The organism is Streptomyces sp. NPDC048565 (genome assembly GCF_040650935.1).
Lineage (GTDB): Bacteria > Actinomycetota > Actinomycetes > Streptomycetales > Streptomycetaceae > Streptomyces.
Genome location: NZ_JBEZIH010000029.1, coordinates 57,672 through 113,866, shown reverse-complemented (window position 1 = coordinate 113,866; position 56,195 = coordinate 57,672). Strand labels below are relative to the sequence as shown.

Genomic DNA, 56,195 nt, shown 5'->3' with positions numbered 1-56,195 from the left:
TTCTCTGCTGTCCGTTGGGGCGGTGCGCTGGTTGCCCCCTCATCTGTCGCACCGGCTGGCCGACCGCTCAGGCGTGGGGGGGGCCCCCCCCCCCCCACCCCCGTCCCGCGCACCCCTCGGGCGTGCGCGGGACGATGTCGAAACCTTCGGGGCCACGCGCCGCCATGGAGAGGCACCTGTCATGTCCAGGGCAACGTGCTGGCCACCCCGGTCACGTACGTACATCGAGGAGTTCTGATGGCCACGCTCGACTGGGCCGCCCTGGGCGGCTATTTCCTGGTGATGCTGCTCATCGGCCTCTGGTCGCACCGCCGCATCGGCAATGTGAGTGACTACTTCACCGGCGGCGGCCGGATGCCCTGGTGGCTCTCCGGCATCTCCCACCACATGTCCGGGTACAGCGCCGCCGTGTTCGTCGCGTACGCCGCCATCGCCTACAGCTACGGCATCACCGTCTACGTCTGGGCCTTCCTGCCGCTCGCGTTCGGCACCGCGGTGGGCGCCTGGCTGTTCGCCCCGCGCTGGCAGCGGCTGCGGAAGCGCTACGCGGTCGCCTCGCCCCTGGAATACCTCGCCAAGCGCTACAACGTGCCGACCCAGCAGGCGCTCGCCTGGAGCGGTGCACTGCTGAAGGTGTTCGACGTGGCCGCCAAGTGGGCCTCCGTCGCCGTGCTGCTCAACGTGTTCACCGGCATGTCGATGACCGTCGGCATCCTCATCACCGGCGTCGTCACCCTCCTCTACTGCACGGTGGGAGGCCTGTGGGCCGACGCGCTCACCGACTTCGGCCAGTTCATCATCCAGGGCGCCGCCGCGCTCGCCATGCTCTGGGTCGTCCTCGACCAGCTCGGCGACGGCCTGGCGGGACTCGGCACCATCTGGCACAGGCTGCCCGTCGGGCACGGGCAGCCGCTCGTCGGCCCGTACACCGCGACCTTCCTCGGCGCCTACGTCGTGGTGAAGCTCTTCGAGTACAACGGCGGCATGTGGAACCTGGCCCAGCGGTACATGGCCACGGACTCCCCGAAGGCCGCCCGCCGCTCGGCCGGGCTCTCCGCCGTCCTGTACGTGATCTGGCCCGCCGTCCTGCTCTTCCCGCCGGTCGCCGCGGCCGTGCTGCTGCCGGACATCGCGGACCCGGAGAAGGTCTACGCGCTGATGGCGGAGTCTTACCTGCCCGCGGGGCTCGTCGGACTGACGCTGGCCGGGATGTTCTCGCACACCATGGCGATGGCATCGTCGGACGCCAACGCGGTCTCCGCCGTCGTCACCCGGGACATCATCCCCGCCGTCGTACGGCGCGCCCGCGTCCTGTCCCCGGCGGCCGGACTGCTCCTGGCCCGGGTGTGCACCGTCGTCTTCATCAGCGTCAGCATGATCGTCGCGATCGAGGCCGACCACTTCGGAGGTGTGCTGGGCATCATCGTCGGACTCGTCGCGGCCGTGATGGGCCCCATATCCATTCCGATGCTGCTGGGACTGCTGCCCGTCTTCCGCCGGTTCGGACCACGGGCCGCCCTGTCCTCCTGGGCGCTGGGACTGCTCGGGTACGTCCTGGTGAAGTTCGCGCTCGACAGCTCCGACCAGACGCTCGTGATCGTCACACCGCTCGTGACCTCGCTGGTGGTGTACGTCGTCGTCGGCCTGCTCAGCCCGGAACCGGACGACACCGCCGACGCGATCGTCGCGGCGCTCTCGCCCGCCCCGGGCGAGGACGACGGACCGGTCGCCGACGCGGCCCGGCAGCCGGCGGAGGCGCCGGGGCCGACCGACTGACGGGCTCGTGCCCGCACCGGACATCCACCAGGGGCCCACGCCCATCCAATTTGTCATGCATATGAACAAAATGGGGAGAGTGATATGGACAAGCGCACCAGCCGCAGATCGGTTCTCGGGGCTGGCCTCGGGCTCACGGCGGTGGCGGCGACCCCGCTCGGATCAATGATGGGGCTGACGGGCGAGGCCCAGGCGGCGCAGGCCGGTCCGGGCCGCTCGCATGCGGTCCGGCCCACCGACCCCGGCGCGTACATCTCCTTCAGGCCGAGCTCAGGCGCCTTCCCTCTGGTCAGGGCCGGCAAGGCGGCCCCGATCGTGGTCAGCGACAAGGACCACGACGGCGTCGTGCGGGTCGCGGGCGACCTCCGGGACGACATCGAGCGCGTCACCGGAGTCCGCCCCGCGCTCTCCCGGGACGCGGCACCCCGAGGACGCGAGATCGTCCTCATGGGCACCATCGGCCGCAGCCCGCTGATCGACGGCCTGATAGCCGCGGGCAGGCTGAAGGTCTCGGGGATCAAGGGCAGGTGGGAGACCAGCCTGCAGACGGTGGTGGAGAGGCCGCTGCCCGGAGTGGACCGCGCGTTCGTCATCGCCGGCAGCGACCAGCGCGGCACGATCTTCGGCGCGTACGACGTCTCCCGGGGCATCGGGGTCTCGCCCTGGTACTGGTGGGACGACGTCACCCCCGTCCACCGCGACGCGCTGTACGTCCTGCCCGGCAGGCACAGCCAGGGCACCCCCGCCGTGAAGTACCGCGGGTTCTTCGTCAACGACGAGAATCCGGCGCTCGGGACCTGGGCCCCCGCCTTCTTCGGCCCGGGCAAGGCGCCCGGCTTCGAGGGCGGGTTCAACGCCGCCTTCTACGCCAGGATCTTCGAGGTGATGCTGCGTCTGAAGGCCAACTACCTCTGGCCCGCGGTCTGGGGCCGGGCCTTCGCCGAGGACGACCCGCGGAACCACGCCACCGCGAAGGCCTACGGCGTCGTCATGGGCACCTCGCACGAGGGCCCCATGATGCGGGGCATCGAGGAGTGGAACCGGCACGCCGTCGCCGCCGTGCGTGACAGCGAGGGGAACATCACCGAGCCGGGCCACGACCCGTACGGCGGCACCGGCGAATGGTCCTTCCGCAACAACGCCGAGGCCGTCAAGGCCTACTGGCGGGAGGGCATCCGCCGCATGGCCGACGAGGACTTCGAGGGTGTGGTCACCGTCGGCATGCGCGGCAACGGTGACGTCGGTCTGCCCGACGGCGACGGCATCGAGCTGATGACGGAGATCATCGCCGCCCAGCGCGAGATCATCGCCGAGGAGCTGGGCGCCCAGGACGCGGTTCCGCAGGTGTGGACCCTCTACAAGGAGGTCCAGCACTACTGGGACCGCGGTCTGCGAGTCCCGGACGACATCACCGTCGTGCTGACCGACGACAACTGGGCCAACGTCCGCAAGCTGCCGGACCTGGAGAACGACCCCCGCAGTGGCGGTTACGGCCTCTACTACCACTTCGACTACGTCGGCGTGGGGCGGAACTACAAATGGGTCGACACCACCTCGCTGCCCAACATGTGGGACCAGCTGCACCAGAGCGTGGTCTACGGCAACCACGGCCTCTGGGTGACCAACGTGGGCGATCTCAAGGGCAATGAACTGCCCACGCAGTTCTTCCTGGAGTACGCCTGGGACCCCGACCGCTGGTCCCTGGACGCGCTCCCGGAGTGGGAGGAGCGTTACGCCGCCCAGAACTTCGGCGAGCGCCAGGCCGAGGAGATCGCCGAGATCCTCCGCACCTACGCCCGGCTGCAGTCCCGGCGTAAGCCCGAGCTGCTCAACCGGAAGATCACCCTCGACCCGGCGAAGGACCTTGCGACGGACGAGTCCGCCGTCCTCTACGACGACAGGGCCACGCCCTTCAGCATCGTCGACTACCGCGAGCTGGAGCGGGTCACCGAGGACTGGCAGCGCCTGGAAGCCGCAGCGGAGCGCGTCAGGAAGACCCTTCCCGCGTCCGCCGCGGACGCCTGGTTCGAGCTCGTCGGATACGCGGTACGCGCAAGCGCCAATCTGTACGCCCTGCGGGAGGCGGAATTCACCAACCTGCACTACGCCCCCCAGGGCCGGGCGCTGACCAACCAGCTCGCCGCCACCGCCGAGGCGGCTCTCGCCGAGGACTTCGCCCTGGCGCGGCACTTCGACACCGAGGTGGCCGACGGCAAGTGGGAGGGTTTCCAGTCGCAGCCGCACATCGGTTACGGCGACGTGGACCGCTACGGGCCCAACGCCCCGTGGCAGCAGCCGGAACTGGACGACGTGGCGATCGCGGACGAGATCTTCCCCGCCGTACGCCGCATCGAACTCCCGCACAGGGCCGAGATGGGTGTGGCCGTCGACGGCTCGTCCGACTGGTGGCCGGCCTCGGGCAAGGGCGGCGACGAAGCGGTCCTGCCCGTCTTCACCCCTTACCAGAGCCAGCCCGCGCAGTATGTCGAGGTGTTCAACCGGGGGACCGTGCCCTTCGATTTCCGTATCCGTACGGGCGCCTCCTGGCTGGTCGCGGACCGGACGCGGGGCCGGGTGGACGCCCAGACCCGGGTCACCTTCCGGGTCGACTGGTCCCGGGCCCCGAAGGGCGTCACCCGGGTGCCGGTCACGGTGTCCGGGCCTGACGGCGCCGAGGTCGTCGTCACCGCGGTGGTGGACCGGCCTTCCCGGACGCGGGCGCAGCTGACGGGCTTCGTCGAGGCCAACGGGTACGTCTCCATCGAGGCGGACCACTTCCACCGGGCGGTCGGCCGCGACGGAATCTCCTGGCACCGCATCCCCGGCATCGGCCGCACCGGAGCGGGCATGGAGCCCTTCCCGGTCACTGCCCCACGACAGACCCCGGGCGGCCGGGGGCCCCGGCTGGAGTACCGGGTCAGCCTGTTCACCACGGGACCGGTGACCGTCTGGGCGTACCTCTCACCCCGCAACAACGCCCTGGTGACCGACGGACTCACCTACGCCGTCTCCTTCGACGACGACTCCCCGCAGTCCGTCAACATCACCGAGGTCACCGGGTCCGACGACGGCGTCATGAACACCCAGTGGGCCCGCAACACGTCGGACAACGTCAACCGGACCGGCACCGCGCACCACATCGGCCGGGCCGGCGCCCATGTGCTGAAATTCTGGATGGTCGACCCGACCGTGGTACTCCAGAACCTGGTGGTGGACACCGGCGGTCTCAAGCCCAGCTATCTGGGCCCGCCGGAGAGCCTCCGGCTGAGCTGACCGGAGCGGGACGAGGAGGCGGCAGGGATGAGCATCGAGATCCGGGACACCGAGGGGAACGGCGCCACGCTGGGGGTGGCCCCCGGGCAGGCCCAGGAGCCACCACGGGTCGCCATCCGGATCGAGGGCCCATCGGCGCACGCCGCCTCCTGGTCCTGTTCCCCCGCCGCCGCGCGTGAGCTGGCAGCGGCGCTCGTCGCCGCTGCCGTCGAGGCGGAGAACGCGCGGTCGGCGGAGCCCGTCACCGTGAAGGCACGGGAGCTGCGGCGCGGCGACGTACGGGACGGCGACCGGCTCATGACGGTGGAGTCCGTCAGGACGGACGGGGCGAACGTCCAGGTGACGTGGACATCGGGCGCCGGACGCAGCTGGAGCCAGATGTACGGCGCCGAGGCCGACATCCGTCTCCGGCGGCGGCTGCTGCCGGGGGGCTGAGGCAGGGGCTTCGGGTGGGCTTCATAATTCGATGAATGCCGTACTACGGTAGATCTCGTAGTACGGTGATTCTCGTACGACACCCCCGCCTCGCGTCCCGCGGAATCGGAGCCTCCTGTGAGCGCACTGTTCGAGCCCTACACCCTGCGGTCCCTGACCGTGCCCAACCGCGTCTGGATGGCCCCGATGTGCCAGTACAGCGCGGAAGCCTCCGGGCCTGACGTGGGTGCGCCCGGCGCATGGCACTTCGCCCACTACGCCTCCCGCGCGGTCGGCGGCACGGGGCTCGCCCTCGTCGAGGCCACCGCCGTCAGCCCGGAGGGCCGGATCAGCCCGGCGGACCTCGGCATCTGGAACGACCGCCAGGTGGAGGCGTTCCGGCGCATCACCGGCTTCCTCAGCAGTCAGGGCACCGTCCCCGGCATCCAGCTCGCCCACGCCGGACGCAAGGCGTCGACCGGCCGCCCCTGGCAGGGCGGAGCGCCCATAGCGGCCGACGACCCCGAGGGCTGGACGCCGGTCGGCCCGAGCCCGCTCGCCTTCGACGAGCGCCACACGGTGCCCACCGAGCTGAGCGTCGAGGGCATCCAGCAGGTCGTGCGGCAGTTCGCCGACGCCGCCCGCCGGGCGCTCGACGCCGGCTTCCAGGTCGCCGAGATCCACGGGGCGCACGGCTATCTGATCGGTGAGTTCCTGTCCCCGCACAGCAACCACCGCACCGATTCCTACGGCGGCTCCTTCGAGAACCGCGCGCGCTTCGCACTGGAGGTCGTGGACGCCGTGCGCGCCGTGTGGCCCGAGGAGCTCCCGGTGTTCTTCAGGATCTCCGCCACCGACTGGCTGAGCGAGAACGAGGACGATCCGCGCGAGGGCTGGACCGCCGACGACACCGTGCGCCTCGCCCGCGAGCTGCTCGCGCACGGCATCGATCTGCTGGACGTCTCGACCGGAGGTCTCGCACCCGGGGTGCGCATCCCCGTGGAGCCCGGCTACCAGGTGCCGTTCGCCGAGCGGGTGCGCAAGGAGACCGGCCTCCCGGTGGCCGCCGTCGGCCTGATCACCGACCCCGTACAGGCCGAGAAGATCGTCGTCGACGGCAGCGCCGACGCCGTGCTGCTCGGCCGGGAGCTGCTCCGCGATCCCTACTTCGCCCGTAACGCCTCGCGCGTGCTCGGCGGCGACGCGCAAGCGCCCGAACAGTACGGCTACGCCGTGTGACGCCTCGTCCGTGGGTACGCTGAGCGGCGATGTTCACTCATGAGGGCCCCACGCTGCGCGAGCTGGCCGTACAGGCGTTCTCCTCGACCATGCGCGGATACGACCTGCTCGCCCCGAAGTTCGACCTGACGCCCTACCGGACCCCGGACCGGGTGCTCGAAGCCGTCGCCGACGCGGTGCGGCCCCTCGGGCCCTTCGACCGGGGTCTGGATGTCTGCTGCGGCACCGGGGCGGGAGTCGGGGTGCTGCGGAGGCTCTGCCGGGAGAGGGTCACCGGGGTCGACTTCAGTGCCGGCATGCTCGGCGTCGCCCGTGCCGCGTACGCCGGGCATACGGGCGGCCCGGCGGCGGACTGGGTCCGTGCCGACGCCCTGGCGCTGCCGTTCAGGGGCGCCTTCGACCTGGCCCTGAGCTTCGGGGCGTTCGGCCATTTCCTGCCGGATGAGCGCCCCGGACTGTTCGGCCAGGTGTACGAGGCTCTGCGCCCAGGCGGCCAGTTCGTCTTCCCGGTGGCCGCGCCGCCCGCGGTGGGCTCCCGGGCCTACTGGTCACTGCTCGGCTTCGACGTGGCCATGCGGGCGCGCAACGCGCTGTGGCGTCCGCCGTTCGTCATGTACTACCGCACGTTCCCGCTCGCCGGTGTGGTGGACGACCTCGTACGGACCGGATTCGCCGTACGTCTGCTGCCCCTGGAGGAGTTCGGCCGGAGGCCCGACGGCAGCCCACGCGCCCGGCTCGTCGTGGCGGCCCGTGGGTAGGAACCACCACCGCGCCCGCACAAAATACGACGACTCTCGTACAATGGAGACCCCGGTACGAAGTGGAGCCACCGTGACGTCGAACGCCGCTCGCGTGCTCGCCCACCCCTCGCGCGAGGAGATCCGTGTGGAGGGCGTACTCCATGCGCTGTCCGACCCGGTCAGGCTCCGGATCGTGCGCCAGCTGGCGGGCGCGAAGGACGAGCAGGCCTGCTCCCACTTCGATCTCCCGGTCTCCAAGTCCACCACCACGCACCACTTCAGGGTGCTCCGCGAGAACGGTGTCATCACCCAGTTCTACCGGGGCACGGCCAAGCTGAGCTGCGTACGGGCGGAGGATCTGGACGCCCTCTTCCCCGGCCTGCTGGACAGCGTCCTCGCCGGGGTCGACCGGCAGGCCGAGCGCCTCGGCCAGGGCTGAAGCCCGTCAGGTCAGCAGGCCGCGCATCCGGCTGATCTCCACGGTCTGCTGGGCGACGACGTCGGTGGCCATCTCCTCGATCAGCACGTTGTTGCCGTCGGCGAGGGCCTCGGTGGCCATGGTGACCGCGCCCTGGTGATGGGTGATCATCAGCTTCAGGAACAGCTGGTCGAATGCCTTGCCCTTCATGCCGCGCAGCCGCTCGATCTGCTGGTCGGTCGCCATCCCGGGCATGGTGGAGTGGTCGTGGGTCTCCTCGCGGTCGTCTCCGCCGTTCTTTTTCAGCCAGCCTTCCATTGCGCCGATCTCAGGCTTCTGAGATGCCGCAATGCGTTTCCCGAGCCGTTCGACCGAAGGGGAGTCAGCCCTTTCGGGGACCAGGGCGGTGAGCACCAGAGCCTGTTCGTGATGCTCGATCATCATGCGGGCGTAGCCGAAGTCGGCGGAGTTGGGAGTGTCGTCGCCGGCTTCCTTCACGGCCTCGTCGGCCGACAGTGTCCTGGCGGGTTCACCGGGTTTTCCCGGCGCCACGACCGAAGGGCCCTGGTCCGACGCGGCCTTCGCCCCGTCGCCCCCGTCGCAGGCACTCAGGGCGAGCACGGCGGCCACGAGCGTCGTGGCCAGGGCGGCCGCGCGCAGGCGTGTGGTCCGACGGGGCATCAACACAGCGACCTCCACTGGCAGATGAATGTGTTGCAGACCGTCCTAACACCTACCACCGGGCAGTGATCAAAAACTTTTATTACGTCTCTGTTGCCATCTGTTGATGTGTACATGGGAGGGACGATACTGCCGGGGTCCATGAACCGTTCTTCGAAGAGCGGATACAAGGGAGGACACAGTGACCTCGTTGCACACCACCAGCGTGCGGCGGAGACGTCTGGGTGTGGCTGCGGCCGCGGCCGGGCTCATCGCCACGCTGTTCACGGCCGGAACCGCGGCCGCGACACCGGACCCGGGCGACACCGCCACCACCCGGAGCGGTGTCTCCGCGAGCGAGCAGGCCGAGGCCAGGGCGGCCATCGAGAGCGGTGAGATACCCGGCGTGGACGAGATCGTCCACAGCGACAACATCAAGCACCTGACCAACGTCCCCAAGGACGCGCTGCAGGGGCTCAACACGGACCTGGCCTTCCAGGGCAAGTACGCCTACGCCGGCAACTACGACGGCTTCCGCATCTTCGACATCGCGAACCCGAAGAAGCCGAAGACCGTCGCGCAGGTGCTCTGCCCCGGCTCGCAGAACGACATCTCGGTCTCCGGGAACCTGCTCTTCCTGTCGACCGACTCCTCGCGCAGCGACAACTCGTGCACGAGCACGACGCAGCCCGCCACGGAGAAGTCCTCCTGGGAGGGCATGAAGGTCTTCGACATCAGCGACAAGCGCCACCCGAAGTACGTCGCCGCCGTCGAGACCGCGTGCGGGTCGCACACCCACACGATCGTTCCGGAGCGCAAGAACGTCTACGTGTACGTCTCCTCGTACTCACCGAGCGAGACCTTCCCCGACTGCCAGCCCCCGCACGACGGGATCTCCGTCATCAAGGTGCCGCGCAGCGCGCCCGAGAAGTCCCGGATCGTGAACTTCCCGGTGCTCTTCCCGGACGGCGGCAACCCGGGTGCGCCGGCCAACCCGGGCGTCTCCGAGACCACCGGCTGCCACGACATCACCGTGCTGCCCTCGAAGGACCTGGCGGCCGGGGCGTGCATGGGCGACGGCCTGCTGTTCTCCATCAAGGACCCGGAGAACCCGAAGATCATCGACCGCGTCCAGGACAACGTGAACTTCGCGTTCTGGCACTCCGCGACCTTCAACCAGACGGCCGACAAGGTCGTCTTCACCGATGAGCTCGGTGGCGGCGGCGCGGCCACCTGCAACGACGAGATCGGCCCCGACCGTGGTGCCGACGGCATCTACGACATCACGGGCAAGGGCGACCACCGCAAGCTGGTCTTCCGCTCCTACTTCAAGATCGACCGCCCGCAGGCCGACACCGAGGTCTGTGTCGCGCACAACGGCTCGCTGATCCCGGTCAAGGGCCGTGACCTGATGGTCCAGGCCTGGTACCAGGGCGGGGTCTCCGTGTGGGACTTCACCAACTCCTCGAAGCCCAAGGAGATCGCGTACTTCGAGCGCGGCCCCGTCACCCTCGACGAGGTCACCACGGCCGGCCCGTGGTCGGCGTACTACTACAACGGCTACATCTACTCCAACGACATCGAGAAGGGCTTCGACGTCCTGAAGCTCGACGACCGGAGGACCGACCCGGCGAAGAAGGTGCGGCTGCCCGAGCTCAACGTGCAGACGCAGCCGGAGTACTTCGGCCGCTGACGGCCGGTCTCTCCCGCAGGTGAGAGCGAGTGCCCCGCCGGACGGTCCCCGCCCGGCGGGGCACGTTTATCTCATTGACCCGTGGACGGCACGGGGACATGCTGTAACCCCTGATTCCGGCGACGCGGGGGATCGCCGGAATCAGACGGGCGGGACCGACGGCCCCGCCTCACCTCAAGCTGATGGCCCCGCCGATCGCCTCAGGCGGCCGAACGCGCGCTCGTACCCGCCGCCGTGGCCCACTCCACCAGCAGACGCTGGTACTCCGTCTCCTCGTCCGGCGACAGCAGTCCGCCCGAGCGCTGCCACAGGGTGCGGATCTCTTCATTGACCACGGAGGCGGGGCGCACGGTGGCGGACGGGTTCGGATACGGGGACATGTCCACCAAGCTAAACCCCCGACGGGCCGTAGGACCCCTCCAAGGGCAGGGATATCCCTCACACCGCCTCCCGGAATCCTTCACGAGCGACGCGTGTGCGGTGTCTCCCCGGTAGTTCTACAGCGGCCCGCTCCCGTCCTCGGCCGGGCGTCGCGAGCGCCGGGTGTATCGGGTGTATCCGGCCGCGGAGAACGCGGCCACGGCGCCGCCCAGCAGTGCTCCGCCCAGCACATCGCTCAGCCAGTGCACCCCCAGGTGGACGCGTGTGAGGGACACGCCGGAGACCGAGATCACGGCGAGCACCAGTGAGCCCCACCACAGGAGTGACCGTGCGCCGTGCAGACGCAGCAGCCACAGGAGCAGGCCGCAGGTCACCACCGCCGTCATGACGTGGCCCGAGGGGAAGGCCGCGTACTGCGCCGAGGCCACCGGATCGGGCCACCTCGGGCGTTCCCGGCCCACGGCTGCCTTCAGGCCCTGCTGCACGAGCGTGGCCAGCAGGGAGGTCGCGGCGACCCACCCGGCGAGCAGCCGGGAGCCGCGCCACCACAGGACGGCCACCACGACGGCGGTCAGCGCACGCATGGCCCAGGGATCCCAGACCCGGTCCGACAGGACCCGGCTGACCCGGACGAGCCCAGGCCCGGACACCGCCCGGCGGTGCAGCTCCTGGGCCACCGTGGTGTCCAGGGACATCAAGGGCGACCAGCGCACCGCGACCAGCACGAGCAGAACGGCGGACAGCGAGACGCAGACGAGGCCGGCGGTCAGGAGCGCCCGGGTGCGCAGGGGGCGGGGAGGGGAGTGCATGGGGACGATCCTCGTGCATGATCCCGCGCGGGGGGAGTCACCCCAGAGCGCTGAGCCCCGGCACGAAGGCCACGAGCAGCGGGACGACGGGTACCAGTGCCGCGGTGGCTGTCAGCCGCAGCCGACGTCCAGCGGTGAGCCGCTCCATGGGTGCGAGCAGGCGGTCCACCCTGAGCGGCACCTGGGCGCCGGAGGCCGGAGCCGGTCCGAACACCCCACGGTCCTCGTTGAGTTCCACCAGGGCCAGCGCGATCGTCAGGTGCCCGAAGCGCCGTGACGCCACGTCGTCCGCGGCCAGTTCGACCAGGCGGTGCATCTCGTCGCGGAACGCGGCGAAGACCGGCACCTGCGGGAACCCGGTCGCCAGCGCGCCCGAGCAGTGCAGGAGCCAGTCGTGACGGGCCTGTGCGTGCCCCTGCTCGTGGGCCAGCACCGCATCGAGCCGGCGCCCCTTCAGCCGGGCGAGCGCCGCCGTGGTGATGACCAGTTGGGGAGCCGTACCCGGCAGCCACCATGCGTCTGGGCGCTCACCCTCCAGCACCACGAGGCGCCCACCGCCGGGTTCCTCACCAGGCAGCAGCGGGGAACGGACCAGCAGTTCGGCGCGCCGGCGCCTGCGGCGGGCCCGAGCGCGGTGGATCTCCCGTACGAGCATGGCGGCCGTCCACACCCCGCCGAGCGCCAGCAGGACCGCGATGACCGCCGACCACGGCCCGTACGCGCCCAGGGCGTACGCCTCGACCACGCCGCGCGGGGCGGGAGCGAAGACATGACCGCGGACCATCTGCCAGGCGGCGGCCGCACTGAAGGTCATGGAGAGCCCGAAGGACAACAGGACACCCGCCACCACGCACTGCCAGACCCACAGCGCCACGACCGGCTCACGCTCGGGCCACCGGGCCCTCGCCATCAAGCCCGGGGCCACGACGGCGGCCAGCACACCGAGCAGCAGCAGAGCGAGGGAGACGACCATGGACACCAGACTATGAGGGCCGTGGGACCCACGGGTATGGCCGCGCACGCCAAGTGACGTACGACACGGGGAGCGGGGCCGAGCGTCTCACAGGGTGAGAAGCATGGCGAACATGCCTATGCCCATGGTCAGTCTGCACGCCAGGGCCAGCTCCGGGCGCGCGCCCCAGGCCCGAGCGGCCGTTCCGCCGTGGCCGCCCCCGCCCCTGCTCGGACTCCCGCTCCCGCCGGCCGGTACGCCGACGGGTGGAGGAGCCGGTATCAGCCGTCCCGCCGAGTGCAGGACGTACAGCGCGTAGTAGACCAGGAGCGCTCCCGTCAGCACGGGGAGGCCACCTGCGGACCCGGCCGCCGCGCCGTGGCCCGCGTGCCCGCCGCCCGTGGCGTGGGCGGCGCCCGGCGCCATGGCCACGGCCATGTAGACCATGGCCAGCGAGCCGACCAGATGGTGCAGATGATGGCCGCGCGCCCTCGCGTACACGACCGCGTGCAGCGCGGCGGCGCCGAACACCACCGCGTAGACCGCCCACATCCACTCCGGGAGCGTGAGCAGTGCCGCGGGCACCGCCATGGCGGCCATCCCGAAACCCATCAGCGCCTCGGCGCGCGCCGATGTCCGCTCCCGCCCGGTGCCCGTGCGGGAGCGCAGCAGGCAGTACGCCCCCGTGGCCCCGCACAGCACCATGAGCAGCCAGCCGGACAGTGCCGGTCCGTGCACGGTGCACCCCCCTGTGGCGACCTGTGGCGCATCACGCCGGTGTCGTCCCATCGATGCCCAGGTCCGGCCGCTGCTACCGGGGCGCATCGGGGTACTGGGGGAGCGCGCCCGGGCCTGCGGGGGGCGGTCCTGGCCGGGTTAGTCTCGGGAGGACCCCCTCGGCAGCACACCACCGGAGAAGAGCGACATGGACAGCGCACCGGCCACGGCACCGGCAGAACTCACCTTCCGCGACGCGACAGGCGACGACGTCCCGGCCCTGGTGCGACTCGTCGAGTCCGCCTACCGCGGCGACGCGAGCCGGGTCGGCTGGACCACCGAGGCGGACATCCTCCAGGGGCAGCGCACCGACGCCGACGGGGTGCGCGAGGTGCTCGCCGTCCCCATGGGCCGTGTCCTCCTCGCCGAGCGGGACGGCGGTCCTGTCGCCTGCTGCCAGCTCGAACACCGCGGAGAGGCCGCGTACTTCGGCATGTTCGCGGTCAGGCCCGAGCTGCAGGGCGCGGGCCTCGGCAAGGTGATCATCGCCGAGGCGGAGCGCACGGCCCGTGATGACTGGGGTGTGAAGGAGATGCACATGACGGTGATCTCGGTCCGCGAGGACCTGATCGCCTGGTACGAGCGCCGGGGCTACCGCCGTACGGGAGAGCTCACGCCCTTCCCGTACGGTGACGAGCGCTTCGGCATCCCGCAGCGCGACGATCTCGTGTTCGAGCTCCTGGTCAAGGAGCTGTAGGGCGCACGAAGCACCTGGCGCACCCCGCCCGCACCGCCGGACGCCTCAGGCGGTGAAGCGGCCGGCGCGCCGGATCTCAGGATGGTCGGTCGTCGCGCCGTCCAGCCCGAGCGCGCGGACCAGACGCAGATGGTCGGGGGTGTTGACCACCCAGCCGATCACCTTCAGACCCTCCGCGTGGGCCTGCTCGACCACCTCCAGGGTGAGGCGGCGGATGTTCAGGGCGAGCGTCGCCGCACCCACGGCGTTCGCCCGGTCCACCACATCGCTCTCCCAGCGGCTGGCGATGAGCACCGTGCGCACGCCGGGGACCAGCTGGGCGATCTCGGCGACCGCCTCGTCATGGAACGAGGACACCTCGACGCGGGCGGCCAGATCGCGCCGCAGCATCACATCGGCCAGCGCCCTCGCCGCCGCCACGTCCTTGATCTCGGCCTGGACGGGCGAGCCGATGGCGTCCAGCACCTCCTCGAAGACGGGTACCCGCTCGCCCAGCCCCGCGTCGAGCTCGCGGAGCTCCGCCAGGGTCTTGTCGGCGATCAGCCCCCGCCCGTCGGTCGTGCGGTCCACGGCGGCGTCATGCATCACCGCCAGCGCGCCGTCCTTGCTCAGATGGAGATCCAGCTCGACGGCGTCCATGCCCGCCTGTTCCGCGTGCGCGAAGGAGCGCAGCGTGTTCTCCGGCTCGACGCCCATGACCCCGCGATGACCGATGGTGAGAAAAGTCAAGGCACTCCCGCTTCCGTCCGTCGTGTCCGCCCCGTGTGCGGCTCCTACCCCCAGACAAGCAGTTCTCGCACACAGGACGGCCCCTGCCCGACCAGTCCGGCGGAAGAAGTTGTCGCGCGGACACACGGCAGGAAAAATAACGGTGAACCTGGGGATCGGCAGGATAATTTTCAGCCCTCCACTTGTCCGAAGGAACCGCACATGGATACGGTGGGTTGACGCGAGGTTCTCCCGTGAAGGAAGTGTTATGACGGAAATTCTTGAGCATGCCGCAGCCACCGACGCGATAGCTTCTGCCCAGCGGGTGGTGGAGCACCCGGCTTGGCCGACGCTCAAGAGTGCCGTGGAGGAGTTCCGCCCCTGGCAGTCCAAGGACGGCTCCATCGACTTCGAGGCGGACGGCGCCCCCTCCGCGGAAGCCGCCTCAGCCGTCGTCGAGCGCGTGATCACCGCGGTCGAGCAGCTCTCCCCGCTGCTCCCGCACGACGAGGCCTACCACCGCGCGCTCGTCACCGACCTGCGCCGCTGGGCCGCCGACGGCTTCGGCGTCCCGGACTTCCTCGACTCCCTCCTCGCCTTCCAGCCGGCCAGGGGCCGCGCCGACGGCCTCCAGCACCTGGTCGTCTTCGCGATGTACACGCAGAACGGCAATCCGGACCGTAATCTCGAAGCCGTCGTGCTGCGGATGGTCTGGCCCGAGTGGCTCGCCGACCTGGAGGCCACGCGCTACGACAACCCGATGTTCTGCGGGATCACCTTCGAGGACTTCACCTCGGGCTACGACACCAACTCCGCCGTGCTCTTCCCCGAGACCATCGCCGTACGCGAGGCGCCCGAGCGCTTCAGCTGGGGCGGCATCTTCTGCGACCGCGAGGCCGCCCGCTTCCGCCGCGTGACCGAGGCGGCCGTCGATCTGCTGAGCGTCGAGCTGCCCGACGACATCCGCGAGATGCTCGGTGACCAGAAGCGCTGCGAGCAGGCCTTCGTGCTCTGGGACATGGTCCACGACCGCACCCACAGCCACGGCGACCTGCCGTTCGACCCCTTCATGATCAAGCAACGCCAGCCGTTCTGGATGTACGGACTCGAGGAGCTGCGCTGCGACCTCACCGCATTCAGGGAGGCCGTGGAGCTGGAGGCCGAGGGCAACGTCCACGGCCGCGACGTGCAGTACGCCGTGCTCTTCGACCGGATGTTCCGCTTCCCCGTCACCGGTGAGCGTGTGCGCAACTACGACGGCCTCGGCGGTCAGCTGCTCTTCGCCTACCTCCACAAGCACGACGTGGTCCGCTGGACCGACAACACGCTCAAGATCGACTGGGCCCGCGCCCCGCAGGTCACGAACCAGCTCTGCGATGAGATCGAGAAGCTCTACCGCGACGGCATCGACCGCCCCAAGCTGGTGCACTGGTTCAAGGCGTACGACCTGGTCGCGACCTATCTCGCACCCCACCCGGGGTCCCGCTGGGCCAAGGGGCCCGACGCCCTGGACCTGAATCAACCGCCGCGAAAGCTGGTCGACGACGTGCTTCCGGACGAGTTTCCCCTGAGCATGTTCTATGAGGCGCTCTCGAAGAAGCTGAAGCATGTGATCGCCTCGACCAAGGGGATCACTGCGGTGGACGCCGGGCGGGCAGCCGCGTGAGCGCGGGTTCTGAGGAGGCGGTGGCGATGAACGGTACAGGCGGGGCCGACAGTGGCGTGCTCGAGGGCGCGGTGGTCGCGGTGGCCGGAGCGGCGGGGCCGGCGGGCCGCGCCACCCTGCTCAGGCTCGCGGAGGCGGGAGCGACCGTGGTCGCGTCCGACTCCCACCCCGAGCGGCTGGTCGAAGCGGTCGACGCCGCGCGTTACGCGCACGGCGGGGCGACCGTCACCGGTGACACGGTGGACCTTCTCGATCCCGGAGCCGCGCGGGAATGGGCGATCAAGACGGAGAAGGAATTCGGCCGTGTCGACGGTCTGGTCCACCTCGTCGGCGGCTGGCGCGGCGGCGCCGGTTTCGCGGACACCAGCCTGGCCGACTGGGACTTCCTGGAGAAGCTGCTGATCCGCACGGTCCAGTCCACCTCGCTCGCCTTCCACGAGGTGCTCCAGCGCAGCGACCGGGGGCGGTACCTGCTGATCAGCGCGGCCGGAGCCAGCAGCCCCACCGCGGGCAACGCGGCCTACTCCGCGTCCAAAGCGGCGGCCGAGGCCTGGACGCTCGCCCTGGCCGACGCCTTCCGCAAGGCGGGGGGCGACGCGGGCCCGACTTCGGCTGCTGCGATCCTGGTCGTCAAGGCACTGGTGCACGACGCGATGCGCGCCGAGCGCCCGAATGCGAAGTTCGCGGGTTTCACGGACGTCACGGAGCTGGCCGAGGCCATCGTCGGAGTCTGGGACATGCCCGCCGGAGAAGTGAACGGAAAGCGTCTGTGGCTGACCCCGCAACCGTAAGGACCGATGCGCGACGTCACCACGATCCGCAGATCCGCGGTTTCGCCAGTGACAACTACGCGGGTGTGCACCCGGAGGTTCTCGAGGCCATCGCCCTCGCCAACGGCGGCCATCAGGTCGCCTACGGTGAGGACGACTACACCGGGCACCTCCAGCGGATCATGCACAGTCACTTCGGCCCCACCGCCGAAGCCTTCCCGGTCTTCAACGGCACGGGGGCCAACGTCGTAGCCCTCCAGTCGCTGACGGACCGCTGGGGTGCCGTGATCTGTGCCGAGTCCGCGCACATCAACGTGGACGAGGGCGGGGCGCCGGAGCGGGTGGGCGGGCTGAAGCTGCTCACCGTCCCGACCGCGGACGGCAAGCTCACACCCGAGCTCATCGACCGCGAGGCATACGGCTGGGACGACGAGCACCGGGCGATGCCGCAGGTCGTCTCGATCACCCAGAACACCGAGCTCGGCACCGTCTACACGCCCGACGAGGTCCGCGCCATCTGCGAGCACGCCCATGCGCGGGGCATGAAGGTGCATCTCGACGGTGCCCGCATAGCCAACGCCGCGGCCTCGCTGGACGTGCCGATGCGCACGTTCACCAACACGGTCGGTGTCGACGTCCTGTCCTTCGGCGGCACCAAGAACGGCGCGCTCTTCGGCGAGGCCGTCGTCGTCCTGAACCCGGACTCCGTACGGGCCATGAAGCATCTGCGCAAGCTGTCGATGCAGCTCGCCTCGAAGATGCGCTTCATCTCGGTCCAGCTGGAGGCGCTGCTCGCGCGGGACCTCTGGCTGCGCAACGCACGCCATGCCAACGCCATGGCGCAGCGGCTCGCCGAGGGGGTCAGGACGGTGGACGGGGTGGAGATCCTCCACCCGGTGCAGGCCAACGCCGTCTTCGCGCGGCTGCCGCACGAGGTCACCGAGCGGCTGCAGAAGCGGTTCCGGTTCTACTTCTGGGACGAGAAGGCCGGAGACGTCCGCTGGATGTGCGCCTTCGACACCCGCGAGGACGACGTGGACGCTTTCGTGCTGGCGCTCAAGGAGGAGATGGCCCGGCAGTAGCCGCGTAACGCATAACTATGCGACCGACCGGAAATGCATTGCATCCGGTCGGTCGCATGGCTACGCTCGCCGGGCATGAAGCTGATCAGGATCCGCGCGGAAACGTGGCCGGCATCGACGCACGCTTCTCCGCGGCCGAGGAGCGCCTCGCCTTCGCGCCGAGGCCACACCCCGCCCGCGTCAGGTCGCGTGGGGTGTTACGGACGCGAAGAGGTTCTGTATATCCGATATCGGCGTCCGTAACTTCCCCGCGGTACTCCCGGGGGCGGGTCAGCCGATTTCGCGTGCCTCCGCGGGGGTGGGGGCCGTGCCGCCCAGGTGGGCCGGGACCCACCAGGTGTCGGCCGCGTCCTTGGGGCGCACCGGGTAGGCGCGCTGTGCGGCCTCCAGGAGCTCCTGGACGCGCTCGCGCAGCCGACGGGTGATGGCTCCCGCGTACTGGTCGCTGGGGGCCTCCAGGGCCTCGCCCACGCGGATCGTGACCGGGATGTGGCTGCGCCGGAAATTGCGCGGACGCCCCTTGGTCCACAGCCGCTGGGTGCCCCACAGCGCCATCGGGATCAGCGGTACGCCCGCCTCCTGGGCGAGCCGTGCGGCGCCGGACTTGAAGCTCTTCAGCGTGAACGACTGCGAGATGGTGGCTTCCGGGAACACGCCGACGATCTCGCCCGCGCGCAGGGACGCGAGCGCGTGCGCGTAGGCGTCCTCGCCCTGGTTGCGGTCGACGGGAATGTGCTTCATGCCGCGCATCAGCGGTCCGGACACCTTGTGCCGGAAGACCGACTCCTTCGCCATGAAGCGCACGAGCCGCTTCTGAGGCAGGGTGCTCAGTCCGGTGAAGATGAAGTCCAGATAGCTGATGTGATTGCTGACCAGAACCGCGCCACCGGCCTTCGGGATGTGCTCCGAACCCTGGGTGTCGATCTTCAGGTCGAGCGCCTTGAACAGGGTGCGAGCGGCGCCGATGACCGGTCGATAGACGAGTTCTGCCATCTGGATGAAGACCCTTCTTCAGTGCCTGGGGAGGGTTCTCCCGGCGGAAGTTACGCAGCCGTAGGTTTTCGGCATTGGGGCGATCGTGCCCCATGTGCGACGCCGTGGCCAGCCCCAAAGGGCCCGGCGCGGGAGATTCTCGTCACGTGAATCCTCCGGGAATGTAATGCGGCCGCGGGGTGCTGACCCTTTGCGTAGAGCTCTGGCAGGGAGGCCCGGGATGGACGGACGGACGACCGCGGGGACGCTGGACGCGGCCCAACTCGGCGCGGAACTGGGGGATCGGGCCACTCTGGTGCAGTTCTCGACCGCGTTCTGTCAGCCGTGCCGCGCCACCAGACGCACCCTCTCCGAGGTGGCCGGGATGGTGGAGGGTGTCGCTCATGTCGAGATCGACGCCGAGGCGCATCTCACGCTCGTACGCAGCCTCAAGATCAGCCGGACCCCCACGGTCCTGGTGCTCGACGCGACGGGCCGGGTCGTGCGCCGGGCCGCTGGTGCGCCGCGTACGGCGGACGTCGTCGCCGCACTGGGGGAGGCGATGTGACGGTCCGTGACGTATCTCCCACATGACGGGACGCACTTGACTGTGTACACCACGCATCGTCACTCTGACGCTATGCCGCCTGAACCTCTGCTCTTCGGCCGGGTCCACATCGACCTCGCGCGTCACGCGAGCGCGTGCTGTCCGGGTGTGTGAACCCACGGACCTTTACGCCTCCTCGCAGAAGGATCTTTCCATGACGGCATCGTTCGATCTCGACAGCACCCGGACAGCTGCCCCCGAACTCCTGCGCTCGGTCTTCCGTCAGCACGCCGCCGGCGTCGCAGTGATCACCGCCGCGGGCGCGGCGGGCCCGGTCGGTTTCACCGCGACCTCGCTCAGCTCCGTCGCCGCCGAGCCGCCCCTGGTCTCCTTCGGGGTCGGCACCTCCTCCTCCAGCTGGCCCGTGGTCGCGGAGACGGAGTACGTGGGCGTGCACATACTCGGCGAGGGCCAGCACGATCTCGCCGCGACGTTCGCCCGCACCGGTGCCGACCGTTTCGGCCCGGCCACCGACTGGCGCAGCGGCCCCGAGGGGGTCCCGCTGCTCGGGGGAGTGGTGGCCTGGCTGGTGGGCCGGGTGGCGGCCCGGATTCCGGCGGGGGACCACCGCATCGTGATCGCCGAGGTCGTGGCCGGGGACCCGTCGGGCGGGGGTCGGCCGCTCGTCTATCACCAAGGCCGTTTCACGGCTCTGCGAGACTGAGGGCGGGCGGGGCGCTGCCGAGGTCGGCCTCGTTGGCTACGTCACAGTTCCAAGCGCTTGCTTATGGGTAAAGAACTGGATGTACTGGCGAGTAATATTTGACCGGGAGCCGGGTCGCCCCGACCGGAAACCGCCCGATAAGGCGCCTATGCTGCGTGCACAAGGCAGCCCAGAAATGACGATGCAGTAGGAGAGCCGGCGTGAGCTTGAGGATCGTTGTCTGTGTGAAGTACGTGCCCGACGCCACCGGCGACCGGCATTTCGCCGATGACCTGACCCTGGACCGTGACGACGTCGACGGTCTGCTGTCTGAGCTCGACGAGTACGCGGTCGAGCAGGCGCTGCAGATCGCCGACGAAGGGGACGACGCGGAGATCACCGTGCTCACGGTGGGCCCCGAGGACGCCAAGGACGCGCTGCGCAAGGCGCTGTCGATGGGCGCCGACAAGGCCGTCCACGTCGAGGACGACGACCTGCACGGCACTGATGTCATCGGCACCTCCCTGGTCCTGGCCAAGGCCGTGGAGAAGACCGGTTACGACCTGGTCATCTGCGGCATGGCGTCGACCGACGGCACCATGGGTGTGCTTCCGGCGCTGCTCGCGGAGCGCCTCGGCGTCCCGCAGGTCACGCTGCTCTCCGAGGTCTCGGTCGACGGCGGCACTGTCAAGGGCCGCCGCGACGGCGACTCCGCGAGCGAGCAGCTCGAGGCGTCCCTGCCGGCCGTGGTCTCCGTGACCGACCAGTCGGGCGAGGCCCGCTACCCGTCGTTCAAGGGCATCATGGCGGCGAAGAAGAAGCCGGTCGAGTCCCTGGACCTCGAGGACCTGGAGATCGAGGCGGACGAGGTCGGCCTGGGCGGCTCCTGGACCGCGGTCGACTCCGCGGACGAGCGTCCGGCCCGTACCGCGGGCACGATCGTCAAGGACGAGGGCGAGGGCGGCAAGCAGCTGGCCGCCTTCCTTGCGGAGCAGAAGTTCGTCTGAGTCCCGCCCGTTCCCGTCGCCGCCCCGCCTCTTTCGCACGCAGGAGATTGAAGTCCCATGGCTGAAGTTCTCGTCTATGTCGACCACGTGGACGGTGCCGTCCGCAAGCCCACGCTGGAGCTGCTGACGCTGGCCCGCCGCATCGGCGAGCCGGTCGCCGTCGCTCTCGGCAACGGCGCCGCCGACACCGCCGCCAAGCTCGCCGAGCACGGCGCGGTCAAGGTACTCACCGCCGACGCGCCGGAGTTCGCCGACTACCTCGTCGTACCGAAGGTGGACGCCCTGCAGGCCGCGTACGACGCGGTGTCCCCGGCCGCCGTGCTGCTGCCCTCGTCGGCCGAGGCCAAGGAGATCGCGGCCCGCCTCGCGCTCCGTATCGGGTCCGGCATCATCACCGACGCCGTCGACCTGGAGGCCGGTGACCAGGGTGTGGTCGCCACGCAGTCCGCGTTCGCCGCTTCGTACACCACCAAGTCCCGTGTCTCCAAGGGCACTCCGGTCATCACGGTCAAGCCGAACTCGGCCGCCGTCGAGGCCGCCCCGGCCGCGGGGGCCGTCGAGGCCCTCACCGTCTCCTTCTCGGAGGCGGCCACCGGCACCAAGGTCCTCTCGCGCACCCCGCGTGAGTCGACCGGGCGTCCGGAGCTGACCGAGGCCGCGATCGTCGTCTCCGGCGGCCGTGGCGTCAACGGCGCGGAGAACTTCGGCATCATCGAGGCGCTCGCCGACTCCCTCGGTGCGGCCGTCGGCGCCTCGCGTGCCGCGGTCGACGCCGGCTGGTACCCGCACACCAACCAGGTCGGTCAGACCGGCAAGTCGGTGTCCCCGCAGCTGTACATCGCCTCCGGCATCTCCGGCGCGATCCAGCACCGGGCCGGCATGCAGACCTCGAAGACGATCGTCGCGGTCAACAAGGACGCCGAGGCCCCGATCTTCGACCTCGTCGACTACGGCGTCGTCGGCGACCTGTTCAACGTCGTCCCGCAGCTCACCGACGAGGTCAAGTCCCGCAAGGGCTGACCCGGCAGGAGTTCTGCCCGTACGAAGGCCCGGGGCCGCGTGGTGTTCTCACCGCGCGGCCCCGGGCTGTTTCCGATCACCATTGACGCAGGAGTGAGGGGCTTATAACTTCACTATGCGGATTAAAGCTTCCAGGAAGCGGAATTGGTGCCACTGTGGAGGGTGCGGTCATGGGTCAGCAGGAGAAGGTGGCGACGAGCCTCGCCGGTGCGGTCGGCCAGGAGATCGGCGCCTCCCTCGCGTCGGTGGACGCCGAACTCGCCCGCCGCTACCCGGGCGACCCCGGCACCCGTCAGCCCGTCCACACCGTCTACGTCCCGGCCGACGGCTTCGCCTCCACGACGCTCCGTACCTGGGGCGACCAGGCCCTGGCGGCACTCGACGAGCACGCCCCCGACGCCGCCGCGCTCGCCTCGGTCCTCGGTATCCCGCAGGAGCTCGCGGAGCCCGTGCACGACCGCGTGCGCGCCAAGCTGGCGCGCGAACCGGTGGAAGACCTGCGCATCGACTTCGAGGACGGCTACGGGCCGCGCCCCGACGCCGAGGAGGACGAGGCCGCCGCCCGCGCGGCGCGTCTGGTCGCCGAGGCGTACGCCGACGGTGCAGCCGCTCCGTACATGGGTATCCGGATGAAGTGCATGGAAGCCGCCGTGCGTGACCGGGGCATCCGTACCACGGACATCTTCCTCACCGGCCTGATGCGGGCCGGCGGCCTCCCCGACGGGCTTGTCCTGACGCTCCCCAAGGTGACGTACCCCGAACAGGTCGCTGCCTTCGTACGGCTGCTGGAGGCCTTCGAGGAGACCCACGGGCTGCCCGCCGGGCGCCTCGGGTTCGAGATCCAGATCGAGACCAGCCAGTCCATCCTGGCGGCCGACGGCACCGCCGCCGTGGCCCGCATGATCGACGCCGCCAGGGGCCGGGCGACCGGTCTGCACTACGGGACCTTCGACTACAGCGCCTGCGTCGGCGTCAGCCCCGCCTACCAGGCGAGCGACCACCCGGCCGCCGACCATGCCAAGGCGGTCATGCAGGTCGCCGCCGCGGGCACCGGGGTGCGGGTCTGTGACGGTTCCACCAATGTGCTCCCGGTCGGCCCCACCCAGCAGGTTCACGACGCCTGGCGCCTGCACCACGGCCTCACCCGCCGCGCCCTGGCCCGCGCCTACTACCAGGGCTGGGACATGCACCCGGGCCATCTGCCCACCCGCTACGCCGCCGTCTACACCTTCTACCGAGAGGGTCTCGGCCAGGCCGCGTCCCGGCTCGCCGCCTATGTGGCCAAGGCCGGCGGGGACGTCATGGACGAGCCCGCCACCGCGAAGGCGCTCAGCGGCTATCTGCTGCGCGGGATCGACTGCGGCGCCCTGGACACCGCGGAGGTCGCCGAGCTCACCGGCCTCACCCGCGCCGACCTCGACGCCTTCGCCTCACCCCGCCGTGGCGCGCTGACCGTGACGGCGCCCTAGGCGTACGGCGTCCGAGGCGCCCGAGGCGTGCGGCGCCCGAGGGGCGATCGGCGCTCACTCGGGCGGGAGTTCCCCCGAGCCGCGCGCGATGAGCCGGGTCGGGAGCTCCACCCTGGCAGGGGCGTGAGCGGCGCCGTCGAGGCGGCGGAACAGGTGTTCCGCCGCGGTGCGGCCGACCGCTGCGGCGTCCTGCGAGATCACCGTGATGCCCAGCAGGTCGGCCAGCTCGATATCGTCGAAGCCGACCAGGGCGACCCGGCGTTCGTGCCCGGCGAGGACGCGGACGGCGGTGACCGTCACCCGGTTGTTGCCGGCGAAGAGCGCGGTCACCGGATCCGGCCCGGTCAGCATGGCCTCGACGGCCGCCCTCACCCGGACCGGATCGGTCGGGCCGAGCGATACCCAGGAGTCCTGGACCTTGATCCCCGCGTCGGCCAGGGCCGTGTGGTAGCCGCGCAGTCGCTCCGTCGCGGTGTGGATGCGCGGCTGGTCGCCGATGAAGCCGATCCTGCGGTGGCCGTGCGCGACCAGATGGGCGACGCCCGCGCGCGCCCCTCCGAAGCTGTCCGACAGGACCATGTCCGCGTCGACCCGGCCGGCCGGGCGGTCGACGAACACGGTGGCGATGCCCGCCTTCATCTCCGGCTCCAGATAGCGGTGGTCGTCACCGGCCGGGATCACGATCAGTCCGTCCACCCGGCGGGCGCAGAGCGCGAGGACCAGCTCCTGCTCGCGCTCCGGGTCCTCGGCGCTCGAGCCGTTGATCAGCAGTGCGCCGTGGGAGCGGGCCACCTCCTCCACGGCGCGGCTCAGCGGCCCGTAGAACGGGTCCGCGAGGTCCTCCAGTACGAGGCCGATGGAGGCGGTGCGGCCCTTGCGCAGGACGCGCGCGCTGTCGTTGCGGCGGAATCCGAGGGCCTCGATGGCCTCCTGGACGCGGCGTTCGGTGTCGGGCGTGACTCCAGGCTCGCTGTTCACCACGCGTGAGACCGTCTTGAGGCCTACTCCGGCACGGGCTGCCACGTCCTTCATGGTCGGCCTGTTGCCGTAGCGGGACTCGGAATGGCGGGCGGTCTCGGCCACGGTGCGCTGTCCTGTCGTCGGGAACGGGCGATTCCGGCCTCTCTCGGGGGTGCCGGGAGGGGGCCGGATGCTGTGGCGTCGAGCATAGGCCCTGGACAACGTTGTCAAGAGAATGGAGACTGGGAGGACCATCTGACTGAAGTCGCAGGTCCTGCGCCTCACCCCTCCGGAGAGTCCACACCGATGCATACCGACCTCGTCGCCGCGCTCGACATCGGCGGTACCAAGATCGCCGGGGCGTTGGTGGACGGCGGTGGTTCCCTTCTCGTACGGGCGCAGCGGCCCACGCCGGCCCGCGAGGGTGCCGAGGCCGTGATGGGCGCGGTGAGCGACGTCCTGGCGGAGCTTGCCGCCTCCCCGCTGTGGCACAGGGCCCGGGCGGTCGGTATCGGCAGCGCGGGGCCCGTGGACGCCTCGGCCGGCACGGTCAGCCCGGTGAACGTCCCCGGCTGGCGCGGCTTTCCGCTGGTGGACCGGGTGGCCGCGGCGACCGGTGGCCTGCCGGTCACCCTCGTCGGCGACGGGGTCGCGATGACGGCGGCCGAGCACTGGCTGGGCGCCGCCCGGGGTTATGACAACGCCGTGTGCCTGGTCGTGTCCACGGGCGTCGGCGGCGGTCTCGTACTCGGCGGAAAGCTGCACCCGGGCCCCTCGGGCAACGCGGGTCACATCGGCCACATCAGCGTCGACCTGGACGGGGACCTCTGCCCCTGCGGTGCGCGCGGCTGTGTGGAACGCCTCGCCAGCGGACCGAACATCGCGCGGCGAGCCCTGGAGAACGGCTGGCGGCCCGGCCCGGACGGAGACGCGACGGCCGCTGCGGTGGCCGCCGCCGCGCAGGCCGGAGACCCGGTCGCCACCGCGTCCTTCGAGCGGGCCGCACAGGCGCTCGCCGCCGGGATCGCCGCCACCGCGACCCTGACGGACATCGACATCGCCGTGATCGGAGGAGGAGTCGCCGGCGCGGGTGAGGTGCTCCTCGCCCCGCTGCGCAGTTTCCTGCGCGACTACGCGACGCTCTCCTTCGTCCAGGATCTCACCGTGACCGCCGCGGTGATGGGCACCGACGCGGGCCTGGTGGGCGCGGCGGCCGCGGCCACCTCGGTGCCGACGGGTCGTCCCGGCGCCTCGAACGGCGTGCGCGCGGCAGTCACCCCGTAGCCCACCGCACTCCGGCCTTCCAGCGGCTACCGGCGATCACTGCGGCGCAGGAACAGCTCCGTGACGCCGAAGCCACTCAGGCGGGGCCTGAGCCTGCCGTCGGCGGACGACACCGCCCCGGCCGGCTCCACGGCCCGGAATCCGTCCGGAACTCGCAGAACGACGTCACGGTTCTCGCCGGCGCGAAGGTTGGCGATCCGGAGCGTGAGGCCCTTCTCCTCACCGGCCAGGAAAACCCCGCAGTCCGGCAGGTCCCCCAGGTCGAGCAGCCTGCCCTCCTCGAACCGGGGGCGCCGGGCCGCCGTGAACCGGTCCAGCGGGGTCACCTCCTGGGCCAGAGCACCGAGCCGGGCCTCGGCCCCGAACCGGGACGCCGAAGCGGGCTCGTGCCGGTCGACGGCGGCGAAGACGTACCGGAACCGCACCCGGCCCGGCTGCGTCGGCGGCGTGTTGCACGGCCAGAAGTTGTTCATCACGTACGCGTACAGGTAGCCGTTCCGCTCCGCGAAACGCTCGGGCCACACGCCCCTGACCAGGTCCGAGGAGGAGAACAGGGCGCTGTCGGGAGCCGCCCAGATCACCCCGGGCCCGCCCTGCGCCGTGACCGTCACGGCGGAGGTGGCGGACAGCCACTCGTTGGACGAGCCCGGACCGTGGTCGGCGCGTGGCTCCACCCAGCCCAGCTGCCTGTCGTAACGGACCGTCGGCGTCTCGACGAGGAACGGGAAGGCGACGGACACCGATTCCATGTCGAGCACCGGCAGCTTCGTCGCCTCGACGGTCAGCTCGCACCGGTCGGGCACATCGCGCAGCAGCAGTTCCACGGTGATGTCGCCGAGGCCCGCGCCCTCGCCGGACCAGCGCAGCCGCGTGCCGTCCGGGGTGCGGCGCGCACCGAGCAGCCGCATCACGGGGCGTTCCTCGGCCAGTTCGGTGGGCGCGCCGGGGTGGAGGCGCGAATCGAGTTGCTTGATCATGGTCCGGTCGTGGGCGGCGCTGTCCCCGGCCCCTGCGGCGGTCAGCCGGACCAGCTCGCCCAGTGCGAACGGGGCACCCGGGTCCAGGAGTTCACGGCCGGTGGGCAGATGGCGCAGGCCGACGGGGAGCCCGTCGCCCGCCCGGAGACGGATCTCCCACCCTTCGCTCGTGATCGTCTCCCCGGCTGCCGCACGGCCCACCGGGGTCCGCTCGTCGGCGGGGTGCGACGGGGGCGAGGGCGCGGCCACCGGACCCTGTTCCCCCGCCGGAACGGTGTCGCCGCGGTCGCTCAGGGGGAAGGCGCGGTAGCCGAAGGCCTCCATCTCCTCCAGGACGAGCCGGACCCGGAGCATGCCGGCGCAGTCGCTCAGCACTTCGAGGGGCACCGGCCGCCCGGCCGCGTCCAGCGGTGTACTGCCCCGCGGCAGGTCCACTTCCACGGTGAGCGAGGCGGGCCAGGGATGCGGATTGTGCACCAGGAGGCAGGGGCCGTCCAGGCCCAGCGTCTCGGCCAGCTGACCGAGGACCCGGCGGCTCTCGTCCAGGGAGATGCGCGCCGCGTCGTCGATGGCGCGCCGCTTCCAGTGGAGCTGGTCGTCGATCTGCGGCGCGTGCGGATGGGACACGGCACGGGCCCAGTTCCAGGTGTGTTCGCCGCCGGTGATCAGCCCGTCCCAGGCGCGGTCCAACGCCGTACGGTTCGGGCGATAGCGCTCGTCCGCCAGCAGCGAGGCGACGCCGAGGTTCTCGGCCGCCGGCAGCATGGACTGGGCCCCTCGGTAGGCGGCGGCGTCCGCGGCGGAGGCGGCGGGCCCGTCCTCCCAGAAGCTGCCACCCTCCGCCGTGTGCAGCGGCAGCCGGTCCCGCAGCGGTGCGACGGCACTGAGGTAGTCGCCGAACGTGGAGACCCGCACCCTGGGGTACGCGAACACCTCGTTCCACCGGTCCGCGAACCCGGCGTCACCGTCACCGAGGTCCTCGTTGTCGGCGTGCGTACCGATCACCGCGAGGTCGGTGGGCAGGTAGTCCGCACGTTCGTAACGCTCCAGGTAGCGCTCCAGACCGTTGACCGCCCCGGCGACGGACTGCGGATCGGCGGCGACGAACCGCAACTGCGAGTAGTGGTCGGCGAAGTGCGCCAGGACTTCGCTGCCGTCGGGTGCCCGCCAGCGCACCGGCGAGGCCAGGTGCACCTCGTCGCTGCCGGTGGTGGCGGCGCGATGGTGGTTGGACATGCCCACGAAGGCGTCCACACCGGCCAGCCGGAGCACCGAGGGCAGGGCTCCCGTCCATGTGGGTACGTCGGTGATGTTGGCGTACCGGGAAACGGCTTCGGGCCCGGCGGGCAGGGAGGCACCGAAGGCGAGGGCGCGGCGGAGTTCCTCCAGGCCGGTGACGCCCGTGAGCAGATTGCTGTGGAAGGTGTTGACGCCGATCACTCCGGCGGCGATCGCATCGAGTAGGCGGGCGCGGCGCCCCGGGGAGCGGGTGTCCAGGTACTCCCGGACCACGAGCGCCCCGTCCACGCTGTAGCGGAACGAGGGGTCCTGGGCGTGCCGGTCCAGGGCCTTGTCGATGTTGCGGCAGTGCAGTTCCAGGGACTTCGGCTGGGTGTCGGTGAAGCCGAGGTCGAGGTGCACGTGCGGGATCAGGTGCATGGTCCAGCGGCGGGCCGGGGTCAGCTCGGCACGGTGCAGGAGGGCGTCACCCGCGTGGACGGCGAATTCGGCCGGTGCGTCGAATCCCGGCGCGGGCAGCCGCCAGCGGACCATGCCGAAGTCCCGCGCCGGAGCGCCGGGGACGCGCAGGGATCGGTCCCCGTAGCGCAGCGAGAGGTCACCGGGAAGGGCGGCCCCCGCCGGGACGTGGGCGGTGAGTTCGACCAGCGGCACGGGCCGCGGGTCGCCGTGCAGGTGCAGGGGTGTGGACCGCAGGGACCACCCGGGACCGTGCGACGGCGGGGCGCAGGCGGGCTCCAGCCGGACGGCGTCCCACCGCAGATAGGAGCCGAACCACTTCCCGTAGTGGGCTCGTGCGGGGGGCAGTGCCTCGCCGGGACGGCGGGCGGGGAGCTCGTCCTCGGCGCGGGGCGCACCGGTGGCCGCGGGCTCGTCCAGGACGGTCGTCACGGTCAGTTCGTGGCGTCCGGGGGCGAGCCAGGCCGCGGGCAGCGCGATCCGCAGCGTGCCGTGCCCGGAGGTGGGGCCCGGATCGCCGGTGCGGGCGCGGTCGGCGCGCTCGACGTCGAGGTGGTGCAGCGAGTGGAAGGTGCCGTCGAGGACCACCTCGAGATCGGGGCAGGGGCCGCGCTCCGCGCCGTACGCGAGGTGCAGGACGGCGTCCTCGCCGCGTTCGAGGGTGAAGGACGCCGCGACGCGGTGCGCCCGGTGCCCGCCGTCGGCGTCGTGGATGCCGGGGTGCACCTGAGGCCACACGGCGTCGGGACGGTCGAGGTCGACGTGCAGGGTGGGTGTGCCCTCCACGACCGGCCAGGAGCCGGTGAAGGGGGCAGGAGTCGCTGTCCACAGCGAGCGGTCGGTGGTCATACGGCGTTTCCTCTGGAGGCGGGGCGGCGACGGGGCCACGGGCGGGACGGACGGGCGGCATCCGGGCGGGCGGGGTGTCAGGCGTGGTGGTTCCTGGCGAAGCGCAAGGTCACGAGCTGGAAGGGCCGCAGGGTCAGGCGAACGGAGTTCCCCTCGGCCGTCAGGTCCGCCGGGGGGTCGACGGGCCGTTCGAGGAGGTCGACCGCCGTGACCCCGGCGACGCCGAAGCCCGCAGTGACGGTGGCCGTGGCCCGTCCGCCGTGGGCCTCGTGGAAGCGGACGACCACGTCGCCGGTGGCGTCGTCGGCGAGTTTCACCGCGGTCACGACGACCTGCCCGGTGTCGACGGCGACCAGGGGCCGGGCGCCGGCGGCGTCGGCCGCCCCCGTCACCCGGCGCTCGGGCAGGTTGATGCGGTGCCCTTCGCGGACGGCGTCGGCCAGTCGCGCGCCGGGCACGAGGGCGTAACGGAAGCGATGGGTGCCCTGGTCGGTCTCCGGGTCGGGGAAGCGGGGCGCCCGCAGCAGCGAGAGACGGACCGTGGTGGTGGTCCCTCGCGCGGCACCGCCGCGCACCGTGCGTGTCACCTCGTGTCCGTACGTCGAGTCGTTGACGATCGCCGCGCCCCAGCCCGGCTCCTCCAGGTGCACGAAGCGGTGCGCGCACGCCTCGAACTTGGCCGCCTCCCAGCTGGTGTTGGTGTGGGTGGGCCGGTACAGATGTCCGAACTGCGTCTCCGCGGCGTAACGTTCGGCGTGGACGTCGAGAGGGAAGGCCACCTTCAGGAACTTCTCCGTCTCCTGCCAGTCCACCTCTGTCTCCAGGTCGATCCGGCGCTGCCCGCGCGCCAGCGTCAGGGACTGGACCGCCCGCGAGTCCCCGAAGGAACGCACGACCCGCACCGTCGCCGCCTCCGCGCCTTGTTCCAGGGTCAGCTCCCGCACGTCGTCCAGGTCCTTGACGACATTGCGGTAGAAGGCGTCGACGTCCCAGGCGTCCCACCGGTTGGGGAGGTCCGGGTGGATCTGCAGGAGGTTCCCCGCCGCGCCCGGGGCCAGTGTCTCCCGGCCGGTCTGCCCGTCGCGGACCGAGACGACCAGCCCGCGCGCGTCGACGCGGACCCTGAGCATCCCGTTGTCGAGGACGAAGCCGCCCCCGGAGTCCGGCTCGGCGGTGACGGGGGAGCCCTCGACCGCGGGAGTGCCGAGGGCGCCCGCAGCCACCCCGTCCCGCGGGTGGGGAGCGGAGTTGGCCAGCAACTCGATGTCCCCGGCCCCGGTCAGCGCCTTGAGCGCCGCGCCGACGACACCCTCCAGTTCACGAGCGACTCCCGCGTAGGTCGCGCGCGCTTCTCGGTGCACCCAGGCGATGGAGGAGCCGGGCAGGATGTCGTGGAACTGGTGCAGCAGGACCGTCTTCCAGATGCGGTCCAGATCCTCGTACGGGAAGTCGAAGCCGGCCCGCACGGCAGCCGTGGCCGCCCACAACTCGGCCTCCCTCAACAGATGTTCGCTGCGCCGGTTGCCCTGCTTCGTCCGGGCCTGGCTGGTGAGGGTCCCGCGGTGGAGCTCCAGGTAGAGCTCACCGACCCAGACGGCGGGATCGGGGTACTCGGCCTCCGCCTTGGTGAAGAACGCCTCCGGCGACTCCCAGGTGACGGCGGCAGACCCCTCCAGGTCGTGCGTACGGGCCGCCTTGGCGATCATCTCGCGCGTCGTGCCGCCTCCGCCGTCCCCCCACCCGGTCGGCGCGAGCGAGTGACTGGCCGCGCCCTGCTCCTTGAAGGTGCGTGCGGCGTGCGCGAGTTCACTGCCGAGCATCGAGCAGTTGTAGGTGTCGACCGGCGGGAAGTGGGTGTAGATCCGGGTCCCGTCGATCCCCTCCCACCAGAAGGTGTGGTGGGGAAAGGAGTTGGTCCGGCTCCAGGAGATCTTCTGGGTGAGCAGACGCCTCGCGCCGGCCGCCGCGATGATCTGCGGAAGACCCGCCGCGAAGCCGAAGGTGTCGGGCAGCCACACCTCGTCACTCTCGATGCCGAACTCGTCGAGGAAGAACCGCTTCCCGTGCACGAACTGCCGGGCCATCGCCTCGGATCCCGGCATGTTCGTGTCGGACTCGACCCACATCCCGCCGGTGGGCACCAGGCGCCCGTCACGGACGGCGTCCTTGACCCTGCTGTAGACCTCGGGCCGGTGCTCCTTGATCCAGGCGAACTGCTGTGCCTGGGACATGGCGAACACGAACTCGGGGGAGTCCTCCAGCAGCGCGGTCATGTTGGCCGCCGTGCGCGCGACCTTGCGCACGGTCTCGCGCAGGGGCCACAGCCAGGCGGAGTCGATGTGCGCGTGCCCGACCGCGCTGACGCGGTGCGCTGAGGCGTGTGCCGGCGCGGCCAGCACACCGGCCAGTTCCCGCCTGGCGGCGGATGCCGTGCCGTTCACGTCCTGCACGTCGAGAGCGTCCAGGGACCGGCCGACGGCGTGCCGCACCTGACTGCGGCGTTCGCTGTCGAGGGGCAGTTCGTGCATCAGCTCGTCCAGCACTTCCAGGTCCTGCACGAGTTCCCACACCTGCTGGTCGAACACCGCGAGATCCATCCGGTTCAGACGGTACTGGGGTTCCGGTCCCGCGGTGTGCCGGTCGCCGAGCGTCGTCGGCAGGAACGAGTGGAGATTCAGGTCCGGGTTGGAGGCGGCCTCCAGATGCCACTCGACGTGCTCACCACCCCGGACCGGGCCGCCCACGCGGACCCACTGGTTGCGCGGGTTGAGCCCCTTCACCGGTGCGCCGTCCGGGGTATGGACGAGAGCCTCGCACTGGAAACCGGGCCGGCCGTCGTCGAAGCCCAGGTCCAGCACGGCCTCCACGGTCCTGCCCGCCCACTGCGGGGGCACTTCGCCGCGCACCCGGAACCACGTGGTGTCCCAGGGCGCACCCCACAGCTCTCCCACGGCGACCGGTGTGTGGTCGGCCGCCAGCCCTTCGGCCACCGGGACCGGCTCGCCGGGCGAGACCCACGCCTCGACCTGGAGCGGCACGGAGACGGGATACACGGCGGGGCGGATGCGCTGTTCCAGCACACGGCGCAGCCGGGCTTCGGTCAGTTCACGGTCGTCATGCATGGATGGGGCTCCGCAACGCAGTGGGACGGGTACAGGAACAGGTGTGGGCCGCCCGTGAGGATGGACGGCACAGAGGCCGAAGGCCGGATCAGCGCGTGAGCCTGAGGTTGTTGACGAAGAAGCGCTGGGCCGAGAAGAAGAGGACGAGAGTGGGGAGCGAGACCAGGAGGGCGCCCGCGAGGACCACGGGGGGCCCGACGGAGGAGTAGCTGCCCTGGAGTTCGGAGAGCGCGGCGATGGCGGGCCGGATGTTGTCACTCGTGCTGAAGGTGATGCCGAACAGCAGGTCGTTCCAGATCGCGACGAACTGGAAGGAGAACGCGGCCACCATCGCCGACTTCGACAGCGGTATGTGAATCTGCCAGAACATCCGCCACCACGAGGCGCCGTCCATCCGCGCCGCCTCCACGACCTCCCGGGGCACCGTGGTGGCGTAATTGCGCATGAGGAAGAACGCGAAAGGGATGGAGATCGTGGCGTACACCAGGAACATGCCGATCTGCGTGTCGTACAGGTCGAAGCGCGCGTAGGACAGGAACAGCGGCCGCAGGAAGACCTGGAGCGGCAAAAGCGTGCCCGAGTAGATCAGCCAGAACCACAGGACGCGGCGCCGCACCGGCATGATCACCACCGCGAAGGCGGCGCCGGTGGCGATGACCACCGCGAGGAGGGAGCCGACGAAGGCGTACAGCAGGCTGTTGACCATGGCCGGTCCCAGGTCCGCCTCGGTCCACGCCTGCGAGAAGTTGTCGAAGAGCCCGAAGCTCTTCGGCAGCCAGTGGGGCGTACCGGTGTACTCCTTCGCCGGGACGAACGCGTTGACCAGCAGCAGCCAGGAAGGGACGGCCCACAGCAGGGACAGGAGGATGAGCACGGTGTTCCGCAGAACTCTGCCGAGGTGCATCGTCATGCGCCTTTCTCGTCGAACTGGCGCCGCAGGTACAGCCAGGACGCCCCGAGAACGATCACGGTGAGGACGACCGCGATCGCCGAGCCCGCTCCGGGCCGCTGGAGCAGGAAGGTCTCCTGGTACATGGAGACCGCCAGCGTCTCCGTCGCCCGGCCGGGACCGCCCCGGGTGAGGACCCACAGGAGGTCGAAGGACTTGAGCCCGTTGGCCAGGCTCATGCCGATCACGATGATCGACACCGGCCGGAGCTGGGGCAGCACGACGTGGCGGAAGCGCTGCCAGGGACCGGCGCCGTCCAGGGAGGCCGCCTCCAGCGTCTCGGGCGGGATGCCCTGCAGCCCGACCAGGATCAGGATCACGGCCACGCCGGTCGCCTGCCAGGCGTTGACGCAGATGATGACCAGGGTGTTGCCCGGCCAGTCCAGCAGCCAGCTGGTACTGAGGGAGTCCAGGCCGACCGCCGACAGCAACTGGTTGAGCGCACCGTCGGTGCTCAGTACGAAGTTCCACACCACGGCGACGGCCGCGCCGGACAGCGCGTAGGGGATGATCACGCACAGCCGGGCGAAGCGGGACCAGCGGGTGGCGTCGGTGAGGCAGGCGATGAGCATCCCGAGCGCGAAGGGCAGCGCCACGGTCCCCACCACCCACAGGAGCGTGTTCTCCACGGAGCGCAGCAGCGCGTCGTCGGTGAGGAAGAGCCGGTAGTTGTCCAGCCCGGCGAAACCGGAGTGCCGGTGGTCGTCGAAGAAGCTCCGGTAGACCGTGGTCGCGAAGGGCGCCAGCAGCACCACACCGACCAGGAGGACGGCGGGGGTCATGAAGGCGCCGGCGGCGAAACGGTCGCGTGCCGCCGCGCGGGGCGGAGCGGGGCGGGACCGGGACCCCGGATCGGGAGAAGGACGCCGGCGGGCAGCGGCGGTGGGTGACGCGGTAGTGGTTCTCATGCCTCGTCCTCCCTCCACGTCTTCCATTCCTCGTCCGCGCGTTCCGCCATGCTGCGCAGCGTCGCCCCGGGCGACATCTGCCCGGTCATGAACGCCGACAGGTCCTGGATGTTGCCCTGGACGAGGCTGGGCGGGCCGGCCTCGCTGTAGCGGACGAGACGGGCCCGCCGTTCCTTCGAGATGTTCTCCCTGAGACCGGCCACCACGGGGTTGCCGGACCGTACGACGGGATTGGCCGAGCCGTCCTGGAGGTACTCCGTCCACGCCCGTTGCACGTTCGGGTGCAGCCAGGCTCCGACCGTCGCCATGCCCGCCTCGTGGCTGGTGGCGCGGCGCGGCACGGCGAGCGCGCTGCTCTCAGTGATCACCGACTTCTTCGTGGACCGCCCCACGGTGGGCAGGACGAACGCGTCGTAGTCCTTGAGGGGCCTCATGTCCGCGCCGCTCAGGTTCTTCGTGTGCCAGGTCGCGTGCAGGAACATGCCGACCCGGCCCTCGCGGAGCTCGGCGGCGCCCTTGCCCTGGTCGTAGTCGGGCGGGGTCATCCAGCCCTTGCGCATGAAGTCGTGCCAGATGTCCATCGCCCGGACCGCCGGCTCGTCGGTGTAGCGGGCCCGCCCCTCGACCAGTGCCGCGTAGAAGTCGGGATCGGTCTTGCTGAGCAGTTCCTGGAACCACTCGTACGCGGGCCAGCCGCCGTACTGGGTGCCCACGAAAGGTGTGGTGCCGTGGCGTTCGAGGACGGTGGCACAGTGCAGCAGCTCCTCCCAGCTGCCCGGCGCGCGCAGTCCCAGCCTGGCGAAGACCGGACGACTGTAGAAGACCACGTAGTACGACTCGTGCATCGGGACGCCGTAGACCGCGCCGCGGTACTGCATCGTGTCGCGCAGCGACTCGCTGACCCATCCCCGGTTCGCGTACGTGCTCCACAGGTCCGACAGATCGGTGAGCTGCCCGCCGCGCGCCAGCTTCTTGAGTTCGTAGCCGGACGTCCACTTGATGAGGTCCGGTGCACGCGAGGTCTGCAACGTCATCTGGGCGACCAGTTTGTAGGCGACCGCCTCCGGCACGGACAGCGGGCGAAGCGCGTACCCGGTCAGGGGGCGCAGTGCCTCGGAGGCGAGGGCGTAGCCCTCGTCCCAACTCGCGTTGTCGTTGCTGAAACTCGCCGTGCCCTCGACCGCGGCCGTACTGTCGCCGCGCGCGCAGCCGGCGAGCGCCAGTCCGGACACGCCCGCGCCGAGACCGGCTAGGAAGCGGCGGCGGGTGGGGCCCGGCCGCACACCTCGTGCCGCCGTACCAGGAGAGTTCATCGGTGCCCTTTCGCCGGAGTGTGACGGACGGAGGCCGCGGGCCTGTACGGGCAGAGCGCCTCGGACAGGGGAAGATCAGGCCGTGGTGCCGCAGATGCCTCCGCCGGCCACTCCAAGTGGTCGACTTGGCCGAAAAGCGCGGTGGCTGACACCGGCGCATGACGAGAACGTTAACGACACCATCCAGGGATCACAAGGTTCTCTCGGGGCTCAATTGCGGTGGCATTGCGGTGACCTTGAAAACCCCAGGTGGCAGGGGTGAGGGTCCTGGCTGCGCAGGGTGGCGGCGGCTGACTCTGTGTTTGGTAACGTTAACGTGGTGGAGGCTCAGACTGAGCGGCGGACGGGCCCGCAGGAGTCGGAAGTGTCGCCTCTCAGCGGCCGTACACGGCCAGCCGGGTGGGGATGACCGTCCTGCGCGGCGGGCCGGTCGGCCGTGTCGCGGCCCCGGCCTCCAGGCGGTCCATGAGCAGCTGGGCCGCGCGGCGGCCGATCTCGTCGGGGGCGTAGGAGGCGAGGGTCAGCGGAACCCCGAGCAGATCGGCGGACTCCACATCGTCGAAGCCCGCGATCGAGGCTGCGACCCCGAGACCGCGCACCGCGCGGCAGGCGCCCAGGGTCAGCCGGTTGTTGGCGCAGAACAACGCCGAGGGACCGTCCTTCTGGTCGAGTAGTTCCAGCGCGGCGGCCTCGGCCGTGACGACGGTGTACGGGCCCCGCCGCACCCACTCCTCGCGGGGCCGCAGCCCGGCCTCCTCCAGCGCGGACCACCAGCCGCGGAAGCGCTCGGCACCGGTGAAGAGGGTGGGAGGGTTGCCGAGGAACCCGATCTTCTCGTGGCCGTCCGTCACCAGCCGCGCGGTGGCGGCCCGCGCACCGCCGAAGTCGTCGACCAGGACGGTGTCCGCCTCGATGCCGGCCGGCGGGCGGGCGGCCAGGACGAGCGGAGTGCTCTCCAGCTCACCGGGGGAGAGGTGCCGCTGGTCGGAGCCGGCCGGCACGACGATCAGCCCGTTCACCTGACGCGACACGAGGTCCTGGACCAGGTGCTTCTCCTGCGCGAGCTGTTCGGCGGTGTTGCCGAGCACCAGCCGCAGGCCGTAGGACTGCACCACTTCCTCGGCGCCGAGGGCGAGTTGGGCGTAGAACGGGTTGGCGAGGTTGGTGACGACGAGACCGACGAGCCCGCTGTGCCGGCCGAGCCGCAGATTGCGCGCCGTCTCGTTGCGCCGGTAACCCAGGTCGGTCACGGCTTGGAGCACACGCCGACGGGTGGATTCGCCGGCGCCCTCGTTGCCCTTCAGCACCCGTGAGACGGTCATGGCGCTGACTCCGGCGCGTGCGGCGACGTCCCGCATCGTGGGGGTGGGACGAGGCGGCTCTCCGGCGGATTCGGACCCGGACACTGCGTTGCTGCTCCCTTCGGGCACCGGCAGCCGCTCGACGTCTGCGCGGACCCACCATCATAGGCGGACGCCCCGGCTCTCCTCCTCGTCGGACGCCCGGGACGCGGCCCATCGCGCGGCGCCCAGCAGCGAGGCCGTGTCGGGCAGGAGGGCGGGTGCGACGGCCGACCCGTCCGCACCGCCGTCCCCCAGGCCGTCGCGCAACGGCGTCACCACCAACTCCCAGGACGCCGCGATGGAACCGCCGACCACCAGCACGGTGGCCCCGAAACGGGTGACCCAGGGGGCCATGGCGACGCCCAGCGCGCGGAAGGCGCCGGCGAGCACCGCGCCGGCCGGGGCGTCACCGGCACGCGCGCGGGCGGCGATGCCCCGCACGTCCGGCACCTCGTCCGCGTCCCCGCCCGTGGCACGCGCGTAGGCGGCACGGATCGCACGGCGGGACACCGTGTCCTCCAGCGGGCGTCCGTCGAAGGAGAGCCGGTGGGCACTGCCCTGCGGCGGCACCTGCGGACCGTCGTTGACCGGCACGCCGTCCGCCAGGAAGGCGGAGCCCACGCCGCTGCCGAGGGTCAGGCACACGGCGCGTGCGTGTCCGGCGGCCGCTCCGCCCGTGTGCTCGCCGATGCCGAAGGCGTCCGCGTCGTTGACGAACCGGAGCGCGGCGGGTGCCGGACGGATGCGTGCGCGCAGGGCGGCGCCGACATCCGTGCCGTACAACGCGTCGAACTTGCCGACTCCCTCGAACCGCGCCAGGCCGGCCGCGTAGTCGAAGGGGCCGGGCACGGCCACGCCCCAGGTGGCCGAGGCCGGCGCCCCGAGGCGGGAGGCGGTCCGGGCGAGCCGGCCGAGGATCTCCTCGGCACTGCCCTGCGGGGACAGTGATTCCCGTACGGACCGCCCGTGCACGGCTGACGCCGAGAGGTCCACCAGGGCGGCGGTGACATGGGTGCCGCCGATCTCCAGCACCGGCCGCGTCACCGGTCCTCCCTGACCAGGGCGCTGACGACGTGCACGGGCCCGGAGCCGAGCGGACGCAGTCGGTAGGGGCCGACCCGGGCGGGTACCGTCAGCGTCTCGGCGAAGGCCAGGTCGTGCGTACGGCCGTCGCCCCACTCGATCACGACGCCGTCCCCCGAGGACACGTTGAGGATGTGGAACCGGCCCGCCGTGTCCATGGCGGCGCTGTCGCAGGACGGCCCGAGCACCACTCGGCGCACCTCGTAGAACATCTCCGGCAGTGCGCCGATGACCTCCTCGTGCCAGCCGTCCCCCTCGCGCAGCACTCGCGGCTGCTGCATGAGGTCGCGGCCCACCGCCTCGCCCCGCCGGGTGCCGCCGAGATTGGCGAACGCGTGCTCGTAGGGCAGCGGCCGGGGCGCTCCGCCGGCGCCCTTGCGGAGCCAGTCGTAGAAGCGCAGGGAGTACAGGTACGGGGTGGCGCTGATCTCCAGGACGAGGTTGCCGGTGCCCGAGGAGTGCGGTGTTCCGGCCGGAATCATGTACAGCCGGCCTTCCTGGGCGGGGTGGCTCTGGACGAACCGTTCGACGTTCAGCTCCTCGCCGTCCTCGATGGCGGCGACCACCTGCTTGCGCATCAATTCGATGTCGGCGTCCCCCTGCAGTCCCAGGTAGACGCGGGAGTCCGCGCCGTCCGTGGCAGTGAGGTAGTAGGTCTCGTCCTGGGTGTACGCCCAGCCGAAGTGTGCGCGCATGTATTCCTCGCGCGGGTGCAGATGGATCGAGAGATTGCCTCCGCGGACGGTGTCGAGGTAGTCGAAGCGGATCGGGAAGGAGGTGCCGAACTCCGCGTGCACCGCCGCCCCGAGGAATTCCTCGGGATGGAGCACGCAGAGGAGTTGGAAGGGCACCTCCACCTCGGCCTCGGGGCCGTCGCCCACCAGCACGCCGGCCTCGGGTGCGATCAGCTCGTAGCCGAGGGCGGTGTTGCCGCCCCGCGGCGTGAAGCCGAGTTCGGTGGCGGCCCACTGCCCGCCCCAGGGCGTGGAGTTGAACCAGGGCCTGGTGCGGACGGGCCCGCCGGCCAGGTGCGCCAGGGTCGCGCGCAGCGTGCCGCCGTCGATCGAGGCCGGACGCCCGGTGTCCTGGAGGTCCAGCCAGCGGTCGATGCCGGCGGCGTGGGCGTCGCGGTGGGCGTCGAGCACGGGCCAGTCGGCGTAGAACAGCCGGCGCAGGTCGCCTGGTGCAGCGTGCCGGCCGAGGTTCACCCCCAGGACCGGGTCCCCGGCGGTCACCGCCGCCTCGGCGTAGCGCTTGGGCAGGTCGGCGTACCACAGCAGGTCGTGCCCCACGAGCGCGGCGCCCGGGCCGAGGACGACGAGCAGCCCCTGGTCCGGAGGGTCGGTCCGGGGCAGGGCGGCGTACACCCCGGCCACGGAGGCGCGGGCGAGGGGCAGGTAGTGCGGATCCGCGCCCGGGCCGTCGCCGGTGCGTTCGAGAACGGTGTCCCAGTCCGCCTCGAACGTCCGCAGGTCCACGAAGCCGGCTGACGTGCCGTGGGCGGCGAGCGCGTCGGACAGATGGCCGTGCACGGCGCTCCAGTCGAGCGCGGCCGGGCCGTCGACGGCCAGTACGGCGGGCCCCGCGGGCAGGGTCCGGACAGCGGCGTCCCACCCGCGGGCGACCGCCCCGTCGACGGCCGGGTAGCGGGGGTTGCGCTGGTAGGGGCGGGTCACGGCACTCTCCGGGGTCGATACTGATGTTATCGTTAACTGTACGGTGAGGGGGTCGGCCCGAGTCAAGGTCGGCGGGGGCGGACCGCCGGACGACGGCGGGCGCGCGACGCCGCGTCCACGGCTACCGTCGCTGGTCGCTGGTCGCTGGTCGCTGGTCGCTGGCCGCTGTGTTGCTGTGTTGCTGTGTCTCTGTATCGCCGTGTCGGTCGCGGCCGGTCATGGTCCGGCGACGCCTGGTCGGGGTCGGCGCCCGTTTCCCGCGCCGCCCCCTCCGCCTCCATCTCCGTTCGCCGGAGCGGGGATCAGGCCGACCCGGCGCGCAGGGCGAGCTCGATGTCCTCCAGGCTGCGCCCCTTGGTCTCCACCACGAACCGTGCCGTGAACACCCGGGCGAAGGCGCAGATCACCGCGAACCCGAGGAACAGCCAGCCGATGCCCACGGCGTCCAGCAGCACCGGGAAGCTGAGCGAGACGGCGAAGTTGGCCGCCCAGAGCAGTGTCGTGCAGAAACCGACCGCCGCGCCCCGCACCTGCAGCGGGAACACCTCGCTGATCACCACCCAGCAGACGGCGCCCCAGGACGCGGAGAAGCTGACGATGAACGCGGCGAGACAGGCCAGCGTCACGACGCCCACCACGCCCGGGCCGTCCGGCTCCGGCAGCAGGAGCGAGGTCGCCGCCAGTACCGCCAGGCTGGCGCACATGCACGTCGCCCCGGTGAGCAGCAGCCGCTTGCGGCCCGCCTTGTCGATGAGCCAGACGGCCACCAGTGTCATCACCATGTTGACCGCGCCGATGCCGGTGTTGGCGTAGATCGCGGCGGAGTCGCTGAACCCGACGTCGGTCAGCGTCGTGGGCGCGTAGTAGATGATCGTGTTGATGCCGACGACCTGGTTGAGCACGGCGAGCCCGACCCCCACCACGAGCGCCGGACGCAGCCAGGGCGCGAAGACCTCACGCAGCCCCGCCCGTTCCCCTGACGTGGCCTCCACCTGCCGGATCTCGGCGAGTTCGCTCTCGACCCCGGCCGCGCCCCGCGTGCGCGCGAGTACCTCGCGGGCCTCCTCCTCCCGCCCGTTGCGCAGCAGCCAGCGCGGGGTTTCCGGCATCACGATCAGCCCCGCCAGCATCACCAGCGAAGGCACGAGGGCCAGCCCGAGCATCCAGCGCCACGCCTCGGCCGGAGCCAGCAGCGAGTTGGTGACGTAGGCCACGAAGATGCCCGCGGTGATCATCAACTGGTTGAGGGACGACACCGCCCCGCGGCTGCGCGTGGTGGCCATCTCCGACAGGTACAGGGGAACGACGACGGAGGCCGCTCCCACGCCGAGGCCCAGCAGCACGCGGGCCGCGACGAGCAGCGCGATGTCGGGTGCCAGGCCTGCGGCCAGGGCACCCGCGCCGAAGGTGACCGACGCGGCGATGCCGACCCGGCGCCGGCCGAGGGTGTCGGCGAGCCTGCCCGCGGCGGTCGCTCCCGCCATCGCCCCCACCAGGAGGGAGCTGACGACGAGTCCCTCCGTCAGTGGCGTCAGACCCAGATCGTCCCGGATGTAGAGCAGGGCGCCCGCGATGACGCCGGTGTCGTAGCCGAAGAGCAGACCGCCGAGGGCGCCGAAGAAGTAGATCCGCCTGGTGGAGGATCTGCCCACGCCTGTCGCGTCGGGCGTCGCTGCCTTGGTCACGAAAGACCTCCCCGCGTAGTTAACGTTCACATGGAAGTTAGCGACGCGTCGCAAGGGCGTCAACGGATGCGCGAAAGCTGGCATCCGTACGTGCGGGCCCGGATCGGAGGCCGTCCCCCGCAACAGCTGATGCCAGTGAGACAGCGGTTTTCGAAGGGACCTTCGAGGTTTCGTGACGAGATGCTCACAGGCGCCCGGTTGTGTCGGCGTCATTGACACGACCCGGTGAAGCCGGAACGCTCCAGGCCTGGATCCTCACGTTAACGCTAACTAGGAGACAAGGAGACTTCCATGTCAGGTCGTCCCAGAGCCGGGCGGGCCGGCGCAGCCGCCGCACCCGGGCCGGTTCGCCGCCCGGCCTTACTGCTGAGCGCCCTCCTGATGGTCCTGGGCGTGGTGAGCGGCGGACCGAACGCGCCCGTCGCCGCGGCCACTTCCGCCTCCTCAGCCACTTCGCCCTCCCTGGCCACGTCGTCCGCCGCTGCCGGGCGCAGCTACGTGGACCGGGTGAACCCGTGGGTGGAGGCCGACATCGGCCGGTACTTCTTCTTCCAGTCGGCCGGCAGGCCGTTCTCGATGGTCAAGCTGCGCCCGGACACCAGCACCGACAACTCCCGCGGCACCGGCTACCGGCGCAACGAGAACCAGGTCAAGGGCTTCAGCCACCTGCACGACTGGAGGCTCTCCGGGGTGCAGGTCATGCCCACCAGCGGCACCGACGTGCCCAAGCTCGACGGCGACGAGGGCTGGCAGTCGCACGTCGACCACGACAACGGTGAGGTCGCCGAGCCCGGCTACCACAAGCTGCACCTGGACCGCTACGGCATCGACGCGGAGCTCACCTCCACCGACCGCGTGGGCCTCCACCGGTACACCTACGACAAGGCCGGGTCCGGCGAGATCCTGGTCAACCTCGGTGGCCACCTGGGCGAAGCGATCATGGACAACGCCCACGTGACCGAGGTCGGCGACCGCGAGATCGCGGGCTATGTCGTGCAGCACGGCGAGGGCTTCGCCGACAACGACCCCGACCACAAGGTGAAGCTGTACTTCGACATCCGCTTCGACAAGCCCTTCGACTCGTTGCGCGGCTGGGCCGACGGAGGGCTCGCCGACGGCGGAGAGCCCGTCGAGGAGGTCTCCGGCAAGAACGCGGGCGCCTACGTGCGCTACGACCGTCTCAAGGCGGGCGAACAGGTGCAGATGAAGGTCGGCCTGTCCTTGACCGGCACCGCGGGAGCGGCCAAGAACCTGCGGGCGGAGCTGCCCGGCTGGGACTTCGACGCGGTCAGGGCCGACGCCCAGAAGCAGTGGAACCGGATGCTGGGCCGCATCGACGTCCGCGGCGGCACCGACCAGCAGCAGGAGAAGTTCTACACCGACCTGTTCCACGTCCTGTGCGGACGCAGCGTACTCAGTGACGCCGACGGCGCCTACCTGGACAACACCTGGGGCAGGGACCGGATCGCACACATACCTGCGGGCCGCGACGGCGGGCCGGAGTTCGCGATGTACAACTACGACGCGCTGTGGCTCACCCAGTGGAACCTCAACAGCGTCCTCGGCCTCGCCTATCCGGAGATCTACAGCAGCCTGGTCAAGTCGCAGCTGCAAATGTACAAGGACGGTCAGCTGCTGCCCCGGGGGCCGGTCGCCGGGAACTACTCGATGGTGATGAGCGGCTCACCCGTGACCTCCTTCATCACCGGCGCCTACAACAAGGGCATCCGCGACTTCGACACCGACCTGGCGTACGAGGCGATGTTGGACGCCCAGTCGGTCGGCGGGCTGTTCGACAAGGCCTGGTTCGACTACGCGGGCTGGGGCAACGGCGGCAACCGTGAGTACCTCGATCTCGGCTACGTGCCGAACGGCACGACCGGCCAGGGCGCGGGCCAGACCCTCGAGTACGCCAACCAGGACTGGGCACTGGCGCAGTTCGCGAAGCAGCTGGGCAAGCGGGGCATCAACGCCACCCAGTACGCCGAGGCCACGGCCTCCTCCGAGCTGGACCAGGCGCACGGCGCCGCCCGCGCGATCGACGGCCGGCCGCTGCGCGCGCCCACCGATGTCGAGTGGGCGTCGGCGGGGGAGCAGCACCCCTGGATCGAGCTGAACTGGGACAAGCCGCGTACGCTGCGCCAGGTGGTGCTCAGCGACCGCGCGGACGCCGGCAGCAACGTACGTACCGGGCGGCTGGAGTTCAGCGACGGCTCCACCCTGGACGTGAAGGACGTCCCCGCCGACGGCGGCAGGAAGACGGTCCGGTTCGAGAAGCGGAACGTCACCTCGGTGAAGTTCACCGCCACCGGCGGCGAGGGCGAGAACGTGGGCCTGAACGAGTTCGAGGCCTGGGACGATACCGATACCCCCCAGTACCTTCAGGACCGTTCCCGCAACTGGCGCAATCTCTACGACGAGGACACCTCCTTCATCCGTCCGCGCAACGCCGACGGCAGCTGGCGCTCACCCTTCGACCCGCTCGCCCCGGACGACTTCGTCGAGGCGAACGCCTGGCAGGCCACCTGGTTCACCACGCACGACGTGATGGGCCTGGCCAACCTGATGGGCGGCGAGACGGCGTACGCGGACAAGCTCAACTACGCCTTCACGAGGGCCGAGAAGTACAACTTCATCGGCGAGTACGGTGAGGGGCACGTCTCCTACGGCAACCAGCCCGGTCTGGAGATGGCCCATCTGTTCAACTACGTCGGCAAGCCGTGGCTGAGCCAGTACTGGGTGCGGCAGGTCAAGGAGAAGACCTACGGGTCGACCGCGACCGACGACGGGTACGGCCACTACGACGAGGACCAGGGCCAGATGGGTGCCCTCAGCGCCCTGATGGGCATGGGACTCTTCGAAGTCACCGGCGGCAGTCTGCGAGACCCGGTCTACGACATCACCTCGCCCGTCTTCGACGAGATCACCGTCAAACTCGACCCGCACTACAACAAGGGCGAGCGCTTCCGCATCGTCACGCACCACAACTCGGCCGAGAACATGTACATCCAGCGGGCGAGGCTGGACGGCAAGCGGCTGGACAATGCCTTCTTCCGGCACGACCAGCTCGCCGACGGCGGAACGCTGGAACTGTGGATGGGCGCCGAGCCCAACAAGAAGTGGGGCACGAAGCACCTGCCGCCGTCGCAGTCGGCGTCCGCGGGCCGCACGCCCACATTCGTCGAGGACGTCTCCGTCACAGGCCCGGACAAGGTCGACGAGCCGTACGGCGACAGCCGCTTCGAGGCCGCCGTCGCACCCGGCGACGCCACCCTCAAGGAGGTCTTCTGGTCGGTGACCGAGCCGGACGGATCCCCGACCCGAAAGGCGGAGATCGACGACGACGGCACTCTGACCGTCAACCACCGCGACGGCCAGGTGCGCGTCACCGCGGACTCCGCCGACAGCGGCGACGCCACCGCCTCCAAGCTGGTGGACATCGGCCTCGACAAGGCCGGGCTGCGGGGCAACGCCGCCTGCTGGCCGGGTGTCGAGGCCACGGCGTCCTCCGAGTACAGCGACGACTACCCGGCGAAGAACGTCCACGACGGCTGTGCCTCGGGCGGCGTCACCGAGGGCGCGGACTGGGCTTCGGACGGAGAACTCGACCCGTGGGTGCAACTGGACTGGCCGCGGCAGATCCGGTCGGACCGGATCGTGCTGTCCGACCGGACCACCGAGGACGACGTGAACGGCGGTGTCCTGACCTTCTCCGACGGCAGCGAGGTCGAGGTCGGGGACATCCCGGCCAAGGGACCGGTGACCGTCCGCTTCTCCATGCGGACCTTCGACTGGGTGCGCTTTCGGACCGAGGGCGGAACGGGCTACAACAACGGGCTGAAGGAGTTCGAGGTGCACGCCGTCCCCTCGGCCCCCGAGGCTCCCGATGCGGTCACGGCGTCGGCCGGCGAGGGCCGTGCCACGGTCCACTGGAAGCCCCCGGCGTTCGACGGCGGCGCACCGGTGACCGGCTACGTGATCACGCCCTACCTGGACGGGAAGCCGCAGTCGCCGGTCACGGCCGGTGAGGGGGCCACGCAGGCGGAGGTGAAGGGCCTCGCCGCCGGAGCGTCGTACACCTTCACCGTCACCGCCGAGAACATGGCGGGGAGGGGGCCCGAGAGCGCCGGGAGCGACCCGGTGCGGCCGGAGTAGAACAGAGGCGCTGACGGGCACGGGAGCGACGCGGTCTCACCGCCCGTCGCTCCCGTGCCCGTGCGTGGGAAGCGAGGCGACCGTCAGCCCCACGCCCCGACATGGTCTTCCATCCGACCGGATGAGCCGGGGGACATTCCACGCGTGGGTGCGGAGGCCCGAATGGGGTGTGAGCTTCCGGGTGTGGAGGGTGTGTACAGCGAGGCGACGGTCGGGATGGAGGAGCGGATTGGGGAGTACCTTCAGCTTGTTCGGGAGAAAGAAGTAGTGGATGCGGGGTTGTGGACGCCTGTGTTTCCCATTCCACTCCCAGATGGTCTCCACGATGCCGCTCCGCCCTTGTTCAGTGGCCTACCAGTCCTGGAGTACGAATGATCGTCTGGATCAACGGTGCGTTCAGTGCGGGCAAGACCAGCGCCGCGTGCGAACTGATCGATCTGATCCCGAACAGCACCTTCTACGACCCCGGACTGACCGGAGGGGGGCTGCGCAGGCTACTGCCGCAGAAGAGACTCGCCGAGGTGACCGACTTCCAGGACCTCCCGATATGGCGGCGCCTGGTGGTCGACACGGCGGCGGCGCTTCTCGCCGAACTCTCCGGCGTGCTGGTGGTTCCGATGACACTGCTGAGGCAGGAGTACCGCGACGAGATCTTCGGGGGGCTCGCCTCCCGGCGTATACCGGTGCGTCATGTACTGCTCTCACCTGAGGAAACGATCCTGCGGAAGCGGATCGCCGAGCGCGAGGACTTCGCCGACGACCCCGGGCACAGCGAGCGGGTCAGGCAGTGGGCGTACGAGCACATCGAGCCCTACCGGGCCGCGCTCGGCTGGATCACGGCCGACGCCCACACCATCGACACCAGCGCGCTCACCCCGTACGAGACGGCCCAGCGGATAGCCGACGCCCTGCGCACCGGGGAGGCCAGGGAGTGCGGGATAGTCCAGACCCCCGCGCCGCGTGCCGAGACCGTCGCGTCCGGGGTGCTGCTCTTCGACGACCAGGACCGGGTGCTGCTCGTCGACCCCACCTACAAGCCGGGCTGGGAGTTCCCCGGCGGTGTGGTGGAGCACGGGGAAGCCCCGGCCCAGGCCGGGATACGGGAGGTCGCGGAGGAGCTCGGGCTGTGCCTGGACACGGTGCCGAAGCTCCTGGTGGTCGACTGGGAGGCGCCGAAGCCTCCCGCGTACGGAGGGCTGCGCTTCCTGTTCGACGGTGGCCGGCTGCTCGGCGAGAACGCCGCGCGGCTGCTGCTGCCGGGCTCGGAACTGCGCGGCTGGCGGTTCGTCACCGAGGAGGAGGCCGCCGGTCTGCTCCCGCCGACCCGCTACGAGCGGCTCCGCTGGGCCCTGCGGGCCCGTGAGCGCTCCACCGTGCTCAATCTGGAGGCCGGAGTACCCATGGGCGGCGGCTAGGGTCTCTCGCGCGGATCAGCGCCCTGCGGGCCGCCGTTCACCCCGAGGCGGCCCGCGGCCGCCTTCAGGCCTTCTTCGACTCCGCGTAGTTGCGCAGGAACAACGCCTCTGCGACCGAGAGCCGCTCCAGCTCCTCGGGCGACACGCTCTCGTTCACCGCGTGGATCTTGGCCTCCGGCTCACTCAGCCCGATGAGCAGGATCTCCGCTTGCGGGTACAGCGCGGCCAGGGTGTTGCAGAGCGGGATGGAGCCGCCCATGCCGGAGGTCTGCATCTCCTCACCGGGGTAGGCCAGCCGCATGGCGTCGGCCATCGAGGCGTAGGCGGGGCTGGTGGTGTCGGCACGGAACGGCTGCCCCTGGCCGACCTGTTCGACCAGGACCCGCGCGCCCCAGGGGGCGTGCGACTCGAGGTGGGCGGTCAGCAGCTTCGTCGCCTCGGCGGCGTCCTGGCCGGGCGGCACCCGCAGGCTGACCTGCGCCCTGGCGCTCGCCTGCAGCGACGGGGTGGCTCCGACCACCGGCGGGCAGTCGATGCCGATGACGGTGACCGCGGGCCGCGCCCAGATACGGTCGGCGACCGTGCCCGTGCCGATGAGCTCCACGCCGTCGAGCACCTGGGCGTCCGTACGGAACTCGCCCTCCGGGTACTGCAGTCCGTCCCACCGCGCGTCGGTGGTCAGCCCGTCGACCGTCGTCGTGCCGTCCTCGGCCCGCAGGGACGCCAGGAGCTGGATCATCGCGGCCAGCGCGTCCGGTGCCGCGCCGCCGAACTGCCCGGAGTGCAGGTTCCCTTCGAGGGTGTCCAGCTGCACCCGCAGCATGGTCATACCGCGCAGCGTCGCCGTGACGGTGGGCAGCCCCAGGCGGAAGTTGCCGGTGTCGCCGATGACGATCGAGTCGGCCGCCAGCAGCTCCGGGTGCGCCTCGGCGTACTGTTCGAGGCCGCCCGTGCCCTGCTCCTCCGAACCCTCCGCGATCACCTTGACGGAGACCGGGACGCCGCCGTTCGCCCTGAGGGCGCGCAGCGCGAGCAGATGCATGATGAATCCGCCCTTGCAGTCCGCGGCCCCCCGGCCGAACCAGCGGCCGTCGCGCTCGGTCAGCTCGAACGGCGGGGAGAGCCAGGCGGACTCGTCCAGCGGCGGCTGCACGTCGTAGTGCGCGTAGAGCAGCACCGTGGGCGCGCCGGCCGGGCCGGGCAGGAAGCCGTACACCGACTGGGTTCCGTCGGGGGTGTCGAGCAGGGCGACATCCTGGAAGCCCTCGGTGCGCAGTGCGCCGGCGACCCAGCCGGCCGCGGCCTCGCACTCGCTCCTCGGGAACTGCGCGGGGTCCGCCACCGACCGGAAGGCCACCAGCTCGGCCAGCTCCGCCTTCGCGCGGGGCATCAGCGAGGCAACGGTCTCGGAAATCGGACGGGCGGTCATGGGCACGCTCCTCGTGGGTGCGACGTTAGGACTATGGCGCGGTGCGAACGCGGCCGGGCGCGACGCCGTTGTTGGCGACGCCGCAGGTACAACGAATCCACGGCAGATCCTCCCACAGCGGAGTTCGGCCGCGACGCGCCGTAGGATGCCGTGAGCAGCAGGGGCCACTGGTCGGATCGGGAGCAGAAGCACATCGTGAGCAGCGAGAACGCAGACGCCGGACGTGAGCCGGATGAGTCGTCGTCGGTACCGCAGGAGTCCTCGGAGCCGCGGGAACCGCGGGAGTCCTCGGTCTGGGACGTCGTCGTGGTCGGCGCGGGCCCGGCCGGAGCCTCCGCGGCGTACGCGGCGGCTGTCGCGGGCCGTCGGGTGCTGTTGCTGGAGAAGGCGGAGATCCCCCGCTACAAGACGTGCGGTGGCGGAATCATCGGGTTCTCGCGGGATTCCCTGCCCCCCGGGTTCGAACTGCCGTTCAAGGACCGCATCCACACGGTCACCTTCTCGCTCAACGGGAAGCTGTCGCGCACCCGCAAGTCCAAGCGCATGCTCTTCGGGCTGATCAACCGCCCGGAGTTCGACGCCGGTCTGGTGGAGGAGGCGCAGAAGGCGGGCGCCGAGCTGCGCACGGGCGCCTCGGTGACGCGGGTGGAGCAGCACGGCACCGCCGTCCCGGACCGGCGTACGGTCGCCGTGGTGCTCGCCGGTGGTGAGACGGTGCTCGCCCGTGCCGTCGTCGGCGCGGACGGCAGTGCCGGCCGCATAGGGGCTCATGTCGGCGTGAAGCTCGACCAGGTCGACCTCGGACTCGAAGCTGAGATTCCCGTTCCGGAGACGGTCGCCGAGGACTGGGCGGGCCGGGTGCTCATCGACTGGGGCCCGATGCCGGGGAGTTACGGCTGGGTCTTCCCCAAGGGCGAAACGCTGACCGTCGGCGTCATCTCGGCGCGCGGTGACGGCGGCGGGACCAAGCGATATCTGGACGACTTCGTCGGCCGGCTGGGTCTCGCCGGGTTCGAGCCGTCGATCTCCTCCGGCCATCTGACCCGGTGCCGCAGCGACGACTCGCCGCTCTCCCGAGGACGGGTGGTGGTCTGCGGTGACGCGGCGGGGCTGCTGGAACCCTGGACCCGGGAAGGCATCTCCTTCGCTCTGCGGTCCGGGCGGCTCGCGGGCGAATGGGCGGTGCGGATCGCGGAGTCGCACGACGCGGTCGATGCCCGGCGGCAGGCGCTCAACTACGCGTTCGCGATCAAGGCCGGGCTCGGTGTGGAGATGAGCGTCGGACGCCGCATGCTCAAGCTGTTCGAGCGGCGCCCCGGGCTCCTGCACGCGGTGCTCACGGGTTTCCGCCCCGCGTGGAACGCGTTCGCGGGCATCACCCGGGGGACGACGTCACTGGCCGAGCTGGTCCGCACGCATCCGCTGGCACAGCGGGCGATCCATGTGATGGACCGCCGTCAGTGACCCGAGTCGCGTCAGACCGATGAGGGTGAGCGTCCCCGGGCGACCTGCCCGGGGACGCTCACCCTCATCGAGCCCGGTCACCTGGCCAAGAGGGCCGGCAGCGCGTCGGTCACCTCCCGGGCGCGGGCGCGGGTCCACAGGTCCACAGCAGTCCGTGCGGGGCGCCGTCGACGGCGACGTACTCGGCGTGCGGCAGCGCAAGGTTCCGGCCGCGTTCCGCAGGCGTGCGCGCGGTCGGACGGAGCCTCGTAGGGGCAGGGGCAGGGGCAGGGGCAGGGGCAGGGGCAGGGGCAGGACGCCGGACCCGCCCCGCTCCTCACGGACGCCTACTCCCCAGGGAGTATGCGCGATCACCCCGCCCGGCTGACGTGCGCCGGGGGTCCGCGCGTCTAGCGTGGCCGGTATGCAGGATCAGCGAGGGCACCCGATGACGGGCCGCCGCCGCCCGGGGCCGGGAGGCGGGCGGGCCGGCGGTGGGCCCCCGTGGCGCGGAAGGTACGGCGGCGGGAGGTTCGCCGGCCGCGGGCGGCGCGGCGACCGACTGCCATGGCCGTCGACCGTCGTGATCGGTGTGATCGTGATGGTGGGTACCACCATCGCCGCGCACGGCCAGGGCCGCGAACCGCTGGGCGTCGTCGCCAGGCTGCTGCTGCTCGCCGCGGTCGGCGTGCTGCTCGTGCGCCACCGGCACCCTGTCGTCGCGGTCGTGGCTACGTCCGCCGCGGCGCTCGTCTATCTCGCCCTGGGGTATCCGTACGGCCCGGTCTTCCTCGCCGTCGCGGTCGGCTGCTTCAGCGCCATCGTGTCGGGGCACCGCATGGCCGCCTGGTGGTCGCTGGGCACCCTGTGGGCCGGGCATCTGCTGGCCGCGCACTGGCTGTACCGCTGGCTGCCGCCCGACGGTGACGGCCCCGCGCCCTGGGCCCAGGAGGCGTTCATCACCGCCTGGGTCGTGGCGATCGTCGCCGCGGCCGAGCTTCTGCGGGTGCGGCGCGAGCAGTGGGTGGCGGCCAGGGCGGAGCGCGAGGCCGCGGAGAAGCGGCGGGCCGACGAGGAGCGGCTGCGCATGGCCCGCGAGCTCCACGACGTACTCGCCCACAGCATCTCCGTCATCAATGTCCAGGCCGGGGTCGGGCTCGCCCTGCTCGACTCCGACCCCGAACAGGCGCGTACGGCGCTGACCACGATCAAGTCCGCCAGCAAGGAGGCGCTCGGTGAGGTCCGCCAGGTCCTGGAGAACCTCAGGACCCCGGGCGACGCACCCCGCGCCCCGGCCCCCGGCCTCGACCGCCTGCCCGAGCTGGTCGACCAGGCGGCGGGGGCGGGGCTCGCCGTGAGCGTCGACACGGAAGGCGAACGGGGGTCGGTGCCGCCCGGTACCGACCTCGCTGCCTTCCGTATCGTGCAGGAGGCGCTGACGAACGTGGTGCGGCACTCCGGATCTCGCACCGCCCGTGTCCGCATCGCGTACCGAGGCGAGCTCCTCGGACTCACCATCGACGACGAGGGTCCGGCGACGGGGGACGACGCCGGAGGCAGCGGCAACGGGCTCATCGGGATGCGGGAACGGGCCGCGGCGCTGGGAGGCACCATCGACGCGGGCCCCCGGCCCGACGGCGGATTCCGGGTCACGGCGGAACTCCCGCTGAGACCCGGCCGGGGCGGTACCTCCGCCTCCGGCGAGGCGGAAACAGAGGAGACGTCGTGATCCGGGTACTGCTCGCCGACGACCAGTCGCTGGTCCGGGCCGGGTTCCGGGCGCTTCTGGACGCCCAGCCGGACATCGAGGTGGCCGGCGAGGCCGCCGACGGGGCCGATGCCGTACGCCTGGTGCGCGAACTGCGCCCCGACACGGTGCTCATGGACATCCGGATGCCGAAGCTCGACGGTCTGGCCGCGACCCGCGCGATCACGGACGACCCGGACCTCCATGAGGTGAAGGTGGTCATGCTCACCACCTTCGAACTCGACGAGTACGTCTTCGAGGCGATCCGGTCCGGAGCCTCCGGCTTCCTCGTCAAGGACACCGAACCGGACGAGCTCCTGCGGGCGGTGCGCGCGGTGGTGGACGGGGACGCGCTGCTGTCGCCGGGGGTGACGCGGCGGCTGATCGCCGAGTTCGCGGTGCGTTCCAAGGAGCCGGAGCAGGCCACGGTCCTGGACGAACTGACCGAATGCGAGCGGGAGGTGATGGCCCTGGTCGGCATCGGGCTCTCCAACGAGGAGATCGCCCGCAGGCTCGTCGTCAGCCCGCTCACCGCCAAGACCCATGTCAGCCGCGCCATGGTCAAGCTGGGTGCCAGGGACAGGGCGCAACTCGTCGTGCTCGCCTACGAGTCGGGGCTCGTGCGCCCCGGCTGGCTCGGCTGAGGAGTCGGTGCCCGGCTGTCCGGCGCGCCCATCGGCCGGGCGCCGTCCCATGGCGTTCAGCCCTGATGCGTATGCATCTGTTGCGTGTGCATGGATGGCCGGCTCCTCTGCTAGCGTGCGGCCATGGCAGCGAAGAAGTCCGAGCAGGCGCTCGTCGGTGAGTGGCGCGAGATGCTCGCGCTGCACGCCAGGACCCTGGGCGAGCTGGACCGGGCGTTGGGCCCGCACGGGCTGGGAGCCAGTGACTTCGAGGTCCTGGACGTCCTCATGGAAGCCGGTACGCCGGGCGGCGAGACGTGTCTGCGTGTGCAGGAGATCGCCTCGCGGATCCATCTCAGCCAGAGCGCGCTGTCACGGCTCGTGGCGCGGCTGGAGCGGGACGCCCTCGTACGCCGCGTGATGTGCAGCGACGACCGCCGCGGCGTACGTGTGGAGCTGACGGACGTCGGCCGGTCCCGCCACGCGGAGGCCAGGCCGCTCCAGCGTGAGGTGCTGGCCCGGATGCTCGACGGAGCCGGAGAGTGAAGGCGGCCGGTCCGGCGTCCACGGTCAGATGACCGCAGCGTTCCGCTCCCACAGTCCGGCCACCTCGGGGTCTCCCGAGAGGCCCACGGACGTGAGCGGCCGGCGGTTCCACAGGGCCAGGTAGAGCTCATCGGCCGTGCCGCTCAGTGTGCAGTCGGCGGACGTGTCCAGGTCGGCGGCCCCACGCACCGTGACCGGTGGGCCGGCGGACAGCCGCACGGTCCACACCGCGTCCGCGTCCACGGTCCGCACCCGGAGCGTGCGTGGCACTTCGGTGCGCACCCGGCTCCTGTCGCGGGCGTGAAACCCGGTCAGCAGTTCGTCGATGCCGTCCACCGCGTGCGGTGGCGCCACGGGCGTGAGCGGGCCGCCCCGCGCCGACTCGGCGTCCACCCGGTGGATCCGGGTCTCGTGCGCCTGCCGGCGTGCCCAGAAGGCGAGCGGGGACGGCCCGGAGAATATGGTCCAGCACTCCAGGTCCGCCGGTGCGGCCCGGAGCGCGTCGACCAGCAGGCGGTGGCCCTCGGTGAACCGGTCGAACAGCGCGTCGCCGTCGAGCTCGGGTTCCTCTTCCATGGGGTGGTACGTCCGGTGGCCCTCGACGACGAACGCGGTCGCCCAGCGGTGCACCATGGAGGTGTGGCCGATGAGGTCCCGGATCCGCCACCCCGGGCAGGTCGTGACGGGGGCCTCCGGCCCCGCATCGCGGGCCGCGGAGGCCAGGGCGCGGCCCTCCGTGGCAAGAGCGCTCACATGCTCGGATATCTCCACGGCGGCGATTGTGCCAGACGCGTCAGGCGCTCTGGGGGTGCGCGGAACGGCCGCGGCGGGAGGGGCCGCGGACCAGCTGCGAGAACCAGCCGAGCGCGAAGGCCTGCACGAGCACCGAGACGAGCAGTGCGAGGTAGATGAACCACGCGGGGCCCCCGGAGTCCGCCCCGGCCATCGAGCTGCCCATGAGGAAGACGAACACCGTCGGCGCGGCGAGGAAGAACACCCAGACGCCGGAGAAGGAGGCGTCCTCGTGGGTCACGAACAGCATGTCCACGGCGACGAACACCACGGCCGCCAGCACGAGCCCGAGATAGATCCGTGACGCCGTGTTGCCGAAGGTCAGTCGTGCCGCCGTGCGCAGCTGCCGGTTGGTCTCTATGTGGTGTCGCATGGTCTGCTCCCCTGAATGGCTGATGTCTTCATCGTGCGCCGGGGAAGTCGGCGGCGCCTGAGTACACCTACTCAACCGTTCACGTGTTCGCCCACATTGCGGGCCGTCCAGCCCAGCACCGCCGCGGTGGCGGCCAGCAGTGTCACCGTGGTGAGTGCCACGGGGAGGGAGATCCAGTCGGCGAGGAAGCCGATCACCGGCGGCCCCAGGAGCATCCCGCCGTAACCGAGGGTCGACGCGGCGGCCACCCCGCCGGCCCCGGCGAGCGCACCCGCCCGGCCGACCGCGACGGGGAAGATGTTGGCCAGACCCAGGCCGGCGACGGCGAAGCCGAGCAGCGTCAGCCAGACGGCAGGACCCAGCGCGCCGAGCAGCATCCCCGCCGCCGCCGTGGCCCCGCCGGCCACCAGCGTGCGGGTCTGTCCGAACCGTTCGAGCAGGGCGGTACCCGTGAGCCTGCCGATGGCCATCGTCAGCGCGAACACGGAGTATCCGGCGGCTGCGAGACCCGGGGCGGCCCCCAGGTCCTGGCTGAGGTGCAGCGCGCCCCACTCGGCCAGCGCACCCTCGCCGTACGCCGTGCACAGGGCGATGACGCCGAACAGGATGACGATCCGGCGCGCGTGCGTACCCATCCCCCTCGGCTGTTGCGGGGCGTCAGCCGGCCGCTCCTGCGCGGGGGACGCGGGGGGTCCGGCGCGCAGGAGCGCCGGTGCGGTGGCCGCGGTGACGACAAGTCCGAGGCCCGTCAGGGCGAAGAGATGGGCGGCTGGCGACAGGCTGCCCGCGACAAGCCCGCCCAGCCCGGCGCCGGCCATGCCGCCGAAGCTGAACGCGGCGTGGAAGCTCGGCATCACGGGGCGGCGCAGCGCGGCGATCAGATCGACGGCCGCGCTGTTCATGGCCACGTTCAGCCCGCCGTACGCGGCTCCGAAGAGCAGGAGCACGAGACCGAGGGTGAGTGCCGAACCCATCTGTGCCGGAAGGGCGATGCTCAGGGACAGCAGTACGCCGCAGGCCACGGTGACCCCATGGCTCCCGTAGCGCCGGCACAGCCTGCCGGTGAGCATCATGGTGATCACCGCACCGGCGGACACACCGAGCAGGGCGAGCCCCAGAGTGGAGGCGGAGGCCCCCGTCTGGTGCTTGATGGCCGGGATACGGACCACCCAGCCGGCGAACAGGAACCCGTCGAGGGCGAAGAACACGGTCAATGCGGCACGGAGCCGGGCAGGCGAGGGCGGAGCGGTGTTTCCGCCGAGCTTTCCCGGCCGGGCCGACCGTATTTTGTTTACTTGCGGCACAAAGTGAGCATAGGGTCGTCCCATGACGCACGCAAGGGTGCTGCACCGGTGGCCGGGCGGTGAACGGTACGGGACGCCGCGGCGTCCGAAACGGCCCCGGATCATGGGAGACTCGCCCCCATGAACGGCAAGTCGACCACCACGCGGACGAAGTTGGAGAGGGGCCGCAGCGCGCTCGGGCCCGCCCTGGAGCTCGTGCACACAGGCCGTGCTCCCACCCGCGCCGTACTGACCTCCGAGCTCGGTGTCACCCGTGCCACCGCGGGCGCGGTCGCGGCGGAGCTGGAGGCGCTCGGGCTCATCAAGGTCGACTCGAGCCCGGGCTCAGCCGCCGGTTCGCAGGGCCGCCCCTCGCACCGGCTGTCCGTCCGCGACAGCGGGCCCGTCGCTCTCGCCGCACAGGTGCACTCCGACGGCTTCCGTGCCGCGCTCGTGGGACTCGGGGGCAGGATCGTGGCCACCGCGCCCGGCTGTGTCGCCGTCAAGGCCGATCCCGCCCAGGTCCTCGGCGAGGTCGTCGACGCCGGCGCCCGGCTCCTGCGTGAGAGCGGGCTGCGCTGCGTCGGCGCCGGCCTCGCCGTGCCCTCCGCCGTCGCCGAACCCGAGGGGACCGCGCTCAACCCGCTGCACATCGCCTGGCCCGCGGGGGCGCCGGTCCGGGAGATCTTCTCCAGCCGCGTACGCGCCGCCGGTATCACCGGTCCCGCGTTCACCGCCAACGACGTCAACCTCACCGCTCTCGCCGAGC

General features: G+C 71.1%; 46 protein-coding genes (1 of these 46 only partly in view). 25 read left to right on the top strand and 21 right to left on the bottom strand.

The genetic code is table 11. The features are described 5' to 3' along the window. Positions 1 to 237: 237 nt before the first annotated feature. From AB0C75_RS29750 to AB0C75_RS29725, 6 genes are all read left to right on the top strand, one after another. Complete coding sequence (locus AB0C75_RS29750) at positions 238 to 1,776, top strand: sodium:solute symporter family protein (protein ID WP_362894835.1); 1,539 nt, start codon at positions 238 to 240, stop codon at positions 1,774 to 1,776. A gap of 84 nt (positions 1,777 to 1,860) precedes the next feature. Next, the gene (locus AB0C75_RS29745; RefSeq protein WP_362894834.1) at positions 1,861 to 5,049 is read left to right on the top strand and encodes a glycosyl hydrolase 115 family protein; all 3,189 of its coding nucleotides are present in this window, start codon (positions 1,861 to 1,863) and stop codon (positions 5,047 to 5,049) included. Between the two features lie 27 nt (positions 5,050 to 5,076). Further along, positions 5,077 to 5,484, top strand: a complete 408-nt coding sequence (locus AB0C75_RS29740; protein WP_362894833.1) for a hypothetical protein — start codon at positions 5,077 to 5,079, stop codon at positions 5,482 to 5,484. Positions 5,485 to 5,601: 117 nt separating this feature from the next. Beyond that, positions 5,602 to 6,702 carry an NADH:flavin oxidoreductase/NADH oxidase gene (locus AB0C75_RS29735; protein WP_362894832.1) on the top strand — a complete coding sequence of 367 codons (1,101 nt, stop codon included), beginning with the start codon at positions 5,602 to 5,604 and terminating at the stop codon, positions 6,700 to 6,702. A 29-nt stretch (positions 6,703 to 6,731) separates the two neighbouring features. Continuing rightward, positions 6,732 to 7,460: a class I SAM-dependent methyltransferase gene (locus AB0C75_RS29730; RefSeq protein WP_362894831.1), complete on the top strand. Its 729-nt coding sequence runs from the start codon at positions 6,732 to 6,734 to the stop codon at positions 7,458 to 7,460. A 73-nt stretch (positions 7,461 to 7,533) separates the two neighbouring features. Continuing rightward, on the top strand, positions 7,534 to 7,881 hold the full coding sequence (locus AB0C75_RS29725) for a helix-turn-helix transcriptional regulator (protein WP_362894830.1): 348 nt from the start codon (positions 7,534 to 7,536) through the stop codon (positions 7,879 to 7,881). A 6-nt stretch (positions 7,882 to 7,887) separates the two neighbouring features. Here the strand turns inward: AB0C75_RS29725 and AB0C75_RS29720 are convergent, their stop codons facing one another. Then, positions 7,888 to 8,541 carry a DUF305 domain-containing protein gene (locus AB0C75_RS29720; RefSeq protein ID WP_362894829.1) on the bottom strand — a complete coding sequence of 218 codons (654 nt, stop codon included), beginning with the start codon at positions 8,539 to 8,541 and terminating at the stop codon, positions 7,888 to 7,890. A gap of 181 nt (positions 8,542 to 8,722) precedes the next feature. Here AB0C75_RS29720 and AB0C75_RS29715 point away from each other — a divergent pair, with 181 nt between their 5' ends. Further along, on the top strand, positions 8,723 to 10,213 hold the full coding sequence (locus AB0C75_RS29715; RefSeq protein ID WP_362894828.1) for a hypothetical protein: 1,491 nt from the start codon (positions 8,723 to 8,725) through the stop codon (positions 10,211 to 10,213). 200 nt (positions 10,214 to 10,413) lie between these two features. Here the strand turns inward: AB0C75_RS29715 and AB0C75_RS29710 are convergent, their stop codons facing one another. The 4 genes from AB0C75_RS29710 to AB0C75_RS29695 all read right to left on the bottom strand — a co-directional run bounded on the left by AB0C75_RS29710 (position 10,414) and on the right by AB0C75_RS29695 (position 13,093). After that, positions 10,414 to 10,593 (bottom strand): hypothetical protein, encoded by a 180-nt coding sequence (locus AB0C75_RS29710; RefSeq protein WP_362894827.1) that lies wholly within the window; start codon positions 10,591 to 10,593, stop codon positions 10,414 to 10,416. A 117-nt stretch (positions 10,594 to 10,710) separates the two neighbouring features. After that, complete coding sequence (locus tag AB0C75_RS29705; protein ID WP_362894826.1) at positions 10,711 to 11,403, bottom strand: phosphatase PAP2 family protein; 693 nt, start codon at positions 11,401 to 11,403, stop codon at positions 10,711 to 10,713. Positions 11,404 to 11,440: 37 nt separating this feature from the next. Beyond that, positions 11,441 to 12,376, bottom strand: coding sequence for a M56 family metallopeptidase (locus AB0C75_RS29700; RefSeq protein WP_362894825.1), 936 nt, complete (start codon positions 12,374 to 12,376; stop codon positions 11,441 to 11,443). A gap of 87 nt (positions 12,377 to 12,463) precedes the next feature. Next, positions 12,464 to 13,093, bottom strand: coding sequence for a DUF5134 domain-containing protein (locus AB0C75_RS29695; RefSeq protein WP_362894824.1), 630 nt, complete (start codon positions 13,091 to 13,093; stop codon positions 12,464 to 12,466). A gap of 187 nt (positions 13,094 to 13,280) precedes the next feature. Here AB0C75_RS29695 and AB0C75_RS29690 point away from each other — a divergent pair, with 187 nt between their 5' ends. Next, positions 13,281 to 13,829, top strand: coding sequence for a GNAT family N-acetyltransferase (locus AB0C75_RS29690; RefSeq protein ID WP_362894823.1), 549 nt, complete (start codon positions 13,281 to 13,283; stop codon positions 13,827 to 13,829). A 45-nt stretch (positions 13,830 to 13,874) separates the two neighbouring features. Here the strand turns inward: AB0C75_RS29690 and AB0C75_RS29685 are convergent, their stop codons facing one another. Beyond that, on the bottom strand, positions 13,875 to 14,558 hold the full coding sequence (locus AB0C75_RS29685; protein ID WP_362894822.1) for a glycerophosphodiester phosphodiesterase family protein: 684 nt from the start codon (positions 14,556 to 14,558) through the stop codon (positions 13,875 to 13,877). A gap of 247 nt (positions 14,559 to 14,805) precedes the next feature. Between AB0C75_RS29685 and AB0C75_RS29680 the strand changes: the two genes are divergently transcribed. Genes AB0C75_RS29680 through AB0C75_RS29670 form a run of 3 tightly spaced genes read left to right on the top strand, consistent with a single transcriptional unit; the run spans position 14,806 to position 18,055 of the window. Continuing rightward, positions 14,806 to 16,203: a DUF6421 family protein gene (locus AB0C75_RS29680; protein ID WP_362894821.1), complete on the top strand. Its 1,398-nt coding sequence runs from the start codon at positions 14,806 to 14,808 to the stop codon at positions 16,201 to 16,203. Positions 16,204 to 16,229: 26 nt separating this feature from the next. Then, complete coding sequence (locus AB0C75_RS29675; protein WP_362894820.1) at positions 16,230 to 16,994, top strand: SDR family oxidoreductase; 765 nt, start codon at positions 16,230 to 16,232, stop codon at positions 16,992 to 16,994. After that, entirely contained in the window at positions 16,973 to 18,055 is a 1,083-nt protein-coding gene (locus AB0C75_RS29670; protein ID WP_362894819.1) for a low specificity L-threonine aldolase, read from the top strand. Before AB0C75_RS29675 ends, AB0C75_RS29670 begins: the two co-directional genes overlap by 22 nt. A gap of 270 nt (positions 18,056 to 18,325) precedes the next feature. On the opposite strand, the gene AB0C75_RS29665 is transcribed toward AB0C75_RS29670, so the two are convergent. Continuing rightward, the gene (locus tag AB0C75_RS29665) at positions 18,326 to 19,048 is read right to left on the bottom strand and encodes a lysophospholipid acyltransferase family protein (protein ID WP_362894818.1); all 723 of its coding nucleotides are present in this window, start codon (positions 19,046 to 19,048) and stop codon (positions 18,326 to 18,328) included. Between the two features lie 220 nt (positions 19,049 to 19,268). On the opposite strand from AB0C75_RS29665, the gene AB0C75_RS29660 reads away from it, so the two are divergent. The 6 genes from AB0C75_RS29660 (at position 19,269) to AB0C75_RS29635 (ending at position 23,773) form a co-directional block, all read left to right on the top strand. Then, positions 19,269 to 19,595, top strand: a complete 327-nt coding sequence (locus tag AB0C75_RS29660) for a thioredoxin family protein (protein WP_362894817.1) — start codon at positions 19,269 to 19,271, stop codon at positions 19,593 to 19,595. Positions 19,596 to 19,667: 72 nt separating this feature from the next. Further along, positions 19,668 to 19,748, top strand: coding sequence for a putative leader peptide (locus AB0C75_RS29655; protein WP_362894838.1), 81 nt, complete (start codon positions 19,668 to 19,670; stop codon positions 19,746 to 19,748). A 40-nt stretch (positions 19,749 to 19,788) separates the two neighbouring features. Continuing rightward, the gene (locus tag AB0C75_RS29650; RefSeq protein ID WP_362894816.1) at positions 19,789 to 20,298 is read left to right on the top strand and encodes a flavin reductase family protein; all 510 of its coding nucleotides are present in this window, start codon (positions 19,789 to 19,791) and stop codon (positions 20,296 to 20,298) included. Positions 20,299 to 20,498: 200 nt separating this feature from the next. Beyond that, the gene (locus tag AB0C75_RS29645) at positions 20,499 to 21,284 is read left to right on the top strand and encodes an electron transfer flavoprotein subunit beta/FixA family protein (RefSeq protein ID WP_362894815.1); all 786 of its coding nucleotides are present in this window, start codon (positions 20,499 to 20,501) and stop codon (positions 21,282 to 21,284) included. Positions 21,285 to 21,341: 57 nt separating this feature from the next. Next, complete coding sequence (locus tag AB0C75_RS29640; RefSeq protein ID WP_362894814.1) at positions 21,342 to 22,304, top strand: electron transfer flavoprotein subunit alpha/FixB family protein; 963 nt, start codon at positions 21,342 to 21,344, stop codon at positions 22,302 to 22,304. 170 nt (positions 22,305 to 22,474) lie between these two features. Beyond that, the gene (locus AB0C75_RS29635; RefSeq protein ID WP_362894813.1) at positions 22,475 to 23,773 is read left to right on the top strand and encodes an aldolase; all 1,299 of its coding nucleotides are present in this window, start codon (positions 22,475 to 22,477) and stop codon (positions 23,771 to 23,773) included. Positions 23,774 to 23,827: 54 nt separating this feature from the next. Here AB0C75_RS29635 and AB0C75_RS29630 read toward each other — a convergent pair whose 3' ends face one another. Further along, the gene (locus AB0C75_RS29630) at positions 23,828 to 24,856 is read right to left on the bottom strand and encodes a LacI family DNA-binding transcriptional regulator (protein WP_362894812.1); all 1,029 of its coding nucleotides are present in this window, start codon (positions 24,854 to 24,856) and stop codon (positions 23,828 to 23,830) included. A 183-nt stretch (positions 24,857 to 25,039) separates the two neighbouring features. Between AB0C75_RS29630 and AB0C75_RS29625 the strand changes: the two genes are divergently transcribed. Further along, a complete protein-coding gene (locus AB0C75_RS29625; protein ID WP_362894811.1) occupies positions 25,040 to 26,017 on the top strand; it encodes an ROK family protein in 978 nt (325 codons plus the stop codon). A 26-nt stretch (positions 26,018 to 26,043) separates the two neighbouring features. Here the strand turns inward: AB0C75_RS29625 and AB0C75_RS29620 are convergent, their stop codons facing one another. From AB0C75_RS29620 to AB0C75_RS29580, 9 genes are all read right to left on the bottom strand, one after another. Continuing rightward, positions 26,044 to 29,541, bottom strand: coding sequence for a hypothetical protein (locus AB0C75_RS29620; RefSeq protein ID WP_362894810.1), 3,498 nt, complete (start codon positions 29,539 to 29,541; stop codon positions 26,044 to 26,046). Between the two features lie 77 nt (positions 29,542 to 29,618). Beyond that, entirely contained in the window at positions 29,619 to 32,663 is a 3,045-nt protein-coding gene (locus tag AB0C75_RS29615) for a glycoside hydrolase family 38 C-terminal domain-containing protein (protein ID WP_362894809.1), read from the bottom strand. A gap of 88 nt (positions 32,664 to 32,751) precedes the next feature. Continuing rightward, positions 32,752 to 33,573: a carbohydrate ABC transporter permease gene (locus AB0C75_RS29610; RefSeq protein WP_362894808.1), complete on the bottom strand. Its 822-nt coding sequence runs from the start codon at positions 33,571 to 33,573 to the stop codon at positions 32,752 to 32,754. Further along, positions 33,570 to 34,520, bottom strand: a complete 951-nt coding sequence (locus AB0C75_RS29605; RefSeq protein WP_362894807.1) for a sugar ABC transporter permease — start codon at positions 34,518 to 34,520, stop codon at positions 33,570 to 33,572. Before AB0C75_RS29605 ends, AB0C75_RS29610 begins: the two co-directional genes overlap by 4 nt. After that, positions 34,517 to 35,833: an ABC transporter substrate-binding protein gene (locus AB0C75_RS29600; RefSeq protein ID WP_362894806.1), complete on the bottom strand. Its 1,317-nt coding sequence runs from the start codon at positions 35,831 to 35,833 to the stop codon at positions 34,517 to 34,519. The genes AB0C75_RS29605 and AB0C75_RS29600 overlap by 4 nt, the downstream gene beginning before the upstream one ends. Before the next feature lie 374 nt (positions 35,834 to 36,207). Then, positions 36,208 to 37,191, bottom strand: a complete 984-nt coding sequence (locus AB0C75_RS29595; protein ID WP_362894837.1) for a LacI family DNA-binding transcriptional regulator — start codon at positions 37,189 to 37,191, stop codon at positions 36,208 to 36,210. Positions 37,192 to 37,296: 105 nt separating this feature from the next. Then, entirely contained in the window at positions 37,297 to 38,220 is a 924-nt protein-coding gene (locus tag AB0C75_RS29590) for an ROK family protein (RefSeq protein ID WP_362894805.1), read from the bottom strand. Next, the gene (locus AB0C75_RS29585) at positions 38,217 to 39,935 is read right to left on the bottom strand and encodes a class I mannose-6-phosphate isomerase (protein ID WP_362894804.1); all 1,719 of its coding nucleotides are present in this window, start codon (positions 39,933 to 39,935) and stop codon (positions 38,217 to 38,219) included. Before AB0C75_RS29585 ends, AB0C75_RS29590 begins: the two co-directional genes overlap by 4 nt. Before the next feature lie 302 nt (positions 39,936 to 40,237). After that, a complete protein-coding gene (locus AB0C75_RS29580) occupies positions 40,238 to 41,620 on the bottom strand; it encodes a sugar porter family MFS transporter (RefSeq protein WP_362894803.1) in 1,383 nt (460 codons plus the stop codon). A 291-nt stretch (positions 41,621 to 41,911) separates the two neighbouring features. On the opposite strand from AB0C75_RS29580, the gene AB0C75_RS29575 reads away from it, so the two are divergent. Further along, on the top strand, positions 41,912 to 45,775 hold the full coding sequence (locus AB0C75_RS29575; protein WP_362894802.1) for a glycoside hydrolase domain-containing protein: 3,864 nt from the start codon (positions 41,912 to 41,914) through the stop codon (positions 45,773 to 45,775). A 371-nt stretch (positions 45,776 to 46,146) separates the two neighbouring features. Further along, positions 46,147 to 47,190: an NUDIX hydrolase gene (locus tag AB0C75_RS29570; protein ID WP_362894801.1), complete on the top strand. Its 1,044-nt coding sequence runs from the start codon at positions 46,147 to 46,149 to the stop codon at positions 47,188 to 47,190. A gap of 64 nt (positions 47,191 to 47,254) precedes the next feature. Here the strand turns inward: AB0C75_RS29570 and AB0C75_RS29565 are convergent, their stop codons facing one another. Then, positions 47,255 to 48,619 (bottom strand): dipeptidase, encoded by a 1,365-nt coding sequence (locus tag AB0C75_RS29565; RefSeq protein ID WP_362894800.1) that lies wholly within the window; start codon positions 48,617 to 48,619, stop codon positions 47,255 to 47,257. 195 nt (positions 48,620 to 48,814) lie between these two features. Between AB0C75_RS29565 and AB0C75_RS29560 the strand changes: the two genes are divergently transcribed. The 4 genes from AB0C75_RS29560 to AB0C75_RS29545 all read left to right on the top strand — a co-directional run bounded on the left by AB0C75_RS29560 (position 48,815) and on the right by AB0C75_RS29545 (position 52,978). Then, on the top strand, positions 48,815 to 50,083 hold the full coding sequence (locus AB0C75_RS29560) for a geranylgeranyl reductase family protein (protein ID WP_362894799.1): 1,269 nt from the start codon (positions 48,815 to 48,817) through the stop codon (positions 50,081 to 50,083). 403 nt (positions 50,084 to 50,486) lie between these two features. Next, positions 50,487 to 51,791, top strand: coding sequence for a sensor histidine kinase (locus tag AB0C75_RS29555; protein WP_362894798.1), 1,305 nt, complete (start codon positions 50,487 to 50,489; stop codon positions 51,789 to 51,791). After that, positions 51,788 to 52,453 carry a response regulator transcription factor gene (locus tag AB0C75_RS29550; protein ID WP_362894797.1) on the top strand — a complete coding sequence of 222 codons (666 nt, stop codon included), beginning with the start codon at positions 51,788 to 51,790 and terminating at the stop codon, positions 52,451 to 52,453. Before AB0C75_RS29555 ends, AB0C75_RS29550 begins: the two co-directional genes overlap by 4 nt. A gap of 123 nt (positions 52,454 to 52,576) precedes the next feature. Beyond that, positions 52,577 to 52,978: a MarR family transcriptional regulator gene (locus AB0C75_RS29545; RefSeq protein ID WP_362894796.1), complete on the top strand. Its 402-nt coding sequence runs from the start codon at positions 52,577 to 52,579 to the stop codon at positions 52,976 to 52,978. 24 nt (positions 52,979 to 53,002) lie between these two features. On the opposite strand, the gene AB0C75_RS29540 is transcribed toward AB0C75_RS29545, so the two are convergent. The 3 genes from AB0C75_RS29540 to AB0C75_RS29530 all read right to left on the bottom strand — a co-directional run bounded on the left by AB0C75_RS29540 (position 53,003) and on the right by AB0C75_RS29530 (position 55,447). After that, positions 53,003 to 53,749 carry a maleylpyruvate isomerase family mycothiol-dependent enzyme gene (locus AB0C75_RS29540; protein ID WP_362894795.1) on the bottom strand — a complete coding sequence of 249 codons (747 nt, stop codon included), beginning with the start codon at positions 53,747 to 53,749 and terminating at the stop codon, positions 53,003 to 53,005. 22 nt (positions 53,750 to 53,771) lie between these two features. After that, positions 53,772 to 54,143, bottom strand: coding sequence for a hypothetical protein (locus tag AB0C75_RS29535; protein WP_362894794.1), 372 nt, complete (start codon positions 54,141 to 54,143; stop codon positions 53,772 to 53,774). Positions 54,144 to 54,214: 71 nt separating this feature from the next. After that, positions 54,215 to 55,447, bottom strand: a complete 1,233-nt coding sequence (locus AB0C75_RS29530) for an MFS transporter (RefSeq protein ID WP_362894793.1) — start codon at positions 55,445 to 55,447, stop codon at positions 54,215 to 54,217. Positions 55,448 to 55,567: 120 nt separating this feature from the next. Here AB0C75_RS29530 and AB0C75_RS29525 point away from each other — a divergent pair, with 120 nt between their 5' ends. Then, positions 55,568 to 56,195: the 5' portion of an ROK family protein gene (locus AB0C75_RS29525; RefSeq protein ID WP_362894792.1), read on the top strand. The gene runs 587 nt beyond the window's last position; only the first 628 of its 1,215 coding nucleotides appear in the window; it begins with the start codon at positions 55,568 to 55,570; its stop codon lies beyond the right edge, outside the window.

Coding starts and splice junctions, on each gene's coding strand:
- AB0C75_RS29600 (WP_362894806.1), bottom strand. CDS start 35,833: ATGAACTCTCCTGGTACGGCGGCACGAGGTGTGCGGCCGGGCCCCACC.
- AB0C75_RS29570 (WP_362894801.1), top strand. CDS start 46,147: ATGATCGTCTGGATCAACGGTGCGTTCAGTGCGGGCAAGACCAGCGCC.
- AB0C75_RS29605 (WP_362894807.1), bottom strand. CDS start 34,520: ATGAGAACCACTACCGCGTCACCCACCGCCGCTGCCCGCCGGCGTCCT.
- AB0C75_RS29660 (WP_362894817.1), top strand. CDS start 19,269: ATGGACGGACGGACGACCGCGGGGACGCTGGACGCGGCCCAACTCGGC.
- AB0C75_RS29635 (WP_362894813.1), top strand. CDS start 22,475: ATGGGTCAGCAGGAGAAGGTGGCGACGAGCCTCGCCGGTGCGGTCGGC.
- AB0C75_RS29545 (WP_362894796.1), top strand. CDS start 52,577: ATGGCAGCGAAGAAGTCCGAGCAGGCGCTCGTCGGTGAGTGGCGCGAG.
- AB0C75_RS29625 (WP_362894811.1), top strand. CDS start 25,040: ATGCATACCGACCTCGTCGCCGCGCTCGACATCGGCGGTACCAAGATC.
- AB0C75_RS29720 (WP_362894829.1), bottom strand. CDS start 8,541: ATGCCCCGTCGGACCACACGCCTGCGCGCGGCCGCCCTGGCCACGACG.
- AB0C75_RS29595 (WP_362894837.1), bottom strand. CDS start 37,191: ATGCGGGACGTCGCCGCACGCGCCGGAGTCAGCGCCATGACCGTCTCA.
- AB0C75_RS29740 (WP_362894833.1), top strand. CDS start 5,077: ATGAGCATCGAGATCCGGGACACCGAGGGGAACGGCGCCACGCTGGGG.
- AB0C75_RS29555 (WP_362894798.1), top strand. CDS start 50,487: ATGCAGGATCAGCGAGGGCACCCGATGACGGGCCGCCGCCGCCCGGGG.
- AB0C75_RS29700 (WP_362894825.1), bottom strand. CDS start 12,376: ATGGTCGTCTCCCTCGCTCTGCTGCTGCTCGGTGTGCTGGCCGCCGTC.
- AB0C75_RS29705 (WP_362894826.1), bottom strand. CDS start 11,403: ATGCACTCCCCTCCCCGCCCCCTGCGCACCCGGGCGCTCCTGACCGCC.
- AB0C75_RS29640 (WP_362894814.1), top strand. CDS start 21,342: ATGGCTGAAGTTCTCGTCTATGTCGACCACGTGGACGGTGCCGTCCGC.
- AB0C75_RS29745 (WP_362894834.1), top strand. CDS start 1,861: ATGGACAAGCGCACCAGCCGCAGATCGGTTCTCGGGGCTGGCCTCGGG.
- AB0C75_RS29750 (WP_362894835.1), top strand. CDS start 238: ATGGCCACGCTCGACTGGGCCGCCCTGGGCGGCTATTTCCTGGTGATG.
- AB0C75_RS29665 (WP_362894818.1), bottom strand. CDS start 19,048: ATGGCAGAACTCGTCTATCGACCGGTCATCGGCGCCGCTCGCACCCTG.
- AB0C75_RS29620 (WP_362894810.1), bottom strand. CDS start 29,541: ATGACCACCGACCGCTCGCTGTGGACAGCGACTCCTGCCCCCTTCACC.
- AB0C75_RS29565 (WP_362894800.1), bottom strand. CDS start 48,619: ATGACCGCCCGTCCGATTTCCGAGACCGTTGCCTCGCTGATGCCCCGC.
- AB0C75_RS29575 (WP_362894802.1), top strand. CDS start 41,912: ATGTCAGGTCGTCCCAGAGCCGGGCGGGCCGGCGCAGCCGCCGCACCC.
- AB0C75_RS29730 (WP_362894831.1), top strand. CDS start 6,732: ATGTTCACTCATGAGGGCCCCACGCTGCGCGAGCTGGCCGTACAGGCG.
- AB0C75_RS29710 (WP_362894827.1), bottom strand. CDS start 10,593: ATGTCCCCGTATCCGAACCCGTCCGCCACCGTGCGCCCCGCCTCCGTG.
- AB0C75_RS29615 (WP_362894809.1), bottom strand. CDS start 32,663: ATGCATGACGACCGTGAACTGACCGAAGCCCGGCTGCGCCGTGTGCTG.
- AB0C75_RS29680 (WP_362894821.1), top strand. CDS start 14,806: ATGACGGAAATTCTTGAGCATGCCGCAGCCACCGACGCGATAGCTTCT.
- AB0C75_RS29675 (WP_362894820.1), top strand. CDS start 16,230: ATGAACGGTACAGGCGGGGCCGACAGTGGCGTGCTCGAGGGCGCGGTG.
- AB0C75_RS29650 (WP_362894816.1), top strand. CDS start 19,789: ATGACGGCATCGTTCGATCTCGACAGCACCCGGACAGCTGCCCCCGAA.
- AB0C75_RS29610 (WP_362894808.1), bottom strand. CDS start 33,573: ATGACGATGCACCTCGGCAGAGTTCTGCGGAACACCGTGCTCATCCTC.
- AB0C75_RS29655 (WP_362894838.1), top strand. CDS start 19,668: ATGCCGCCTGAACCTCTGCTCTTCGGCCGGGTCCACATCGACCTCGCG.
- AB0C75_RS29535 (WP_362894794.1), bottom strand. CDS start 54,143: ATGCGACACCACATAGAGACCAACCGGCAGCTGCGCACGGCGGCACGA.
- AB0C75_RS29690 (WP_362894823.1), top strand. CDS start 13,281: ATGGACAGCGCACCGGCCACGGCACCGGCAGAACTCACCTTCCGCGAC.